Source organism: Paenibacillus medicaginis, assembly GCF_042138635.1.
Classification (GTDB): Bacteria; Bacillota; Bacilli; order Paenibacillales; family Paenibacillaceae; genus Paenibacillus; species Paenibacillus medicaginis.
This window is the reverse complement of record NZ_JBHIRY010000009.1, coordinates 110,117-165,516: the sequence shown is the minus strand read 5'-3', so window position 1 is coordinate 165,516 and position 55,400 is coordinate 110,117. Positions and strand designations below refer to the sequence as shown.

Sequence of the window (55,400 nt, the reverse complement as noted above, 5' to 3'; positions counted from 1 at the left end):
TAAGTTATTAGAGGGAGTGGATCATGTCGGGGAAACAACTGGTTTTCATTGCATTGGGGCTCGTCCTGCTGTACGGGACTTTTACCGTCGGGGCCCCCTTTCTGCTCGCATTTATCATTGCCATCTTCCTGGAGCCGATGGTCGGTTTTCTGATGAACAGGCTGAAAATGAGCAGGGTGATAGCATGTACGGTCAGCAGTACGGCATTCCTGGTGCTGCTGCTCGTACTGGCTTACATACTGGGCCTTCAGGTGTTTACACAGCTGGTCGAATACTGGAGAAACGCTCCCGCCTACTTCCAGTCCGCCAATGAGTTTTTACAAAATACAGTCGTCCAGGCCGAAGGCCTGTTCCAACAGCTTCCTGCGGAGACGGCAAACGGCATTGAGACCTTCATGGAAAATGTGAGCAACTACGCGATGTCGCTGGTCAATGCGCTTTCATCCGGTGTGCTCTCGTTTGCCAGGGAAATACCGAATATGTTCATCTTTTTTATTGTATTCTGTGTAGCGGTTTATCTGTTTTCCTTCAGCCTGGATACGATGCGGGCGTCGGTGCTGTCCTTCTTTGAGGAAAAATCGCGTGATCAGGTAAGCGACGTGCTCGCAAGCCTCAAGAAGTCGATTTTCGGCTTCTTGCGTGCCCAGATTATTCTTTGCATCCTGACTTATGTAGAAACGCTGATCGGCCTGCTGATCCTGGGGGTTGACTACCCGCTGGCCATTGCGCTGCTGGTGATGCTCGTGGATCTCCTGCCGATCCTGGGCGTTGGTTCCGTGCTTGTGCCATGGGCCGTGTACCTGTTTATTACTGGCGATATCTTCACAGGCATTGGGCTGATCATTCTGTTCATCGCCATTACGGTACTGCGCAGAGTCATTGAGCCAAAGGTCATCGGCGATGCGGTCGGCATTGGGGCGCTACCGGCCCTGATCAGTTTATATGTCGGCTTCAAGCTGGTTGGCGTCGTCGGCTTCTTCATCGGTCCTCTTGTCATCATTATTTATTCAGCTATGAGGAAAGCCGGCCTTTTTCAGATCAAAATCAAATTTTAAAGGACAGCTTGCTGTCCACGAAAGGTCCTCAAAAGCCGAAAGGCTGGCGGGGACTTTTTTGTTGCTTCCCGTCTTTGCTGCAAACATTTCGGTTCAGCTTTGCCCGGTGTCCGCATACGTTTGAAAAGAGAGGTCCAATAACCGGCAAGCCATTCAGTGCACTCGGTTTCAGCTTCAAGAGAAGGAAGGAGGCATATGTTGTGAAGGACTCAAATGTTATGCATACGATGAACACTATGCAGTTTCCGCAAGAAGGAGTGTACGCCCCATTTATCGGCCCCTTTGATCCTTGTCCGCCGATCAGGCTTAAAACGTACAGTCTTCCACCCAACCTGTTCATCCATTTTCAACCCCCGGGTTTGCCCCAGTTCAGCCCCAGGGAGGCGCTAAGGAAGGGCACTCTATGGCCTGACTTGTACAGCTCGTATACATCGAAGATGAATGCAAAGGAGGCTGACTGAGGATGAGCGATGAAGAGCAGATCCAGCAGTCGGAACCCGGTGACAAGCAATACTATGAGCTGCTTGAGCGGCTGCAGGAGCTTGATTTTGTCCTGGTGGAGCTCAATCTGTACCTGAACACCCATCCCAATGATTTGCAGGCGATTGAACAGTACAACCAACTGACACGCGACCGCATGCAGGTGGCCCATCATTTTCAGCTGCTGTACGGGCCGCTGCAAAATTTCGGCCATGCCTACTCCAAGTATCCTTGGGAATGGAGTAAAGCTCCTTGGCCATGGCAGGTCTAAAGCGGGAATCCAAAGGGAGGAGATGGTTCCGTGTGGATTTATGAAAAAAAGCTGCAGTATCCCGTCCGTGTCAGCAAATGTGATCCCCGTATGGCCAAACTGCTGCTGGAGCAGTATGGGGGAGCCGACGGAGAACTGGCCGCAGCGCTCCGCTATCTGAATCAGCGTTATACGATCCCTGACAAAGTGATTGGACTGCTGAATGATATAGGAACAGAAGAGTGTGTACCACCATGTTATCAATGATGGTCACGCGGAAGTTTAGGAAATATTTTAATGCTAAAATCATCAAGTGAGCCGTGCCAACGAGCTCCTTTTTCTTTTGTGTAAACAACCTTACTTAATACACTTTTTAGCATCTCGTTTCTAAGCGCTGGTGAGTGGTCTAATGAATAAAGATCAAGAACGTGTTCCACGACAGGTATCATTTCTCCGACTTTATCATTCACCCCACCCAAGGCTTCTAATTGTTTAAGCAGGTTAGTTTTTTCAACATCCAATTTTTTTGTTTTTTCTGTTATTTTTTTTGTTCTATCAATAAATACGTCTGGCGTGTAAATGTTTTGCTCAAGGAGATCATGCAGATTATCTAGTTGGATTTTTAGGTTATCAATATCTTTGTCTATTTTATTAATAGCATTTTCGAGTAGTTCAGCATCGTTATTTTGCTCTTCAATTCTTTTATTATTATCCCAATCAGTCTTATATTCGACAAGCCATTTCTTAAGGGACTCAATGATTCTCTGCTCCACCAAATATAAAAATGAACTAACATTCTTACACTCAGGTATCTGACATATCAGAGAGTCGTTTTGATTTGGGTGAGGCCGTCTGACCATGGCTCTACCACAAAAACCACAATAAACTAGTCCTACCAATGGGCTGGCTATCTTAAGGTGCGCTGGCACCGGTTTGGCCGGATTTAGTGAAAGTTTGTTATTTGCCTTCCACCACAATTCATCACTGACAATGTTTTCGTGTCTTCCTTGCACTAATTTCATTTCATTGATAGATAAACGAGGGCGACTCTTCACTATTTTACCGTCTACTCTTCTTTTCTTGAGCGGTCTACTTCCCCATTTTATTTTACCCATATAAACAGGATTGCGCAGTATAGACTGTATTGTTGAAGTTCTCCAGAGACCACCTTTGGCGGAAGGGACCTTTAATGTATTTAATTTTTTGGCAATTAAGGCGGTACCAAATTCTTCACGATCTCCATTTGGGGTAACTTCGCCATTAACATATAGATCGAATATCATTTGGACAATTTTTGCCTCTTCGGGAATAATTTCTAGAGAATACCCTTTTTCCTTTGGTAATTTGTATTTTTTATATCCATAAGGAGGAATATTGCCTACATATTTACCTTCAGAAATCGATGTTAATCTACCGTTTTGAAGGCGTCTATTTATTGTTTTGAATTCTCTTCGAGACATAAACAGGCCAAACTCAAAATATTCTTCATCAAATTCGTTCTCGGGATCATATATTTTACTTGGAGTCACAATTTTTGTACTCGAAAACTTGAAAGCTTGAGCTATCACACCTTGGTCACTCGTATCTCCGCGAGCAAGTCTCTCTACTTCCATCACAAAAACTCCAGCCCAAATACCGTCTTCTACTTCCTTGAGTAATTTTTGTATTTCTGGTCGTTCCTGTATCGTTTCACCAGATACAACTTCTCGAAATATTTTCTTGATTGGAACCTTAAGAGATCTTGAGAGAGCCAAGAGTGTTTTTTCATGTCTTGCCAGCGTTTCGCCTTCTCCTAATGCTTCCAACTCGATATCTTTTCTGGATTTTCTGAGATATATACAATAATCCCCATTATGCAATGCATTACTTATCATATTATTCATCTCCCGTTAATTATTTCTGGATGAAAGTGACCGCAATATACTCCGCATACAATCAATTCGTTTGGCAGAACTTCTTTCATTCTGTAATTATCGTTTTCAGGAATAAGCTTAATATAAGGGGAGCCTTCAGACCATTTCATTCTTTTTAACGATCCTTCCCCGTCAACTACTACAGCTACAATCTGTCCGTTATAATCGGCCCAATTCTTTTTCTTTAGGAATACAATATCTCCATCTACTATACCGGCTCCGATCATTGAATCACCTTTTACTCTAAGAGAGAAATCAGGTGTAGCAGTCTGAGGGAGAGGATATTCTGCGTAGCCTTGAATATTTTCTTCAGCGATTATGCCATCTCCAGCACAAATGTTTCCTACTATTGGAATGGTGTGTTTTTTTTCTATCCTTTTATTCTCACTTCTATCTAAGGGAGAACTATCATCAGTTCTGCACGTTAAATAGTCAGTAGTGGTATTTAAGACATCTGCTAATATGGCTAATTTATCGCTTGGAGGAACGCTTTTATTTCTTTCATAGCTACTTATGTTTGCTGGTAACAACCCCAAAGGTTCTGCTAATTGTTGTTGGGTTAAGCCTATTTGTTTCCTGTGATATTTTATTCTTTCCCCAATGCTATTCATGACACTCACATTAAAATCTCCTTATCAAATTTAATTTTAATAAAAAAGGGTTGCGCAAATTAAATTTGAGTCGTATAATGTGAGACAAGGAGGTGGAAGAAGAAAATGAACACAACAGTTGCCTCTCCTCAACGAGAGAAATTAAAAAGGTTGCGCAAATTGAAGGGCACTCAGCGGGAGGTAGCCGCTTGTTTAGGGATTACCGAATCTCATTGGCGTGAGATTGAAAGAGGTAAGTCTGTGCCCGGAACTAAGCTCCTTTTTAAAATTTGTCACTATTTCGATTCAACCGTGTATGAACTTTTTTCTGATCTTGCTCATCCTAATTTTTTTGACAACGACTCAAATTAAATTTTAGTTTTATATGTATCAAGCACTTTCAAATCAAATTATAAACAATAAGCACACTTTCCGCAACTATTATTTGCGGAAATATTATTTGATGTTTGGTTTTTTATTCACTCATGATTACAACTCAAATTTAATTTGATAAGGAGATGTTATGATGGGTGTACATGCTATCCAGCATATGTATGACCTTAGAGGTGATACGATGGCGGAAAAGCAAAGCGTGACCGGGAACGCTGTTGAGACATATCGATTAGGAAATACAACCATTGAGATTTGTGGTGATGATATCGTTCAAACACAGGAAGAAATTAATGACATCATTCGTGAAATGCATAGAATCGCCTGGAAATTCATTGTTGCTAATCGAGACAAAGCGGAATAAATTATCGGTTTAATAAAATTGGATCACAAATTCACCTGAAAGGAGATTCAACTTGCGAATTGACATTAACAAAATCAAAGTCAGAGATCGTATCCGCAAGGATTTCGGTGGAATAGAAGAACTGGCACGAGATATCGAACAAAACGGACTTATTAATCCAATTGTAGTGACACCAGCACCGGATTATCGGCTTATCGCCGGAGAACGGCGTTTAAGGGCGCATCAGTTTCTTGGTCGCACAGAAGTTACGGTCAGGGTTATGGAAATAACCGACTATGAACACCAGCTCCGCTTAGAGATTTCGGAAAACGAGCACCGTAAGGAGTTTACCTTCTCAGAGCGGGTGGAATGGGCGCGGCGCTTGGAAGATGTCGAACGGCTCAAGGCCAAGGACCGAATGGCTGGTAAGGAAAATTTAACTGACCATCCTACCGGACAAGTACGGGACATTGTAGCTGATCAAGCTGGCTTTGGCTCCGGTCGTCAATACGACAAGGCGAAATTCGTCATGGAGCACGCCACCCCGGAGATCATTCAGCAACTTGATTCCGGACTAATCAGCACCCATAAGGCTTTTGTAGAAACAAAGGCACAATTGGAGGCGGCTGTGCGCGAAGCTGAGGAACGGGCCGAACAAGCGGAACAAGAGAAGCTTGCTCTACAACGCCAGTATAAGGATGCTGTGCCCTCTGATCAGTTGGACGAGGCCGTAGCTGCTGCCGTAGAGCGTCATGAGGAAGAGACGGCAGTATTCATCAAACAAAAAGAAAAGGAGGCTGAGACGCAGCTTAAACAGCGTGACGAGTACTGGAAAACCAAACTTAAGGAAGAAATCGAATCCGAGCGTATCAAGGTTGAACAACTGAAATCGGGCTATCAACGGGCAAAAGAAGAGGCGGAAGCTTTGAAACTACAGCAGCCTGACAATTTCGATGATCAGCAGGCCGCAGCCCAAATGAAGAAGCTCCGTTTTGAAGCTGACAGTAACACGATCCAGGTAAGTATTCATGTTAAGCAGTTTTTGCAGAAGGTAGGGATAACGTCTTTCATGCTTGGCGCTATCGGAAGCGCAAGCAGCAGCGAAAAGAAACGGCTTTCTGAGAGCCTGGACATGCTGGAAGCCTTTATTGAACAACTCCGTCCAGCCGTTAACGGCAGAAAGGTGGTAGAGAAATGACATTAATTAATCCAAGCCAGCCTGATTATCTCACGATTGTCGAAAAACAACTCCAGCTCACAGAAGCCCAGGGTGTAGCTATTCGGGGGCTATGGGACGGCATGAAGCAAATGGAGTTGAATGTGACAGAGAAAGTGGAAGAGGTACAGATGATGGTTCAAGAAGTTCGGGATAGTGTCACCCTCACGGATGCTGAATGTTATCAGTTGCAGCATGCAGTAAGGATTAGATCCAATACGCTCACGAAAGACCGCTACACGGAGACGGACGGCAAGTTTAATGAGACGGTTGGTAAATACCGCCGAATGATCTGGAGCAAGCTTAAGGACCGATTTAGCGTGGCGAAATACAGCCATATTCGGCGGATTGACTTTGATGATGCGGTTGATTTTGTCCAAGATTTCCGTCCAGAGGATTACATCTGATGAAGGAGGGGCCGGATATGACGCTACCGGAGTTGGCTAGGATGTGGTTTAAGAATCCGCTGCAGCATGCCATTATCGTTCGCAACATTCGGCGTGGGAAGACAAGATGATCTATTTAATACCTGTCATGTGTGTGCAGAAGTTGGTACCACTGAAAGAGCAAGCGAAGCAGTTGTAAATAAATTATCCGAACTTGAAGCGGAGATTTGGGGCTGAGAGAGTTGGACAAGCATAAAGAATGTCGGGTCCTAAGAGCGAAATTAAGAGACTTGTATGAGGACAGCATTGACGCCGCTAAATTCGGAGTACCAACTGATGAGATCGATGCTAAAATTACTTTTCTTCAGGAGAGACTATCTCAGTTGGAACAATCTATCGGGAAAAACAAAGAATACGAGGGTCTTGAAGTTCCTGAGCCATCGGGTTTCAAAATATTGGGGGAAGTGATAGGTATCTGCGGGTATTGCGAAAAAGAGGTTTATTCAGGTCGGAAATATCCCGATCCAAAAGAAGGGCTTTTCTGTAGTTACTACTGCCGTAAGCGCAATAGAAAAAAACAGAAAGACCCTAGCGAATAATCGTGCTACCAACACGATCAAATGAATACAACTAGCGGAATTATATCATATCTTCAAGTTATTGCAAATAGAAGGGAATGGCTGCATTGTCTCTACAAAAACAATATACGCTCGGAGAGCTTTATAGTCTTGCGGATCAGTGCAGCCATGATTACCCGGCAACTCTGGCTCGAAAAATCGGATTGCTGACCGAAATTCAGGTTCTTTTGGGGCGGAAGGCCGCTGATGCAGTCAGGGAATATAAACGTATCTATGCCCAGCGGAAGCGTGCTTACGCCGAGGCATATCTTACAGCCGATAAGGACAAAGGCCAGCGTGCAGAATTGGCTGTAACTGATCTTCGGATGCAGGAGGCAGATGCGGAAGCGGATAAGGTTCGCTGGCACAATGCAGTAGAGAGTAATAACCAACTTATAAACTCTTTAAAATACAGCCTCAAGGTTCTGCTGGCCGAGTATAACAACCCTGCCAGTGGAGTCAGGTAGGTTAGTGATTACATGGATATTGGGTGGGGACACGGGGTGAGGTGAGTGGCGAACCCGCAGCCGGAAAATGGCTTCGTAAAGTTAGCAAATGATATTTGGAATGAGTTAATACGCCGGAATTTTACGAAGCGTCAAAAAGACATCTTGCTTTTCATCTGGAGACTATCTTACGGGTGCAATCTTAAAGATGCTTTCATCCCAAGGCTTAAAGACTTCGAAACTTGCGGAGTACCGGCAACGCATATTAAGAAAGAATTACTGTTCCTTGAAAACTCTCAGGTTATAGCCTGGGATAAAGATGAGAAGTTGTTCGCCATAAGGAAGAATTATGACTTGTGGCAAATAAGTCCAGTGATGGGGTGGGATTCGGAAAGATTCAATTTTCTGATTCACCAAAATTTAAAGCGAAAAACTTCACAAAACGTGAACTTTTCAGAAGATCATAGTGAATCGACAATCCAAGAGGATAATTCAGAAACTTCACAAAACGTGAAGTCCGACTTCACAAAACATGAAGATTTGGAGGCTGAAAACTTCACAAAACGTGAAGTTAAAAGCGGCTCAATCCCTTGTGGCAGTAAGGCGGAAGGAGTGTCTAAAGACATGTTTAAAGACAATTTTAAAGACAATAGTTGTTGTTATACGCCCCCAGGCGAATCAAAACCCGAAGATGAGGGGATACCGACTTCCCGGCAAGGTTCCGTTCCTGCCACTCCTGAAACAGGTGCCGACTCTATTCAGGACCAAATATCGTCTTCGGATATTGATTATCGGATGGCCATGGCTGATAAATACCTTCGCCGTCGAGGGAAGGGCTTGGAAATAACGGTTGCCGATGATCAAGTGATCGATGAGCTAATCAAAGAAGGTGTACCACTTCAAACTGCTTTAGACGGTATTGACCAGGCTTTTGACAATTTCAAGCCCAAGCATAAGTGGGATGAGATCAGAACTGTAAGATATTGTGCTACGGTCATTTATTCGCTACATGCATCTCGTCAGGCTGCTGACCAAAGCGCTGTCACAGCGGAGAGTATACAGGAAAGCGATTCTGCTCCTCAGCCGGACGAGCAATACAACACGGAAGATTTGCAAAAAATGCTGGCTGAGTTAAGAGCAAAACAGGGAGGCTGATAGCGTGGGAAGCTTCCAGGAAGAATTAAAGGCTTTAGTGCCATCACGGTTTCACGAACGGCAAGCTGCTGTCATACAGCGAATTGAGAACCATCCAGAGATACAGCGGCTAAAACAGTTATACCCTGATCGGACAGCAGACTTAACAAGCCCAAGGCGCTACAGGGATATTTCACAGCATCTTTCATATTGCGATTTGTGTAGCGCTTGTCCTGGATTGAAAGCCTGCCAAAACGAACAGAAGGGGCACAGGAGCGTTGATGAACCCCACCCAACCCAATCGGACGAGCTTGTATTCAGGCTGCGGAAATGCCATTTGTTAAAGTCCTATGAGAAGCAACAGGGCATCGGTCAGAGGATCAAGAGCCATTATATACCATCACACATTCTGGAAGCTACATTCGACGATATTGAGCCGGATCCGCAGAGAAGGAGCGCCATCGCGGCAGCAGTAATGTTCTGCAGCATGTTCGTTCCGGGTGAAACCACCCAAGGATTGTACCTGTATGGGCCGATGGGGGTAGGTAAAAGCAGGATTGCTGGTGCGATTGCTCAAGAACTTGCAAAATGCGATGTGGACGTTCTCATGGTCTATGTGCCAGATTTTCTGTTAGAAGTCAAAGATGCTATTGGCTCAAAGACAGAAACCGTAGAGCGCAAGCTTGACGCTCTCAGAACAGCTTCTGTACTGATACTTGATGACATTGGTGCAGAGTCAATAACAGCATGGACTAGGGATGAGGTGTTGGGCCCGATATTGCAGCGACGTATGGAGCGGTTGCCGACGATCTACACATCAAATTTGACCATCAGTGAGTTGAAGCAGCATTTTGCTAATGCGAGGGATGCCAGGGACAAGGAGATGGACAAAAAGCAGCATGAGAAGAAGGCGGAGCGGATTATTGAACGGATAGAGCCATTTACAAAACTAGTGCCGGTTGGTGGCCGGAACAGACGTAGGGGGTGACGGACGTGTGTAGTACATGCGGCGGAGGAAAGGTGAAATACCAGTTTAAAGGACCAATTGTGATACTGGGACCATGCCCGGAGTGTAATCCGGCTGCCCAAAAGAATAAGGAGGATAAGCCTAATGAACATAGTAGTGGACAGCGCATTACTGGCTGATGCATTGGATGAAGCAAGTAAGACTCTTCCCAAAAAAGAGATTATCCCCGTCATGGGCTGCTTTTTAATACATGCAGCGGGCGATAAGCTTACGATTACCGGCACAGATTATCGTGCTACAGTGCAATCATATATTGAAGAAAATGTTCAAATCAATAGCGCCGGCAGGGCTGCTTTGCCCAAAGTATTATTGGAAATCATCCAAAAAATTAAAGGCGAAGTAACTATTGAAGTGAAAAAAGACCAAGCGATCATCAGTTCTAAAAATAAAGCTATAGAAATATCTGGAATGGACCCAGACGAATATCCGTCCCCTCCAGTGATTGATAATTCGGAATTTATCGAAATAAAGGGAAAGGATTTAAAGGACCTCATTAGAAAAACTGTATTTGCTGCCGATATCGATGGGAAATCAATGCCGATCATTACTGGTGTACATGTCGTTATTCAAAATGGGAAATTAAAAATGATAGCTACAAACCGTCATCGTATAGCAAGGGTAGAGAAGGATATAGAGTGTGCTGAATTAGGGTCAGCAGTCGTTGAAGCAAGGGGGATTAAGGAACTGCAAAAAATCATTAATGACAATGACGAGGTAGAATTTGGGTTTTCTAAATCTGATAATGGCGATGTTATATATGCGTTTGCGCAAACGGAACGATTTACATTTTACTCAAGGGTTCTGGAAGGATCTTATCCCGAAGTGGAAAGCTTGCTGCGTGTTAGCCCAATTACTGAAATCACAGTTGAACGGTCAGAACTAATTCAGTCTCTTGAACTCGTATTAACTCTAGCGAGAGAGGATAAAAATAACTCAGTCACGTTAACGTGTTCGAGTAAGGAGATTATCATCAAAGGACAGGGGAAAGAAAACGGTAAGGCAGTCGAAAGTATCATGCCTGTTACATTTAAGGGCGAGAACTTTAGGATCACGATAAATGCAAAATACATGTTGGAAGTTTTAGGAATATTAGATATGGAGCAAATTTCCATCGGTTATCGTGGGCCCATAAATCCAATGTCTATTGAAGGTGTAAATGACAAATCAAACTATCATGTCATTATGCCCTATAAGGTGCGAAATGACTAAGTACAATGCCAAGAAAGTAATCGTCACAGCAGATGGGACTTTGTTTGATGAATGGATTATAAAAAGGTACAAGCTTGATGTAACGGGTATTCGTTTCGACAGCAAAATGGAGGGTGAGTATTACCAAGAGCTTTTGTTGCAGCGTCAGTATGGAGAGATTAAAGACTTCACTTGCCATCCAAAGTTTGTTCTGCAGGAACAACCGAAAGTGACCTACATTGCTGATTTTCTCGTAACCGAACTTGATGGAAGTCAGCGGGTGGTTGATATCAAAGGAGTGGAGACATCCACTTTTCGGGTCAAACTTAAGTTGTTCCAAGCTAAATATCCGACTTTACCAATTGAAATACTCGCAAAAAAGCGCGGGGAATTTGTCCCGATTCAACAAATAAAGAGAGAGAAAGCAGCGCGCAAACGGGCAATTAACCAATTAATCAAACGATCTGAAGGGGAGAATAAGCATGCCAGAACTGACCGGAATGCAGGTGAAATTCACCGTAATCAAAAATGAGGACGTCGAGAAATACCTTGATGCTAATGACAAAAGTGAACTGTCCCGTATCTTGTGGAAGATTCAAAAGTGGCGGGATCTGCACGGGAAGACAGTTTTGAATACTTATCTGGTAGTAAACACCGATGAACCCTATGCGGTGGAAGTGATGAGAATCATGCAGGCTAATAATCATTGGGGGCCAATTAACGATCCTAATCAAATGGAAATGAACTATGAAGGAGAATCTTTGATTCTTCTGGAAGCGGAGGGGGATAAATGAAAACGGAATATACAGCAGCTTTTCTATTCGGTGGCATTGGTGGCGGTGCATTAGGATTCAAGGGTGCCAGAGCCGAATATATGGGCGCAGAGGCGCGTTTTCGGAGCTTATGCAGCATCGATTCTGATCCAGTAGTTTGCCGGAACTATGAGTTGATTACTGGCGGCAAGGCAGTGCAAATGGATCTATTTGACCGTCAGCAGTACATCGATTTTCACGGAGTTGATGATCCTCCTAAGGATTGGCAAGAAGCTGAAGCTTGGGATTTATGGAAAGCATTCGGTGAAGAGGTTCCGGATGTGATATTCACTTCGCCACCGTGCAAAGGATTTAGTGGGTTGCTTCCTGAGAAATCGGCCAAAAGCAAAAAGTATCAGGCCCTAAATCTGTTGACCATTCGTGGGATTGACCTTTCACTTTCTGCATGTCGAGATTACGGAGGCGTGTTGCCGAGATTGTTCCTCCTGGAGAATGTTCCACGGATCATGACGCGTGGCAAGAAGATTCTTGAAAAGATTAAGGCGACACTCCAAAAGTACGGATATGCCGTAAATGATGAAACTCATGATTGTGGAGAGATAGGAGGATTGGGGCAGCGCCGCAAACGTTACTTGCTTATTGCCCGGAATGAGAAGAGGATGCCCGCCTTCATATATAAGCCGGAAGTAAAGCCTTTGAGGACAATTGGGGATGTGATCGATCCTTTACCGTTACCGGGTGACGAGATCAATGGAGGCCCCTTAAACAGAATCCCTTTGCTTCAAAGGAAAACATGGGAACGGTTAGCTTTTATTCCAGCCGGAGGCGATTGGAGAGACCTTGAGAGTGTGGAATTTGAGAAATACAGACTCGAACACGTTCCCAGGAGAGGAGCTTGGGCCGTGGATGATTGGAATCAGACGGGAAGAACTGTTACGGGTGGGGCAGGAGTTGGACGGAGTAATGGCTTGGCGGCGGTGAATGATCCTCGGACCGGATTTAAAGACGGTACTCATTCAACAATTTACAAGGTTTCCAGTTTCGAAGAAACAAGCCCAACTGTAACAGGTGCAGCACGACCAAACAATGGAGCGCTATCAGTAGGCGATCCGAGGCTCAAAGAGCGCAATGGCCGACATCCTGGAGTTTACCGTATAGTTCGAGTAGATGAACCGGCGCCGTGTGTAACAGGAACACGGTTTGGTAGTGGAGCATTAGCAATAGCAGACCCACGGACCCCTTCTGACCACTATGACGGAGACTACAACCGGACTGACGGATACGGAGTTCAGGAATGGGGGAAAACGGCGAAAACCGTCAGAGGAGCCGGGCGAATCATGAATTCTGCTTCATCAATCGCTGATCCGAGGGTGAACGACCGTGAGGGGAACAGACGAAGCAATGGGTATACCATTCGGCCTTGGGAGGAACAAGCCCATACAGTTACTGGAGAGGATACGTTGGGGAGTGGGGCGCAATCGGTTGCTGACCCACGGCTTAATAGTCGGAGTCAGCGATACCCTGGAACATTCCGTGTGGAATCTTGGGGAGAAGCCGCAAATACGGTACTTGGACAGACAGATGTTCAGTGTGGAGCTGCTTCAATAAACGATCCGCGCTTGGGATGTAACCCACGGTCTGGTTCTTATGGAGTACAGGATTGGAACGAAACAGCGACAACAGTCACCGGTTCAGGGGATGTTCATTCAGGTAATGCAGCTATAGCGGATCCGCGAATCCCAGAATATAACGAGCGATGTGTCATGTTAATTATTGCAGAGGACGGAACTTGGCACAGGCCTTTCACAACGTATGAATTGGCGGTAGGGCTGCAGGGATTCCCAAGATATCTTCCTGATGGCAGACCGTTTCAAATCGAGGGCTGCTCTGATTCAAAAGCAAGGGAATATATAGGTAATGCTGTACCACCTGACGCTGCTAAAGGCATGGCAAATGTAATTCTTATGGCTATGGTATTGTCTGAACAAGGTGTGTCATTCGAATTAAGTTGGGACCCCATTTGGGTACAGCCGGAAAGCCAACAAGAAGGGCAGTTGCTTCACTGATGGAACATGTCATTGCAGCAATCAAGAGGATTCGTTCCCACCTCATTATAGATGAATACAAGCTCCACAACATGATTGCAGAGCAGCTTACAGCCGCAGGGATTTCGTATAGTCACGAAGTCCCCCTGGCTCCCCGAAACCGCATTGATTTTCTTACGACAGACGGGATCGGAATTGAAGCCAAAAAAGGTAAACCGAATGAGCGGAGTGTTTATAATCAGCTGGAACGCTATGCCGGATTTGATGAAGTAAAAGGTTTGATTCTTGTCATAGAGCGATACATGGACTTGCCCGAAACGATCAACGGAAAACCTGTCGCATCGATCGGACTTAGAAAGCTTTGGGGAATCTCAAGTAAATGAGGTGAGATAAATGAATACGGAAGAGTTCAAAGATTATCTTGATGGTGCCATTCGTAAATGGCGAATGAATAAAGCAAGCGCAACAGACGAGTGGGATGAACACACGGCAGCTTGCTATATCGACGCTTTCCAGAGTGTGAGAGTTTCCGTATTTGGGGAGACATTACCTGCCGAGTCTCTAGCGGAGGAGCGGGAAGAAGAATGAGCACAATTGAATTGCCTGCTTACCTAAAGTCACCTGGAGAAAATGATTATTATTACGGAACGTTAAGATATGAACCCGTAACAAATCATTGGGTGATTGAAGGCGAAGCCGCTGTATGCCAAGCTGCCAAACGCCTCTTTCCTGGAGCAGATGGCCGTTCCCGAGGAATAGCCAGATTCAAGAGTAATAAGCGAACTAACGGCGACTTGAATTGGCTTATGATGCGCTACCCGCTAAAGGTGATTGATATTGAAGCGTGGGAAGCTCAATTTAATGAAGCTGTAAGCTATGTGCTTCGGAGAGAAGAAATCCGGCGTGGTCCCCAGAAAATAGAGCCGTCACCGTTGTATTTCAACGGGCAGCTAACCGAGTTTCAGAAGGAGGGAGTAGCATTCCTATGTAACAACGCTCCTACCCTTCTGGCAGACGATATGGGGCTTGGGAAGACTGTAGAAGCTCTGGCATGGATAGCAACGCAAAATCGGTATCCTGGCATCATCGTAGTGCCTACCAGTGTCCAGACTCAGTGGAAGAAGCAGATTGAAAAATTCATTGTTCCGCAAACGAATCCATGTGAATCCGCTTTGTTCCCTGATCTGGCCACTCAAGTACACATCATCAAGGGATTGAAACCGTACGATCTGCCTGAAGCTAATTTTTACATTATACATTACGGGCTGCTTCGAGGCTGGAAGTCGGAGCTTCCGGAATATAAATTTGAATTTGCGGTATTCGACGAAATTCAGGAGTTGCGCCGCACGGGAACAGAAAAATACAGCGCAGCCTCTCTGCTGTCTGAAAGTGTCGGAAATGCCATAGGCTTATCAGGAACACCTGTTTACAACCAGGGTGGGGAAATCTACAACGTAATGAACATCTTAGAATATCAATGTCTTGGCGATTGGGGCAGTTTCACTAGGGAATGGTGTTATGGGTACGGAGAAATGGTTGTGACTGATCCGGATGCTTTGGGCGAACATTTACGGCGAGAAGGATTGATGCTGCGCAGGACAAAAGATCAGGTTCTCACCGAACTGCCTGCAAAACGGAGGGTCGTTCAGGAAATCGACTCGGACGAGAAGACCTTTACGCGGGAAATGAAGTCTGTATTTGAACTCATTGATCGGTATGACACTATATCAGACATTCTTGAGAAGGGACGAGCGAAACGAGAAATATCCCAAGAAGTTCGGCAGGCTACTGGTATAGCTAAGGCCCCATATGTAGCCGGATTCGTGAGAATGCTTTTGGAGGCAGGAGAAGCAGTTGTATTATACGGATACCATCATGCTGTATACGAAATTTGGATGGAGGAGTTAGCGCAATTTAATCCTGTTCGGGTAACAGGGCAAGAAACTAACGCTCAAAAGGAATTGGCGAAAGAAGCATTCATTTCCGGAAAATCGAATCTGATTATTATATCCCTCCGAGCTGCAGCCGGTATCGATGGTTTGCAAAAGCGGTCCAATATCAATGTATTCGGGGAGTTGGACTGGTCACCAGGTATTCATTCTCAATGCGAGGATAGAACGCACCGCATGGGGCAAAAAGATTCTGTCTTGAGTTACTACTTGGTGTGTGGACAAGGCAGCGATGAACAGATGATGGAGGCTCTCGGTTTCAAGACCGCTCAATTTGCGGGAATCATGGGCGAGAAAACTGAGAGTGAGGAAGATAAAGCCATTGCCCAGGTAGAGATCGGTAAGCATCTGGATAGGGTAATCGAAAAATTGAAAAGGAGCGGGACTCAGCGAGGAGCAACCAGACGTCATTAATATGAGGCCTGTGGGATTCAATTAATCAAAAAGGAGCAGAGGGTTATTATTCCTCTTGCTCCACCTTTAACTCAATCAGCTGATTGATATTAGATAGATTAAGTGCTTCAGCAATTTTTTCGAGATGCTCCCTATTAATTGAGGTGCGCAAGTTATTACATATTTCACTCACAGCAGCTCGGCGTAACCCTGTCATTTCAGCTAACTGTTTTTGTGATAATCCTCTTTCATCTATTAGGTCTTGAACTTTGATGATAATGGAAACCAAGTCATTCCACCTCCACTATTTGAATATTAACACAGGAAAGTGGATTCCGCAATTTCGTAATTTGTTGTTGACATTACGATATAACGGAATTATAATAAAAATACGATATAACGAAATTACGTAATAAAATTGAATGAGGAGTGATTTTAATGGTGATCGGACAAACAATAAGAGTAATTAATGGGGATTGCAAGCAAATTGCAGAAATCGAAATGGAGCATAACGACAAAAATATCGAGACCGTATCTCGGAGATACATTAAACAATATGGAAAAATCACTAAGGTAGATAATTCAAGTGATTGCTTAACAATTGTGACTTACGAGCGGGAAACACTCGGTTTTTCAATCTAATAATGGAGGAAACTCACATGCGAAAAACATTTATAAGAGTTGTGGTTGGGAATTTCGATTTCGACTATTTCTATCAAGAATTAGTTGAAAGTTCGTCTGAGCGAACGAAAACAGGCCATTAAGCTCAGAGCGTTCACTGGACGTATCCAGTGAGGTTGGCACAAAGCCAAGTAGGAGCAGGAAAAATTTCCTGAGCGTGTAACACTGTATCCGAACGAGCAACAGCGTACTGTAACAAAAATAATATTGGAGGTATGGGGGATGACGGAACAGGAAGCAGAAGATTTTACTACATCTCTGGCAGAACGTTACGTGGAGTTAGAAAAGAAACATTCTCATAACAACCAATTACTGAATATTTGGAAACGTGCAATAGATTCTTTCCCAGATAATTTAAAGCTTGCTTTTGGAGAAAAATATAATCGCCTTAAAAGGGAGGGCAGTAATGAGGAAACTCGACTTGAATAAGCTTGACGCCGAGCCAATAGAAGTGCAGCAGGCCGTGGCATTCTATGTATCCCATACTATAACAAAAATGCGTATAACAATGGAGGAAAGGTATAAACATTACTCCGTTTTAGAGAATGCGGGATTCTTGGAGCCTTTAAAATCCGTAGTGGGGCCGTAGTAGCTTAGGCCTAAAATATAAGCATAAGCACAGGATAACAACATTCAAATTGTTGGAAAGGTGGAGAGGGGAATGGCCCATCAGACATTCTGGAAACCGGAGAAAAAGGTCAAACAGCAAAAGACCTATAGCAGCCTTGGACGGAGCAAAAAAGACAAAAAGCCGGTTTCGGAGTGGAAGAAGGGCTTACTCGCTCATCACCAGTCCCGTCCGTCTCGTGCAGATCGAGCTGAGTTTCCTTCAGAAGTAGTTAAAGAACTGATTGATGAAACAGAAGGCTTGTGCCAATGCAATTGTGGACGCTCTGCAATACAAACTCACCACGTAATGCCGAGAGGTAGGAGCGGTCGTGGTGTTAAAACAAATGCCATGCGTGTATGCAAACCCTGTCATGATCGAATCCAGACAAATGAAGACGAGCTTCAGTATTGGATAACGACATATACCCAACTCTATGGAACAAGATTTTGGTATGACGAACAAGATTGGGCTGAGTATAAGCGGAAAGAAGAGGCGCGGCGGCAAGTTGAGCAGCAAGAGCAGAAGCGTCGCGAATCTCTTAATCCAGTGATCAAACTTATAACCTCTGCTGCTGGACGATCCTTGAAAACCAAAGAGATTCGTATTCTGGAAATGATGGATGACAAACAAATTTCCGTTTTCGAATCTCTGATTAACGATATCGTTCGAGTAGAGCAAAAGCATCAAATTCCATTTGGATACGGATACTTCGATGATTGAAGTGGATGTAATTCGTATAACAAGATATAGACGAAAAGTCTTAAAGGAGATAAAGAATATGGACAAAGAACCGCGATTCAATCTAAGAGCAAGTCAATTGTTAGGAGATATCATGCAATTATCAGCATTGATAAACGTGCATACAGAATACGCAGTTTTCGTGAGATATTCGGGACATGTTTCGCGAATAGAATTAAATATTTGTCGCAGCAAAGAAGAATACAACATTCGGGTAACAACCGATGAATTGCATACCATTGCAAGGAAAAGTGTAAATGAAGAACATGTTATATCCAATCTAACCAAAATGAAATTACGGTTAAAGAAGATTCTTAAAGAATCAAAAGTTAATATCTCTGACTGTCGTTACACAGTGCGCGAGGAATACGATTATCACCTTATATAGCCCATACCATCCCATAGAGGAAAGGACACTTTCAGAAGATGAAAGCCGAAGTTAAATTTACATCCCGCTTTTCCGGAATCACCTTTTTCGAAGTAGATGTAACACTGACGAGCAAAGTATACCGTGTAACGGTAAATCTATCGGAAATGCAACGTATCGGCGTGACGAAGTCGGCTAATGGATATCGAAAAGTAGAAAACTGGCTCAACAGCGAAGTCGGGAAAAAGTACTTGGCCGAAAAACTGATATTGGAATCAAAAGAGTAACCATCCATAGGGAAAGGACAAGGGATATCCAGGAAAGGACGGATAGATGAATCAACTCATGTTTGATATGCCGCAATACGGTCCGTGGCTGCTGACTCACAAGGGTGACACTTCCTGCCGCCTGCTGGCCGACCGGCACTATTCCCGCCAGCATCCCGGTCACCCGATGTTCACGCGTCCAGGCCGGAACCTTGTATTGCGGACAGCGGACGGAAGCGCCGTATGGGTAACATGGTCAGGCGTCAGGGATGACGGACTGAACGCCTGGGAGTGTACGATTTTTCGGAATGAGAGCGGTCTTCTTAGTTCCGATATGATTCACGCAGCGGTAACGGCCACAATTGCCGAATGGGGCACTCCGCCACCGGACGGCATTATAACCTATGTCGATGCCTCCAAGGTACGTAGTATCAATCCCGGCTGCTGCTTTAAGCGGGCAGGCTGGCGGCGAATCGGCAAGAGTAAGCACAGGGGGTTAATCTTATTGCAATGGGAAAGGACGGATACAGGATGATACTATACGGCAACTGCCTTGAGGTAATGCCGACGCTGCTGGCAGGCTCATTTAATACGTGTGTGACTAGTCCGCCATATTTTGGGCTTCGGGATTACGGACTCAAGCCCTCCTATTGGCCGGAGGTAACATATACGCCTATGCCGGGATTGCCGTCCATAACGGTGCCTGAATGGACTGGCTGCCTGGGGCTGGAGCCGACGCCGGAAATGTTCGTTGCTCATAGCGTAGCGGTATTCCGTGAGGTCTGGAGGGTGCTCCGAGATGACGGTACATTATGGCTCAATTATGGAGACAGCTATGCCGGAGCGGGTCCGAGGAGAGATGAGGGGTTTAATGCTCGATACCACGGTAAACATTACTTGTCTGATAAGCAGGGCGACATTGACCGGGTAAGGCCCGGGAGATCAATGCCGAACGGGTTGAAAGCAAAAGACCTTATAGGCATGCCGTGGCGCGTAGCATTTGCGCTCCAAGCAGACGGCTGGTACCTGCGCATGGATAACATATGGGCCAAACCTAACCCAATGCCTGAGAGCGTCCAGGACAGGCCGACCAAAGCACACGAATATGTATTCCTACTGGCCAAGTCGGAGCGGTACTACTACGACAAAGAGGCAATTAAGGAACACATGGCTGAATCAAGCCTTGCTCGGCTGTCTCAGGATATCAAGGGGCAGAGTGGCAGTGATCGGGCGAACGGTGGGGCTAAGACCAATGGGAGAATGAAAGCAGTCGGCAAGGCGTACAGCTTCGCCCGTACGGTTAACGAGGGGGATGTACCGGGTCAGCCAAAGCAGCACCGCCCGGACCGGGAGGATATCGAGTATTTTGGTACTCGGAATAAGCGGTCAGTATGGACGGTGGCAACGGCGCAATTTAAAGAAGCCCATTTTGCTGTTATGCCGGAGGAAATCACAGAAACCGGAATCTTAGCCGGGGCGCCAGTGGGGGGGGCGGTGCTTGACCCATTCGGCGGATCCGGAACAACTCTCAAGGTTGCTCTGGAGAATAACCGGGAATGCACCATCATTGAAATGGGCGGTCAGTACGTGGAGATTGCGGAGCGGCGGACGGCAATAATTCAGCCCACGCTGATTTTATAGGGGAGAGGACGGATACAGGATGAAGCGTAAGCTCTGCAGCTGCTGCAAACGGATCGAAACAGCCAGGGAGATATGCTGTCTCTGCCAAGGGGTCATAAATCGGAAATAAAGCAGGTGGAGCTGTGAAGCGAATCATATATGTTGCCGGGGTGAACAGAAAACATCTTGCTGAGCAGGCCAGCAGCGTCCCTTATTGGCTCCTGAGCGCGACACTCTTAAGGAAATATCCATCATGGCTTGAACCATACATGAGGCACAGAACGGTCATATGGGACCCCGGAACGTTTACTGAGGACTGCATCAGCTATCAGGGATACCGGACATACCTTGACCGGCACGCCAAGTCTAGACACGTATATATGCAATATGATGAGATTGGTGATCCGGAAGTTACCGCTTGGTATCTCAAGGACATGAGGCGTCGAGGGTACAATCCGGTGCCGATCTTACAACCGGGCGGTGACGTGAGGTTGCTGCAGGGTGATGGGCTGGTATTCATCGGCGGCACAGTTCGTATGCAGGATGACGAGCGTATGCGATATCTGGACAATCTGCTGCTCCAGCCTATCCGGGCCAAAGTACATTTGCTCGGAATGATGAAACATGAATGGTTTGCACCTTATCTGGCGGCTGTACAGGGAGACAATACGAGTTGGATTCCGCGAAGCAAGTGGAATAGACGTAAAACTCCAGAACAGTGGATGCAGGAGTACGGGGAACAGTGGGTACCGTATCAGCCGCGTGAAATGATGCAAATGAGCCTATTTTGATATAAAGGGGTATATATACATCCCCCATCCCAAAGGAGAGATATACATGTCACTGACATTTGAGCAGATGAAAGATATTGAATTCCTGGCCCAATTGCAAAAGGAGCTTAATAGCCAGGATATAGATTCCCAAGCAGCTCCGCGATTCTGGTCAGTAGGAGACTATAAATGGGTTGAATGTTCCGAGGATAACGCTGAACGCTTTTCTGTTTATTTGCCGAATGATGGCGAGTCTTATGAAATTAATTATTTCCTTAAAGAGATTCTGGACAAGGAAGACCTATCACAGGAGGATTTAGAGGAATTTGACGAAATCGGATGCGAGGAAAGTGCCTTCGAATGGATTAAGGACCATTACGACGAAGGGGCAACCCTCCATCCCGAGCGAGAAGAGCGCTTTGTTCGTGAAAACACGATGTTCTTAACCAAGGCTGAGGCAAAGCAACATATCAAAGCGAACCATTATCACTACACACCCAAAGCTCACACGTATGCCATGACAGCTTGGAGAGCTCCAAAGGTAGAGCGGCTGTTAAAGATACTGAGCGAGTTTGATTTTGAAGGCATCTGCAGCGAAGTCAGGACGGGAGAGGCTTAACAGCCTCTTACCCTATAACCCTATATCAAAGGAGCGATAAGCATGGAGTACAGTGTGCTGATTGAAGGAGAAGAGAATTTTTTTGGTGATTTCGAAGATGTGATTGACGATGTTCAGAACCGAACTTATTTTGAAGTCGATGCACAGGACATGGCTGTTTGGCTTCCGAAAATGGAGCTTGGAGAATCTGTGCAGTTGGGTGATGACTGCAAGATTACACGAATCAGATAGGGGCCTTCGGGCCTCTTAACCCAAAGGAGTGATAGCGATGAGCAAACTGAATCAAAACGACTGGGAATGGCTACGAGACATGGTTCGGCGTGGAGAAATGACCGCAGATAGGGCAAATGTTGAGAAGGTACTAATGGCTAGGGTGCAGATCGTTAAGTCACTTCCTGCTCAGGTGCGTTCTGCGCTCAATGCTGCCGTTAAGACTGGCGAACTTTGCCACAAGAAGAGGGAGGGACGAAAACCAGAAGTTTATTACCACCCGAATTTTGAGCATTTGGCGAACGAGGAGCGGAATCGCGTTGAAAAGCAAACACTGGAGGCGCTTTTGAGAGTTACAGCGCGGCCTTAACAGGGAGGGATATACAAATGATTAAAGCAATAGCATTCAAAGCGAAGGGCAAAGAAGGACGGTATCTGTGCGATGGTATTGAATGCGGTGACTGGTCGGATGAATTTCTGGATACAACGGTGTTGACGGATGCTCTGTTGATCATCAGGAATGACCTAACGGAGCCCGGCGATCAGGACATTGAGGATTGTTACAATTTTTTCTCCAGCCTGCCGATCAGTAACGACGTTCAGTTTGTTAAAGATAATTATGATCCTGTGCCGGTGGTACTGACACAAGCGGAACTGGAGATTGTCCGTGAACGCAATGAATGGTGAGGAGGGCAATAAGAATGAAAGATTATGAGAGACACGGAAATCATGTGTTCCTGATGGTTGAGAATGCCCAGGAAACCATTGAACTAGCGATAAACCATATTGTAGAGGATGCGCGACAAAAGGCCCGCAGTAAGGCATTTGATGATTGTACAACCTATTGGAAAGCAGAGATTGAGAAGATTCATGCGTTTGGAGCGCCGCCAAGGGCGCAGTTATCTAAGATACTGGCATTATTTAGGATTGAAGTGAGGGAGGAAGAACAGTCATGACACAAGTACAGATGGCAGACGGGGATCTTAACCTCAAGCTGGCTGAGTTGATGGGATGGAAATCAGGCGGCGACCCGAATAAGAAACGTGACTTTGTTTGGTGGATTGATGAAAATCGCTTTCGTCTGCCGGAGAAATGGAATCCTTGCACCGACCATACTGCCTCTCTGGAGGTACAGGCAGCAGCAATAGCAAAAGACAAACACGGATATCTCAATAATCTCGCAGGTATTATTACAGAGGTATATCCACGCGATCTAAATTGGGACATCGTTTGGACAAATGACGAAATTATATCATTCATAACCGCCACACCTCGCCAGAGGGCTGAGGCTGCATATATGACCTTAAAGGAGGTACAGAGGCATGAGTGAACCTATAGAAGAGATCAAACAAGCATTAGCAGCAGCTACGCCGGGGCCATGGGAAGTGAAACATGGAGATCAAGGCGAGTGTCATGTTTACTACGGAATGAATGAAGTAGCTTGGGATGTATCGCACAAGGGCAACGCAAATCTGATAGCCAAGGCTCCTGAATACATCGAATTTTTAGTAGAAACGTTGGAATTAGTTCTTCTGGATCGGGACACTGCAAAGCTGAACAGCAAACAATGGGAAAAAGCTTTTGATAACACTGATCGTCAATATCTCATGATGGAACATAAGGCAGCGGAGCTACAGCGGCAACTTATCAGTAAAACTGAGGAGCTTGCAGAGCAGGAAGCAGAGATACAGCAACTACGTAAGGCACTCAAATTTTATTCGGTCAACTCTCATTATGAATGTTCTCACACATATGACGAAACAGGAGAAGCCGAAGTTGTCCCATCAAAAGTTGGGCGTGATCGTGGAAGCTTGGCCCGTAAAGCATTAGGGGAATAACCCTCCCCATATACAACAACCCACCATATCGAGGACATGCTCGATATGGTGGGAATGGGTGAAAGGAGTATATGAATATGGATGAAACACTGGATAAAGGGAAGCAACTTGATTGGATAGCAAATGAGATGGAACACGTAAGGCTAAGGGATGGCAATTCGGACGCGTATATTGCAGGCAGATTAGCTGGTTTAAATAGCGTTCGCCATGCAGTCGAATCCGGTTCCTTTACTCCTGACTCACCAGATACACCACAAAGAAAATTCAAATGCGGGGAATGCGGAGAAATTAATTCAGCAGAAAAATGGAACGAAGAAACAATCAAAGGTTTCGATACAACGAATATATTTCCTATCGAATCAAAAGAAGAAGGAGCGGATTTTGTTTGTCCCAAGTGTGGCGCCTATCAAGATAATTTTTCTATTGAAGAACTCATACAAAATGAAGGTGAACAACCATGACTGATAACACACATGCCAAATCCCAGCTTGAAAATACAACTGTAATTCTGAGCAGTAGAGAAGATGATTTTGCTGACACACAGAAGATAATACAAGTTAACTTTTTCGATGACCTTGTTTTTGAGGATATCCGAAAAACAAAGTGGCTCTTGGGGAAGTATACTGATATGATCGATGTGATAAAAAACTACGAATATTCCCAGAAGCAGATCGAAAATGGCATGTCGGCGTATGATTTACTTGCAGCAGAAGGTTCGGTTGCCAAAAGAGTAACTGGACAAGAATTGACTGCAGACGTAACGGCAAATGCAGTGCTTCTCAAGGATCAACGGCATATAAATTACAAGTTCTATCTCTTTATCACAAACAACATCCGGTTTGCAATCAACAATATTCGTGATCCGCATGAAGGTCTTGTAGCAAAATTGCTGTTCGTGGACGGTTTGAAGTACTTAAAAGCACAACAATATATGAAAAAAGGTTATCGCAAAGATATACCGGGTATCGCAGAAACGACATTTTCAGAAAAACGGCGCAAGGCCATTGTTAACATAGCCAACAGCTTAAATGTTAACCGGACATTGGACTTTGTCACTATTGACTATGGTCGAAAGCGAGAAGGTGAAATTGGGCTCAGAATGCCAGTTGTTAATTAAACCGTAAAGGCTTATGCCTTTGCGGTTTTTTGTGTTTCAAAGTCATAAATCCGCAGCGGAACAATAGTAGAAGAATCTTACACTGTACTTAGCAACAAAATACGAGAATTTTTCAGGAGGAATTTTAACATGGCTACAGAAGCATCAGCAGTAACGACAGGCGGATTCGCCTACTTGGACAAGCACGGGTTCTTGCATGTCGTCGCAACTGAGAAGACAGCGAAAGAAAACACAAACGGCGGGGTGGTCGAATTCGAAGGCCAGCACGCATATGGTTATCCTGTTGTGCCAGCAGCTGCAGGTGAATATGAGCAACTGGTTATCAAGGCTGACGGCACGGAGAAAGATGGCCGTACGGTTCCGCAGCATCTGCTTGACCTGATTGAGCGATTGAAGTAATCATTACGTTTAGGAGCACGAAATGATGTGGTGGCGGAATAGGTAGACGCGCCCAGGGGTAAGGTTGGCTGACTGCAAAACACATGCTGCCGGGTGTCGCCCCCTTTGCAGGGATAGACGGTGGTTGGGTATATTGTGATATGCCTGACGGACATGCAAGGTGTAAATCCTTGCCCACATCTTATTATGGTGCTGCCCGGGTCACTCCCGGAAAGCGCGATTATCCCTCACGTCTCCCGTGCCGAAAGACTCCTTCCGGTGACTGCAGCCGTTAACGGTGAGACTCGCAGGGGCGTCCTGGGGCCTTAAACGCCAGGATATTATGATAAAAAACTTGCCGCATCAAAGTAAATATCTACACAAGGAGTAACGGGATATCGTTGCTCTTTTGTAGCCTTATTCAGTACATGTTGCTTCCCGTACCCGGAAATGGCTATGATAAGGATGTATTCAAACATCCAGGGAGGGTTATACAATGGACAAGCAAAGAGAGGAAATGAATTTAGAAAAGATTAGGACGAGATTGGCACATGAAAAGTCTTTTTTGGGCAAGGTAGTGGGCGGTGTAATCACCGAAAGCGGCGATGGATTTGAAGAGTTATTCGAGAAGGATTTGAAACGCCTGAAAGTTGGTCCCCATGAGCAGGTTATTGCCGAAATGAACAACGGAGATGAATATTTCGTTATGCTGAGTTGGGATGTATTAATAACGGACTATATTAATAACAAAGTAATGTGAAATGAGCCGCCAATGGCGGTTTTTAAATTTGCGATGTCTTTTCACGGGTCCTGCCTTTTGCATAGTCACTATAACGTATTAACACAAATCCCCTTTTTGCCGATATATACAAATAAAGGGGGATTACTATGGCAAGGCGAAGAAGAAAAAGTAAAGCAAGACAGGCGGAAGAGTTTATTCAGGGGATTGTTGGACTATCAATGTTAATTGGGTTCTTTTTAACATTCAGTCTGGCCAAAAACATTACTGCCGCGTTTGTAATGGCTATTGTAGTTTTTGTGATATGTACTCTTATTCTTGCATCCAGAAGGGCAGCTCACAAAGAAAAGTTAAGAAGATCCGGAATTGCTGAAGTTGATAAAATGGACGGATTCCAATTTGAAAGATATCTAAGTTATCTGTTTACCTCCCAAGGCTATAATGCAAGAGTGACAAAGGCTTCTGGGGATTTCGGGGCTGATCTTATATTGTCTAAGAATGGCACAAAGATTGTAGTACAAGCAAAGCGCTACAGTAAAAATGTTGGAATTAAAGCAGTTCAAGAGGCACAGGCAGCAATTGCTCATTATAGGGCATCCGAGGCGTGGGTGGTCACTAATAGCGATTTCACAGAATCGGCTTATCAATTAGCGAAGTCAAATAAAGTGAAGTTAATCAACAGAAACCAACTCGTTGAAATGATGTTGCAAATGAAACACAAAAAAGTTCCGAATAGGAAAACAGGGTAAATTTAGTGCCAAGCGAAACCCGACCTACATAAAATCGGATCGAATAGAGAAGCATCCTTCGGGGTGCTTTTTTTGTTCAGGAAACTTTTCCTTGGCTTCAGATACATTATCTAAAGGGGTGAATGATTAAGAGATGGGACGAAAGAGAGATCCTAAACGGGATGAAGCATTTGAACTATATAAGGCCAGTTCCGGAAGCATACGTCTCACTGATATAGCCTCTCAACTTAGTGTATCTGAAGGTACGGTAAGAGGATGGAAGGCTAAAGACAAGTGGGAAAACCTGCTCACCGAGGAAGTCATTGAAATAGAGCGTTCCGAAGAGAAAGGAACGCATATAGAGAACGGAACAGAAGATGATGGAACGCAAGACGAATTATTCATATCTGCTGTTCGACTAGTAACCGAGGCCAAACAAGCCTCGGTTACTTTATTACAACGGAGGTTGCGAATAGGGTATACCAGGGCGGCGCGTTTGATTGATGCAATGGAGCAAATGAAACTGGTTGGTCCATATCAAGGCGATAAACCGCGAGAGGTATACGCTACATCTCAGACGGCTGAAGCCATTTCTAAAGAGAGCGCTCCGGTTCCAAAAATAAAGAACGTTCCGAAAAGAGTACCGGAACGCTACGAAAATACGGAACGTTCCAAAACAGAAAAGATCGTTCCAGTAATCGAAGAGAAGCCAGAGCCAGAAATTCCAGACGATGAGGGGCTAACGCCAAAGCAGCGGATATTCGTGATGGAATACTTGAGGGATTTCAACGCGACCAGGGCGGCAATGGCTGCTGGTTACAGCAAGAAGACAGCATATTCAATTGGATGGGAGTTATTGAGGAAACCTGAAATTAAGGCCGCAATACAGAATTACAACGCATCTCTGATGGACGAGGTAGGATTGAATGCTCAACGTGTACTGATGGAATACATGAAGATTGCGTTTGCGGACATTACAGATTATGTGGAATTTGGTCAAAAGGAAGAAGATGTTATTGGATTGGATGGCCCGGTCTTCGATCCGGATACCGGGGAAACGAAGAAATACAGATACAATTATGTAGCTTTTAAAAACAGTGATGAAATTGATGGAACGCTGGTTTCGGAAGTCAAGCAGGGCAAGGATGGAGTGAGCGTTAAGCTGCATGACAAAACAAAGGCTCTGGATGTGCTTACTAAATACATGGACTTGCTGCCAGATAAACATAAACGTATGGTCGTGGATGAAAAACTAAAAATGCAGCGCGAAAAACTGGAGCTTGAAAAGGCGAAGATCACCGGCGAAGGCGATGCAGAGGATGAACTAATTGATGATTGGGTAGAGGCGGTGGTAGGCGATGAGGACGAAGAGTTCGCCGGAGACGAAGCGGAGATTTCAAGCGTTCAAGAAGCGGATTCCCGAGTACCGTAATAACCCCGTTCTGTTCTGTCAAGAAATGCTCAAATTCTTTCCTGATGATTGGCAGGCTCAAACTCTCATGGATTTGGCTAATAGCCCGCGTGTTTCAGTCCGATCAGGCCAGGGTGTGGGGAAAACAGGTTTGGAAGCGGCAACAGCATTATGGTTCTTGTCCTGTTTCCCATATCCCAAAGTGATTTGTACTGCTCCTACAAGGCAGCAACTGCATGATGTGTTATGGGCTGAAATTAATAAATGGCAGTCAAAAAGCCCGGTCTTGAAGCGAATCTTGAAATGGACTAAGACCAAAATCTATATGAAGAATTATGAGGAACGCTGGTTTGCAACGGCCCGGACTGCAACGAAACCTGAGAACATGCAAGGCTTTCATGAAGACTATATGCTGTTTATCGTTGACGAAGCTTCAGGCGTTGCCGATCCGATAATGGAGGCTATTTTAGGTACATTGTCCGGTGAGTTTAATAAATTGCTGATGTGCGGCAACCCGACAAAGACGTCGGGTGTTTTTTTTGACTCGCATAATAAGGATAGGGCAGATTACAAAACTCGCAAGGTATCCTGCCTGGACAGCCCGAGAACAAGTAAAGAAAACATTGCCATGCTTAAGCGGAAATATGGAGAAGGAAGTGATGTATGGCGCGTCCGCGTAGAAGGGGAATTTCCGCGTGGTGAATCGGATACATTCATTTCTTTGGAAGCTGCTGAATTTGCGAAGGATGAAGTTAAAGTTGAACCTTCTGGAACAAAACTGTTTGTCGGCGTAGACGTGGCCCGGTTCGGGGATGACGAAACAACCATGTATGCACGCATGGGTGGTAAGGTAGTCAAAACGCATTTTCACCACAAACAGGACACGATGACAACCACCGGCTGGGTGTTGCGCTTGATTGATGATGTGAAGGCAGAGCGACCTGAGGTAGATGAGGTTGAAATTCGAATTGATGATAGCGGAATAGGTGGAGCTGTAACGGATCGGCTGAATGAGATTAATGAAGAGCGCAGTTTAGGATACATTATCGTTCCTGTAAATAATGGATCTGCTGCAGAGGATGAGCACTATGGAAATCTTGGATCAGAGCTATGGGGCCAAGTCAAAGACATGTTGGAAGAAAACATGAGTAATTATATTCTCGGTGTACCTGGAGTATTGGAACTGCCGGATGATGAAAAGCTTATTTCGCAGCTCACAACAAGGAAATGGAAAATGGGGAGCAATGGGCGGATTTATTTGGAACGTAAAGAGGATATGAAGAAACAGAAACGAGGGCTTCAGTCTCCAGACAGAGCTGATGGTCTAGTGTTAGCTTTTGCAAATGTTCCGACCAAAAGTAGTTTCGCGTTCGGTTGATATTTCCGATATTTGTTTTACTGCTAGCATAGTTTTTTATAATGCTACTCAAGGGCGCTCTAGTCTAAAATCTGATCTTTAATATTAGTTCATAGAAATCCGTAGTAATACCACAATAACTCAATGATATTATTTATCTATAGAAATATGAACGAATGCAGAAGGCCAGGAAAGTTTTCCTGCCTTCTTTTTTGTTTGCCGGAAAGGAGGTTGTGATTTGGGTGTAAGACAGTGGCTAATTAATTGGCTGGCAGCAGGCAGGCCAAAGAATGAACCCGAGCGGCAAACGGAGGACTATCCGTTTCCGTTTGGGTTCATGATGAGTAAGGGTAGTAACCAGCCTGCTCCTAAGCGAACACCAACCAACTTACGAAAATTATCAGAATCCCCAATACCACGCAGGGCGATTAACGTTATTAAGAACGGGATCACAAAGCTTAATTGGTCTGTCGCGGCAATTGATGAGAGTGAAACGGAGAAGTACCGAGAGATATGCAAAATTATCGAACGGACTTTGTTGAAGCCGAATTCTGGTGATTCATTCCGTTCATGGATAGAGCAAATGGTTGAGGATATGCTTGTGTGCAGCGCCGGTTCATCGGAGATCCTTAAGGCTGGCGATCCTCTAAGGCCATTTAGAATGTATCCTGTAGATTCGTTTTCGATTGATCTATATCCTGAATGGGATGGTAAACCAAACTCGTACAGGTATGCTCAACGGGTAAACGGCAAGTATGTACATTTGAAATCATCTGAGCTTATGTATATACGAATGAATCCGAGAGCCAATACGCCTTTTGGACTTTCACCACTTGAAACGGTTTGGGAAACGGTAGAAAGTTTTATATCCGCCCACCGCTCAGCGGGGAAACAGGCTTCAAACACTGTTATTCGGAAATTGATCAATCTCGGTAAGAACGCTGATGCTAAGGCTGTTTCAGCATTTCGTGCTTATTGGGAAAACGAAGTCCTTGGACGAGGGCTTAACCCAATAATAGGCGGAGAAAATCCAAGTGTGCTTGACCTCGGGGCTACAGATGATAAGGCCCTTTTTCTTGAGTGGCAACGGTTCTTGATTGAGATTGTTGCTATCGCCTTTGATATATCGCCAAAGAAATTAGGCCAAACCAAGGATGTAAATCGCAGCACAGCCGATAGTGAAGATGAAGACACCAATGATACAGTAGAATCCATCGCGGAGAACATAGTGGAGCATATCAACAATCACATCATAGACGGAATTTTTAATCTTGGCGGAGTGATTGAGTTTAAATTCCACTACGCCACATCGCTGAAGGACCAGAAGTTGAAAGCTGATATCGATGCGATTTATCTGGATCGGCGGACGATAACTCCTGATGAGGTCCGTGACAGTTTGGCGCGTAAGGCACTGCCTAACAAACACGGCGAGGTTCTATTACAACCAGGCAAAGCATCAATCGTTGATTTAAACAAAACCCAGGAAGAGATGCAAGCGGAGAAGGAAAGGCAGTTAAGCAATCTTCCTGAAGGTGATCCTCCAGACGATAAAACCGAAGAAGAAGCTTTCGACACCGCTGAAGAGTAGGTGTTTTTTATTTTGTCCCGAGAGGGGGTGAGAACCTAAATGCTTAAAACATTGAAAATGAGCAGGCAGACGATGCGTGTTCAGGATTTTAGCATGTCAGATGCAGGAAACCATCCGAACAAGGTCCCTTTTAAATGCGCTCTATTCGCAGTCGATCAGCCGAGTGACGGTTCACCTCATGGAGCTGGCGGCAAGAAGATTCGCATTTCATCCGGTGTTTGTGACCAGTGCTTACATACCTTTGTGGGCATGGCGCTCAACATTGATTACGTCAACGGCATGTCGGATCACGATCCTAGATTTAAGGTTGCCGTAATAGAAAAGGCATATCGTGCAATGGATGGATACGCATGGGTTGAAGGTTACATTTACGGTAAGGATTTTCCAGATGTCGTAGCAACGATTCGTTATTACAACGGCTTGGCTGCTGAGTACAACTGGAGCGAATATCAATTCGGCGCATCCCTTGAAATGGAAGCGTCGGTACAGAATGCGTCTGATGCTGAGGATGTGCTGGATGTAATTGAGTTTTGCGGTACAGGTGCAGCTATCCTGTTTGCTGAAGCTGCAGCTTATAAAACAACGAGCTTTGCTGCTCGTAATTCAAAAAAAGAACAGGGGGATGTCGAAATGACGCCAGAACAAATTAAGGCAATGGAAGATGCTATGAAGGCATTACAAGAAGGAATGACGTCCATTACATCCAGCGTGCAGAGCGTTGTTACGGAGGTTGGTTCAATCAAAACTGATCTTACTAACATGAAGGCGGCCAAAGAAGAGGAAGAGAAAAAGACAGCAGAGGAGCAAACTGCTGCAGACTTGAAAGCCGCTAAGGACAAAGTGGCAGAGCTAGAAAATGAGTTGAAGGAAATAAAAGCTAAAGGCACGCCTCCAGCAGAACCGGAGCGCAAAACATTTAGCGCGTCTTCGCTGCTTTCAAAGTTCGGGAAGACTGACATTAACGGGGGAAGCGAAGTCACAGATTACAAGACATTCTGTGCTTCTGTAGATGCCCTGGATCTGCCGTCATCCGAATCGTTCAAACTTAAATTGCAGGCGAAAGCTCAATTCGCTGAGAAAGAGAGTGTGTAATCTATGAATAACCGTGTTGGAGTAGCGCAATTCGTTTCAATTGCTGCCGCAACTCAGTTCCAAGGGCCGGGAGCAATCATTACTGATGATTTCCAAAAGGAAATTACAGACGTATTACGCCGAACTTCTATTCTGGACGGAAGATTAAATTATGTACCGGCTACAGGGGACATTTCCACTTACTATGAACAAAATACTGTCAATGGTGGTGAGTTCGTCGATCCACGTAATCCATCGGCAAATGCCACTAGCAATCAACGTACTCCTCATGGTGTGAAAATCAAAGCTCTGACGAACCAAGTCAACTTTGGTCATTATGACATTACGCTCGGCCAGCAACAAAATAATTTCCCTGAGCTTAAAGCGAAGGACCTGAATGATATGCTTAACGGCATCGGCCTTACTCATGGTAAGGCTCTTTGGAGAGGTACTGACACAGGGTTAGCAGTTCCTGCAACTCTTCAATATGTGGGACTTGCCACTCAAATCACGAACACTTTCACAGTTGGTCCAACAGCATCCATTGTTTCTGCTATTCGGGCGAAGGTCGCTGCGATGGTAGCAAGTGAGCTTTACGAACTCATGCCAACCGCTATCTATATTCACCCTATCGGTCATCACTACCTGGAGGAAGAAGAGCGAAACGCAGCCAACAATGAAACACAGATCAGTAACATCAAAAAGACGACCGTTGCTGGTTTAGAGGTGCTTGCTATTATGACCGCTGCTGGACTGCTGCCGATTATTCCAGAACCTTTTATCACTTCATCCGTCAACGCTAAAACAGCATCGAATACGGACTATGGTATTGCAATTGTGACGGAACCAATGATCGAATACCACTATGTAGGTGAGAAAGGAATTTATCTGTTCCAGCTTGGTACAACGGGAAGCCTGCAGGAACAATATGTAGGTATCAAATATGGCGCTCCTGTTGCCAAGGGGCCAAGCTATGCTCATGCCTACGGTACTATTGAGCGTCCTACAATTACAGCAGTAGGTTAATAAAATTCCAGATGTGGAGGCGGTCAAAATGGCCGTCTCTCACACTTAGAGGAGATGATAGGGTTGGCTAAATCTAACTTGGAGAAGTTGAAGGATGCAATTACTGAATGCAATACATTGCTAGATAAATCGGTGATCGGTGAGGATGACGGGCAGTTTCCGCAACAATCGGTAGACTCCTTCAAGGAAGCTATTGCTGCAGCGGAAACATTGGTTAGTACTGATGGTGCTGAACCGAGTCAGTTTGATGCTCAAACAACAGAACTGAACACTGCCAAGCAAACCTTCCTGGAAACGGAAATTGAGAAACTGGAGCCTGTTATTCGGAAAGTATCTCTTCGAGGTACACCGAGCCAGAAGAAAGGCCCTCACACAATCCATTTTAAGAACACTGTCGTGAACTTTGTGGATGGAGAGGCTCAGTTACCTAATGAACTTGCGGATGAGCTGGCTGACGCCGGATATGTAGAATGAGCCAATATCTTGAAATAACAGATACAGGCTTTGTTCCGCCAGGAGTGAAACTCACAGAAGCTTTGATCATCCGAGCGTCTGCAATTATTGATGGGCGGTGCAGGCGTGAGATTGGAGTAACAAACTACACCGAACGCATACCGCTTACGGATCAGCAACGAGGTCATTTGTCCTATTATCCAGTTATAGAGGTGAAAGAGGTAAAAGGTAGGCCTAAGCAGGGATTGATGGGCAATTTCTTCGGTCCGCCAGGATTCGAATCAATCTCTGATATCAGCACGATTGATATAGACAAGGATATCGGTACGGTCTGGTGTGGTTATTCTTCTTTCGGTTCGGAATATGAAGAGCTAGAAGTAACGTATACCAGCGGTTGGGATACGATACCTGATAAGGTCAAGGTGGCATGTGGCCTGATCATTGGACAGTTAGTCGGAAATCCGAATACCAACGTGAAGTCGAAGAAGGACTTCGACTATAGCATCGAATACTTTGGCAACAGCATGATTACACCTGAGATAGCCGACCTGCTTTCAGAGTTCGAACATAGGTCATTTAGGTAGGTGAAGAAAGATGTTCTATGAGTTCTCACACCGTCACACTCCTTGCTTGGTGGACGGAAGCGAGGATGCGGTCATTCTCTCCAGGGAAACCAAAGCGACGACGGTAATGGGCAAAGAATACGTTTACAACGGTGTGTTCTCCCCTGAATCACTCGTTTATCGTGGTTCACTGGTACAGACTGAGGATAATTTCCTTGTATTAACACTGAGGAAAACTGTAGATCGGGATAACTACTGTTCTTTGATTAAAACGAACGCTTTAATCGAAGTCCAGCGCTATCAGCAGTCCTATGATTCAAACGATAACCCGATAAGTGGTCCTGAATTTGTATCTGTTTCTGCTGATGTTGTCTGCTTCGCACAGTATGTCACAGCGGAATTGCGGCAGCAGGAACCGGGATTGCTACCGAGTACCGTTTTTGTTTTACAGATGCAGACAACGGTTGATGTAAAGAGACCAGAGGAGACAAGCACATCTATTCCTGACCGAATCGTAATGGGCGAGAAGACATACCGGGTAGATGTGGTTGATAGGGTGAAGTATCCTAATCTGCTACATGTGCAACTGTCTGAGGACCGGATATGATTACGGGCTATGATACAGCGCGGGCAACCAAGGATTTGGAGAATAAGTTGGCTGTTGAAATTACCGGCTTAACCAAACTGGTCTTACTTACAGCCAAAAGCGGGATTAGGTATTATCCGGCAGTACGGGATCACCTGGAAATGCACATGTTTGTTCTGGCAAACCAAATGATATCAGGTGATATTACGGCGGACTATTGGCAGGCATGGCTTGAGCAGTTTGGTAAAGGCTCCAAGATGGCTGATTCCAGCCAAAACCCCGGACTAATAAATTACATGAATAGTGAGGCCTGGAACCGGCTGCGGTCGAAAGGGAGCCGGGTTATCGTTGGCCGTTCATTCGGAAAATACCGGGCAATTGACGGAACGATGAAAGAATCAAAGGGTGGATATGCGGGTGTAGATCTGGAGGAGCTGGCAGAGCGCGGAGATATTGATCCTTCGTTCAAGGCCACGCCGCCTACCTACTTCTTGCGCATAGCAATTCAGTCGAACCGCAAACGTATTCTGGATGGTATTAGTCGCATCATAACTGAGTTTCCTTATCACAGGTACTTCAAGGAGGTGAAGGAGTGAGCCTACATTTAATTGACGCTGTTCAGAACGTTTTGAAGGCAGATTCAGAGCTTATGGCTATTATGAATCTTACTCTTTCATCACCTTCTGCCGAGATCGTAAAACGATTTACAAAGGGTATGGAGCCTGAGATAACAGTCAGTAAGGATACAGTCCCACATATCTGCCAATACGTCATGCCAGGGCGTTATGCGGCTAATCCGCTGGTCTTTGAAGGTAAGTTCTGCATCGACTTTTATGGCAAGACCGCCTATGAAGCTAAATTAATGTTCGAACGAGTTTTCAAGGTGCTACACGAAAGAAAACTGTACGCTCAGGGATTTACTTCTTATCTGTGCGTGCTGGCCTATGATTCTGATTTTGCAACCGACATCCAGGGAGCAAAGGGATACAAGGCTATTTTTGATGTAGACTATCTGCGGATGAATTGAGGTGTAAATCGATGAATATCAACGAAGCAATCAAGCACACTGCGGAGGTTGCAATATCTATTGGAATGCATTTGAAAAGTGTTCTGCGGAAAGTGAGGTGAGTAAAATGGCGGAGGATACAGTTCAGCAATCAGCGCAAGCACCGGTTAATGTTAAAAAAACAGCATCTGAGGTGGAAAAGCTGATTGATGAGAAAATCAATCTTGCAAAGAAGCTGGGCATCATGGGTGATCTGGAACCGATTGAAGGTTACAGAGAAACTGAGGAATATCAGCGTATTACTGAAATTGATAAACGCTTGTGGGAACTGGTCAAATAATGTGGCCGGTTCTTTTTATTTTTCAATTAGGGGGATGAATTAATGGAACCAATTGTTTTTGATGGAGTAGGAACAGTCCAGATTTATGGGCCAGATGGAAAGTTGAAATATCTGGACGACAAAATTACCAAAGTAACACTGCAGCTTCAGTTCGATTGGCAAAAAGTTATGGGCGGCGATAGCGGCTATGCATTCCACTATACAGCTCAAGACTTGGCCGACAAAGCTAGCATTGAAATTCCACGTTTTTCGAATATCCTTGCGGAGATATTCCAAGGCGCTGAATCCGAAAAAGGTACGGTATATTTTGATGAAACAGAGCAAGGTTTTTTGGATGCCGCTTCTGGTTACACAATCAAAGCTCCTGCGAAATTCAAAGGAGCTTTAGTGGCTGCCAGTGACAAGGTGTATTTGAAAGATATAGAAACTGGTGAACTTACCGAACTCACCCGTGTCGCCTCTACACCAACAGCAGAACAATATGTTATTACTGCCGATGGGAACATAAAATCCGATGCTTCAAATGGCAATAAGTTAATAGCGGTAACATATAAATGGTCCAAAGAAAAGGGCACCCGGAGCGGATTAAGTGGCATACGCCGCCCGAAGCCGTTTAAGTTTGTACACCGCTTTTCACTCGCCGATGACAGAACAGGCAATGAAGTGCCTTGCCAGTTGACGATTTGGAAGGCGCTTGGCGGAGGTACGACGGACGTATCGCAGGAGCGGAAGAAAGCTACAAGTAATACATTGGCGCTGGAGATCATGGACCCTGGCATTAGTCCGGATAATCCTGATGGCTATGCAGCAGAACTGATTTTTGGTATCTAGATTTCAAATTAACAAACCCTCTGGTCAATCTATCAGAGGGTTAACATACATTTGGGAGGGAAAATTAAAATGAGTACAGACAAAGAAATGGATAAAACGCTGAACATCGGAACAGAAATCAGATTGGCAGAGGGAATCAAAAAGCATGTGAAGATTGGGACCATTGCGTTGATCCGCCAAGTTCGTGAAGAAATGGACGGGATGACATACAAGTTCTCTTTCTCAATCGGTCGTAAGAAGTGGGAAGCTACAGAAGAGCGTGAAGCCGTTGACTGGAAGGAAGTAGAAGAAACATACAAAAAAGCATTTAACCTTGTGTTGGTTGAGGGAATAACTGAAGAAGAGTATGAACAGATTGACCAAGACGGTATTGCAGAACTGGACAACCTGCTGGACCGATTTCTATTCTGAGTCATTTCCGCCTGACCCAGACTCAGCTGACGAAGACGAGGACGAGCCGGAGGAGGATGAAGGGAATGATCATGAAACGGATTGGTTGGAACTTTGGGCTTTATGCATAAGTAACGGGATAACAGATTCAGAATGGCCTAATATGACCATTCCTAAAATCAGGGCCCTTATGAAAGCCAAGAACAAAAACCGGGAATTCGAAATCATTCTTCACGGCGGTAAGGTGGAAAATAAAAAGCCGAAAAAAGCCAGGAAGCTATCTGATCTTGGCTTTTTCGGAAAGTGAGAAAGAGGCATCCGCAATTATGCAGGATGCCTCTTTTTTCTGTATTTAGGTCAGGAAATGTTTCCTGATCCACATGAGAGGTGATTGAAGTGACAGATTTAAGTAAAGATGTAGTGGGCGCACGTATAAGCTTGGATACAAGCAAAATCCTGCCTGCCTTTAAGGTAATCGATAATGGGGCAAGGGCCAATGCAGAATCATTTAAAGTGCTGAATGCCGAACTGGCTGTAAGCGAGAAGAATTTCAAATCTCTTGCCAGTAGTGCGGATAAGTTTGCCTTGTCCGCAGAGGACAGAAGAAAGAAGATCCTTGCTGAATCCGAAGCTCTTGTTAAACAACGCACTGCACAAGCCGAATTAGCAACAGCCCGGAAGAATCAATTGGACCAAGCGAACAAAATAACAGATGAGAAACTTAGGGCGCAGCAGGCCATTGTAAAAAAACGGGAGGACGCTATAGAGCAGCAGGAGCGGGAACACCAGCTGCGAATGCAAGCTTTGCAGAACAAGGCGACTATAACCGGTCAGAAAGCGGCAAAGGCTTCAGGTGCCGGGACGGATGACAGAACGCGTGAACGAGTCCTTATGGAAGAACAGGCTATTAGGACGAAGCTGTCTCAACTGGCTGAGAAAGAAGCGCAGCAGGCAAGGAAGAACGCACAGGAATATGAAAAGTTTTGGATTAACGCTCTAAATGCGCGAGAACAAAAAGAGGCACAAGTCCGTGAAAAGGTGCTGCAAGAGGAGCAGAAGATTCGTCGTGCCCTGAGCCAAACTGAAGCCCAAATGAAACGAACCTTCAATATTACTCCAAATTGGGTAAATAAGCTCGGTGACATGGCTACTCATGCCGTCGTATTTCATACCGCTTATGCGGCCTTGTATAAGCTTCAGGAAGGCTTAAGAGAGGGATTAGTTGGGATAGAGTCAAACATGGCGGGCTATATCCAAACGAACGAACATTATTTCCTTGAGTACAACGAAGGCACCAAGGAAATGGTGATGAACACAGAAAAACTGCACGACGAAACAACCAAATTCATTCGGACGGCTCATGACCTGGGCGCGGAAATCATGGATGTTACTGAGTCGGCGAGGCTTTGGGGCCGGATGTATAAGGATGTAGGCGTAGTACAGGAGATGGTGCGCAAATCTACCATGTTGTCAACGGTAGACCTTGTTTCCCTGGAAGATGCTACGAAATCAATGGAATCGACATTCGCCCAATACGGCGTTCAGGTGAAGGATAGCAATGATGCAATGGTTCTCGGCGGCCGGGTACTGGATAGCTGGAGTAAGGTAGCACATGACACTATGGCACCAGCGCGGGATATAGGAGCCGCCTTTGAGCGCACTGGTAAAATCGCTGCAGAAACTGGTGTTTCATTTGACTTTATGAACGGCTTGATTTCAGCGGGTGTCCGGAATACTGCGCTGTCAGGGGAAAACTTGGGTAACATGTGGAAAACGGTGCTTGGTACAATCCGGACGGATAAGGCTGTAGGAGAAATTGAACGCTTAGGGGTCGCCACAAAGGAAGTCGTAGATGGACAGGAACAATGGAGAAAAGCAGAGGATATCTTGCTGGACCTATCAACGAAGGTTATTGATAAAAACTATGACTTAACCAAATCTTATGCGGATATCTCGCGCGGTGTCTATCAATATGCCAAGTTGGCCGCATCATTAAACGCCGGAGATATCTTGCTAGGTACAGCAGCCTCAATTGGGTCAACCGGATCCACGATGGAGTATCTGAAAGTTCAGATGGATACCATTCAGCGAAAGGCTGCACAAACTAAAGCCTCTTTGTTGGAAATATTCAACAATGCTGGTGATGATGGACTTCGCCGTATGATTAAAGATGTGCTGGACGCGATTGACCAGTTACTTATAGGGCTTACCAAAGTGCCACCAGGGGTATTTGAGGGTACGGCTGCTATCGGAGGATTGCTTTTAGCTTATAAAGCACTTAGCGGCCCGATTCTGAATGTAATAGCTGCTGTGAAGGTTTTAACAACAGCCAAGGCCGCAGAAACAGTGGCTATAGCAGCCAATACAACAGCTAACGAGGTTAATATCGTTTCTTCGCAAGGAGTGACGTTATCTACTGTACAGCGCACTACAGCAACCCAGGCTTCTACTGCCGCCACAACTGCAGCAACTGTTGCAACTACGGCTATGTCTAGAGCACAGGCATTATCGACTGTAGCGATGGCAGGGGCGACAGCGGGATTGGCGTTACTGGCTGGAATCATTACTGTAGTGGCAATGCAAAGCGGGAAGGAAGAAAAGGCTGCAAGGGAAAGAATGCAAAACTTAAAAGATGAAGATGCAGCTTCTCAACAATTGATCAGCCAATATCAACGACAAATTGACTTACTCCCGAAGCTTGTTAATGCCCATAAATCACTCTCTGAATCACTTAAAATCAGTGGATCATCCATTGAGAAACAAACGCAAATAAAGAAACAGTTAGAAGAAGTGACTAAAGCATTAATTATAACTGTTGGTGAGGATGGAGCGAAACAATTAGAGGCTGCTAATTTCAGTGAACAGGCTGTACAAATGCAAGTAAACGCCTTAAACACATTAATTGAAAAGCAAAAAGAGGCTAGAAAAAATCTCTTGGAGGGTCAGCAAAATGACCTCAATGAACAACTTAAGAAGAATAACGAAGAGTTAGAAAAAACAAAAGCGCAGATGGAAAGCCTAGCTTCCCAAGTGGGTCAATTTTTTAAGAGTGTATTTAGTGGAGAAAGTCTAAGTCAGGCATCTGATACAATTAAACCTTTTCAGGATCGAATAGCTGAGTTGGAGAAAGAGAATCGCGAACTTGCCGCCTCTGCCGCTGATGTTGCAGTACAGTTAGGTCAAGTTGCAGTGGATGCACTTGATCAGTTTGCAGGCAAAACGGGAACTGCTGCCGAAAGTGCCAAAGCACAAGAGGAAGCCCTTGCAGATTTAAGGGAACAAATCGAAGGGAATGGTACTGCAGTATCCGAGATGAACAATCTCTTGAACGACCTTGCAAACGGACAATCTCTCAATGCTGATGCTGCCACGGAACTGATACTAAAATATCCTCAATTAGCAACGGAAATTTATAAAACGGCAGATGGATGGAAATTTGAGAAAGATGCCGTAGAGGTGCTCCGAAAAGCGAAAATTCAAAAAGCAATCGATGATCTAAAATCTGAGAAAGCTTCCACATTCAACTCTAAGCTTGCAGTTGAGGAAAGGTTAAAGGCTTACAATATTGAGGCATCAGCAATTAGAAGCCTTGCTGATCTGAAAGCGAAACTTAATGGTGCCAAAACGATAAGTGAAGCCTCGTTGTCAAGGCCAGATGATCTAAAATATTTCAAGAATGAGTGGCAGCAGGCTGGGGTTGAGCAGGCCACAAAAGAAAAAGCTGCTGATGCTATTTATAGTGAATATGAAAAAGAAATGCAAAGCTATGATAACAAAATAAAGGCTCTGGGTGCTCTTTATAAAGATCCCAAATTTGGCGTCAGTGATTCCGGTTCAAAAGGTAGCAGTGGCAAAAAAGGCAAGAGTGATGCCGAACGTGCAGCAGAAAAAGCAGCTAAGGATGCGGAGGCCGCTCGTAAAGATAATTACGACAACGAACTTGATAACTTTAAGTACATTGCTGAACGAAATGAGTGGTCGATAGACCAGCAGATAGCAGGATACAAACGTTTGGCTCAGCGGCATAAGCAGTATTTATCCGAAGACAAAGACGCTCTGAAGCAGTGGGGCCGGGATGTTCAAAAACTCAATGACTCCAGGTATCAAGAAGATGTAGAAATGCTTGAGCGGAAGACAGAGCGTATGAGGCAGGCCAACAAACAGGAAATCGAAATAGTCAAATCCAGCCTTGATTTTTATATGAAGGAACAAACGAAATCCAACCTGTTGCCAGCTAATAAACGTGAGATTCAAAAGCAAATTTACGATCTTACCGTCAAATACAATGAGCTTCGTTACCAAAATTCAGAAGCCTGGATTGATAAAGAAACGGCTAAAATGGAAATGGCCGGACAAAGCCAAATCGCTATTCTCAAGATGGAATACGATGCCTATATGCGGATGAGCAAGGACAAAGACCGTACCGTTGAACAGAGCTTTGACTTGCAACAGAAAATCTATGAGAAGCGTAAAGCGCTGGAAGATGAATTCCTGTCTGATTTTCAAAAACGAATTAATCACCAAAAGAGTATGGAAACTATTTCGATATCGGATCAGATCACTGCTTGGGAGAAAATGCAGGCTCTTTACAAAGAGGGATCTGAACAAAGAATGGAGATAGATGTTCAGGTCCACGATTTGAAGAAGCAGTTATTGGAAGATCAGCAGAAAGCAGCCGCTGAGGCTGCGAAGAAGGAAAAAGAAGCGCTTGAAAAATCCCGTGATGAAGAAGTGAAGCGGATTGAGGCGGAACGAGACGCCTTTGTAGAAGCTCAGGACGCCAAAATTAAAGCGATAGATGACTTACTTGCCAAGATGCAAACCGACAATGAAGACGAGGATTATGAGCGTGCTATGGCCGAAAAACAGGCTCGTCTTGCTTTACTCCAATCGGCGGTTGGTCCTGAAGGCATTGCCGAAAGAAAACAGGTTGAGAAAGACATCGAAGATATGCAGCGTGACCACAACCGGACTTTAGCACGGCGCGGGTTGGAAGATCAGAAGAAGAAGTTGCAGGACGAAAAAACTGAGCGGGAAAAGGATTACAATGATCAAATTGAGGCATCCAAGCAACATTATGACCAACTGATCAGCAAATATGATGAATATTCTGACGGCGTTGAATCTAAGGCCGAAGACTTGAAAAACACACAAATCAGTAAAGAAACAGAGAAAAACGCCGAAATATTGCTTCAGTTAGACCAGTTCATTGCAGACTACCAAGCAAAAATGGCTGAAATAAGCAATACTTCCCTATCAGCGTCACTGGACACCAGTGATGTAAATTCGAGTACCCAAAAAGAAAAGGACCTTGCGCGTTACAATGCCAATATAGATAAGTGGTATTCCGGAAGTGCAGCAGAAAAGGCCACTGCTCATAAAGAGAATGAAGAACTCAGAAAAAAATACGGCATTACGAAAGATTCAGGTAAACTCCAAAAATTTCATTCGGGTGGTATTGTCCAGGGGGATAGAGGAGCTGAGGTGCCGGTCATTGCCCGTGCAGGGGAAATATATTTGAATGATCAGCAGCAAAGCAATTTGTTTAAATTCATTAATTTCAAAATGCCTTCACTTGATTTTTCAATGCCAGAGTTTTCAATGCCCATGGCTTCAGGTGGAGCATATCCGCAGCAAATCAGTAACCACTTCGCAATAAATTCCGGAGATACTTACATTGAAGACGAATCGGCAGCAAAGGTGTTCTGGTCTGAAAAGGATAACCTGATTCGGAGATTACAAGCGAGGGGAGGCAAGTCTTGATGATTGATGCCACAGTAAATGGTGTTTCCTTTAAATCCATCGGGTTAGGGTTGAAAAAACATAATATCCCCGTATTGCCGCCGACAAAGGATTATAGCCTTGAAATTGCCGAACGTGATGGGGAATTGGATTTCGGTAGCACCTACGGACCACGAATAATTAACCTGGAATGCGTCGTCATGGCAGATGATACAACCCTTGATTACCATAGGAGAGTCGCCCGAGTGGCGGCTCTTTTTAATGCTAAAAAGGGGGATATCGTATTCACATTTTCTGATTTGCCAGGAAGGCGATACATCGGGCGTTATGCCGGTACGTTAGACATCGAAAAGATTCTGTTTGATGGTGATCTAACCATCCCTATAAAGATGGGGGAGCATCCCTTTCCGGAGAGCGATGAAAATATTACAGAGGTCATCATTACGCAGTCACCGCAAATGATAGCTGTTACTTCTAACGGGGATGAAAGGGCAAGTCCTATCATCGTGTTGACTAACACCGGCAATAACATCATACAGAATTTTCGAATTACTAATGAATATCAAGTAGAATAGGAGGTTTTAATATTGGCAGAGGTACTTTTGAGTAAATCGAATTACTGGAAAATGGCCTGTGTTAACGCAGCGTTGCGCGGAATCCCGTTCACACCGCCGTCACAGGTGTATGTCGCTCTGTATACCAGTGCGCCAACGGATTCGGACACGGGACAAGAGGTGGTTGGGGGAGGATACGCCCGACGCCCGGTTACGTTTTCGGCCCCGGTGCTCCAGGATCGGCGGGCAGTTGTAGCCAGCGCAGGAGATGTGGTTTTTCCCATTGCGTCAGCCAAATGGGGGTTAATCACACATGTGGGCATAAGAGACGCTGCAGCTGGTGGCAATCTGATCTATCACGGAGCCATTACCACGCCGCGCACGGCAGAGACGAATGATACCCTGCGGTTTTTGGCTGGGCAACTTAAAGTTAACGAGGGGTGAGGTTCTTGGAAAAAATGTATCCTGCAGTGGTTAACTCCCCAAAAACGGAATTAACAGAGTTGATCACAGATACACAAACGGAAATCATAGTTACTGATGCTTCTGCATTGCTTCAGGGTGCAGGAATTGCCGTTATCGGCAACGGGGATGCTGCTGAGACGATCACATATAGTTCTGTTGATGGCAACACATTAAAGGGCTGTGTGCGTGGCTTCGAGGGATTAGCCCGCTCTTGGGCTGCTGGTACCCGCGTCGCCCGAAACTTTACAGCATATGACCATGAGTCATTCAGGAGAAATATTGAGGGATTAGCTGACCGAATGGATGGCGATAGTCTTCAACAAGTTATTCTGTCCGCAGGTGTGCAGATATTGGAAGCGGTCAAGGCTGCGCCGTTCAGTCTAACAGGACTTACAGGGCGGACGCTGATTAATCTGATAGGCCGGGATGGGAACTGCGAAAATGTAAATAAATTTTCTGCGTGGCAGGCGACATTGGTGGCTGACTCTACAAACAAATCTCAAGGAAGTCAGTCCTTGAAAATAACAACATCAGCAGGAACTTCTGGAACAGCCTCCACACCAGGATTTCCGATCAAAGCGGGTAGTTATTATATTATCATCGCAGAGGTTAAATTAGGGTCAGGGACATCTGTTGGGCCATATATTGGCGGGTTATCAAGCAGCAAAAGCAGCGGGAATTCGACCGACAAAAGTAAATTCACTACAGTATGGAAGGCGTACAACGCAGCACCATCTGCTATTACAGCTTATGCGATAGTTGAGGTCCTCGGCGCGGTGGGGAGTATCGGTTATATTGAAGCTATTCGAGTTTACGAAATCAACGCCGCAGATTACAAGGTACTGGACAGCATGACAGCCGATCAAGTAGCCGCGAAATATCCATATGTGGACAGCGTAACGCCTGTCCGTAATCCGTATGCGATCCGGTACGGGGAGAACCTTTTGCCGTCGTTTTATGAGTGGTCGGCAAAAGAAGGTTCTCCTATACTCCTTGACGATAAACGTGTTTCTGTTACTTCAACAGATAAATTTATTCATACAGTTACTGTAATGCCGGGGCAAACATACACAGTATCCGCAAACTCTTCAGCTGCTACGGGGCGCATTGTTGTAAATAACAGCCCCGAATCAACAACAATTGCTGAAATAACTGGAGCAGGTGTAATCAGTGTTACATTTACAGTACCCGCTGGGTTGAACGCAATAGTGGTACGGCTGCTCGCAACAACGACAACCGCCATAACTATGAGTAATCCCATGCTAAACATTGGCAGCGAAGCCCAGCCGTTCGTACCGCGTGAGGATGCTATGTTTGCACTGCAAACAGACCTATACGCCGATCCGGTGACAGGGGCTAATGCTGATTCGGTTTTCGTGCAGGGCGGGCAGTATTTTAAGGCGAAGAAGTGGCAGCGGCTTGTGTTAGATGGGTCACAAAATTGGATATGGTCTGTGTCATCATATACGGGTTATAAACTGGTACAACCATATTTGAACGGCAATTATGCAGTGTTAAACAACCCTGTCAACGATTCTGGCTGGATGGTGAAGTATGATGGGAAATTACTGACCCGTGCTGCATCCGGAACCATAACATCAGCAGGGGACCAGCAGATTGTTACCGGGACTTACAATAGTGCTATTTATAACGCTTTTAACTTAACTGTTTCCAACGCAGATAGCGGATGGGGAGACAACTACACACCGACAGCCGACGAGATTAAGGCTTATTTCTTGGGCTATAAAATGGGTTATATAGACGGAAGCGGAATGTTTATCTCACCGTACAATAATACAGGCACAAAAGCGTGGAAATACGTACAAAACGATCCGTCGCAAGGAACTACCAACTGGTCTTTGGTTAAGGCTGCTGTAGATAGTAATACTTATACACCTGGATACACGCCTTACGAGCTTGTATACCAACTTGCGACGCCTACCGTCGAGCCGATTGTTTCCGAAGGTCAGCTCACGTTTAACGAGGGCAGTAATCAGGTGGAAGTAGGTACTGGTATTGTGTTGCGGGAGAGAGCTAATCCAATAGCCACAACATCCAACTCTTATAACATCAATAACTGGCATACTTCAGCAAAATTAAAGTACCAGACACGTAAAATAGTAGCTGTGTATAAGAACAGCGCGCGGGACTTTTGGAATATAATTCGTTTTAGTGCCACAAATGCGACTTATGGGGATGAATTGGCCTCACTTCCGGCTGCGAATTACGATCCATCCGCAGCCTACAGCGTCACCTACCTGATGCTTGCAACGTCTCCGATCCAGCCTATAACCGGAACCTATGCCGGAAATGAAAAGTCATTGCTGGAGGACTTGGTGGATAGCGTCACACAGCAGGAAATCCGCTTGGCAGTCGTCGAGAATAAGAAGGCAGAGAAGGACAACCCGGCGTGGATCACGCCGACGCTGCTTAATTCTTGGGTGCTTTACGATACAAATATACCCGTCGGATATTACAAGGATAGTAACGGAATAGTGCGAATGCGCGGATTTATAAAAAGCGGGGCGGTTAACTCTGTAATATTCAGATTACCGTCGGGATATCGACCTAAAAACAGTAATATGCAATTTGTGGCGTATTCTTCAGACGGTAGTAAGCAAATTTTAGGCCGTATCATTGTTTACTCAAACGGGGATGTAACAACCTACGAAGGGAATAACTGGTTATTCTCTCTTGATTCCGTTTCATTCCTAGCAGAACAATAAAAGGAGGAGCCTAATTCATGAAAGCAGTCCCCAAAGTGGATAAAAACGGACTCTTTATCGAGGACGTGATCATGGACGATTCCTTTACTGGAGTCGTCCCTTTTTATGCCGATCAACTCGTGACGGCGGAACTGCAGCCCGAAACCGATGCCGAGGAAACAGACGAGCAGCCGGAAGAGGAGCCGCAGCCTGCCGGGTACATCGTCGGCGTGCCGCTCCCTGCCGGGCTGTATAAGCCGCGTTTTGATCTTGCGGCATGGGAATCATACCAGGAAGCCGTCAGCAGTGCCCTGGATGAATATCAAGCAGCATATGACGAATGGGCCACGCTGCCAGAGGAGGAAAGAGGCGAGGCTCCCGAGTATGTGCCGCCAGAGCAACCGGCCCTTTGGGTCGAGGGGCTGACGCAGGAAGAGATTGACGAACTGACCAAGCCGCCGATTGAAGAGCCAAATGAAACGGACCTTATCGGTCAGCAACTCACACAGATGAAGCTGCAGGCCATGCAGCAGACGGCCATAGTGGATTCGCTGGGACAGGAACTGACTGCCGCAAAAATAAACAATATGCAGTTGCAGCAAATGATTAGCAGCCTGGGCAGTGAACTGGCAGCGACAAAACTTGAAATCATATCTTTGAAGGGAGCGGATCAGGTATGAGTTTTTGGCAAAAGGCATTCAAATATGGATGGATCGATGCAGAAAGCTTAAAAGGTGCCGTAAAAACAGAGACTAATCCATTTGGGGAGATAACGCCAGAAGAATACAAAGATATTACCGGCGTTGAATTCGCGTAACGGTCCCGATAGGAGGGCTCTATGTTTAATGCAGGTGGTTTTAACAGTCTTGGATTTAATACCGGGGACAATGCAGAGGGGAATATCATAGACCTCTCTGCGGAACTCTTCGGAGAAGGAGCCCTGTATTCCCGAAAGATAGAGGCTGAAACAGATTCTAATAGTGGGTTCAATGCAATGCTCTTTAACACTGTTGAAGATGAAGCAACGTTCGACTATGTATTGGAATTTGTTCTGGATATGACAATTGCTGCCGAATTGTCTGGAAGCGGGCAGGTGGAGTCTGACTTTATCCGCGAATATGTACTGACGGCGGAAGAGATGTCCGGAGAGGGGAATATGGCCTCAGCGGATTTTGTCCGTGAAATCATCTTAGAAGGAATACCAATGTCAGGCGAAGGTAGCCTATCAGCGGAATTATCTAGGTTTCACACGGAGTACATCGAATTCACCGATGCATTTAGGCCGGGTGAAGTAATTACTATTGATTCAAGCAAATTTAAAATAACCCGAAACGGAAAAAACGTTTCTCATCTTTACAATGGCGACTTTTTTGACCTTAATCTTGGGCGTAATAACCTTACCTGGACGGACCCAGAGACGGGACGGACGGTACTCTTCCGGATTACGCACCGGGACAAATATTTATATTAACGGAGGGTAAACATGGCTACTCCTACTATGCAAGTCTTTGATAAAAATTTGCGCCGTGTTGGGACATTGGTGGATTCATATGAAATCCAACGGCGACGACGAATTAATAGCGATTATGAATTGACCTTCATGGTACCTATGACCAGTGAGGATTACCGTGAAAAAATAGCAATTAAAGGCCACGTTCGGGATGAGCGTGGTCAATTTTATGTTATCCAGTCCCGCAGCCGGTCGCGGGAAGGTCGAAAACTTACGGCGAATATCTATTGTAATCACATCATGTTTAAACTCAATGATTTCAAATTCCCGTATGCATCTTATATTGCTGAAGCCTACGGTATTCACATAAGCCAGCTTACGAACTTGATTACATCTGCAACTGGAGGAAGGTTTACTTTTGTAATACATGATTCATTTGATCTGCATGACGTTAAGGACTTCGGGCGTGGAACCTGTTTGGAAGCTCTCAACCAGATTGTACAAATGTACGAGTGCGAGGTGGAGCCTGACAACTTTGTCATTAACCTTAGAAAGAAGATCGGGGCAGATAATGGGCTGCAGTACCGGCTTAAAAAGAACATCGTTTCCAGCTCCTTTAAGGATAAAGGGGAATCGCTGGTAACACGCATGTTCTCTCAAATGAAGGACGGACGCACCTTTATTGGTATGGATGCCTCCAAATTGACCGATGAGGAGCGGAGCTTACTTTCAGGAATCCCAGGTGCCATTGTTAACGGGAAACTGGCTGTGAACTATTTGATATCTCCTTATGCTCAATATTGGTCCAGTGATTCCGTACCGTTTTTTGACGGAGAAATCATAGAGCAAGACATTGAGGAACAGGGGGATTTACTTGAAGCCACCCGCAAAGCTCTCCGGGAACAGGAAGTTGTCTCTTTGGAAGTTACCGTATCTACAGCCGACCTGTTTAAAATAGACAATACTGAGCCTAAGCCGGCTTTAGGGGACACCGTAACGTGCATTGATCCGGGAATGGACATGAACAAGCTCAAGGCACGGATTACTGAGCTTAATGAGTATCCTTATAGCCAGGATAAACACAGTGAACCTACTATTTCTAATGTGAATCTTCGTGACTATACGGATATCATTTCCGACCTGGAGCGGAACAAGAATATCATCAATAACTTGTTCAGTAATGGGAAGATCCGGACGGAAGTGTTTGAATCATTTGCGAAACAAGCTGTGATCGATATTAATAATTCCAAAACTGAAATCAAATATGATCAACGCGGTATTGTCTTGCAAGATCAGACAAATGCGCTGAATCAGGTCATTATGACCTCAAACGGGGTTGTCTTAACAACTGACGGTGGTAAAACAGCAAGAACAGCAATTACGGCACTTGGCGTTGTAGCAGAGCAAATCATTGGGCAACTCGGTAACTTTGTGAGCTTAGTTATTGGTAACGGCAATAATGTTACCAAAATTAATACAAACGGAATTAGTGCCGGTCATAATGACTACAATAGCGCCCCGTTCCGGGTCGATATGCAGGGTAATGTTGTGGCAAGATCGATCAAATTAACCGGAGAAATCGACAACTCAGAAATGAAATCATCCGATATAACAGCGTCTAATATAACAGCATCCAATATTAAATCAACTACCATTACCGCATCAACCGTTAAGGCAAGCACTCTGACTGGTAATGAAATTGAAGGTGGGACGATTACGGGAACCTTGTTTCGCACAGCGAAGTCTGGCCGACGCATAGAGATTAATTCATCAGGATTGACTGCATACACTTCCGGAGGCGGCGAAGCCCTGTCTCTTGGTCAGGCATCCGATGGTGGTGGATTAGTCTTTATGGATGACGGAAGCCCGCGAGGATCGATTTACGGCGATTCCAATGGTTTAAGAATTGGTAATATGGGTGGAATATATATTAAATCAGTTGATGATATGACTTATATGCAGGGGCCTGTTGACTTTACGGGAGCAGCGGTCACAGGTTTGAAAATTTCTTCGATAGATGATTTGAAAGGAAAAATGGATGATCTTAAACGAGATTTAGATGATTTTTACGGGAGATTGTTTGAGGATTTGATCATTAATGCTACCTTCGATTCAAAATCAAGAAATCTAAAACTGTATAGTGCAGCTCGGACCGTTGCGACTGTCAATATCCCTGCGGATGAAGGTTCCAAATCATAAAGGTAAAATCTGTTTGCTGAGTCCTTAGGACAATGGTATTATTAGGACAAATATACCAGTGGAGGATTCGAATGAAAAAGTGGACTTATCTATTATCTGGTGTTGTAATTGGTGCAGTGGTGGTCACTAGCGGAAGCGCTTTTGCTGATCAGGTGAAGTCTCTAATGGGGCAGAAGGTAGCCGGGGAGTATGTGGTCCAAGTAAATGGCGGAAAGTTAGCTGATAGTGCGATTGTTGTCGATGGCAAAGCCCATGTGCCGATTCGCGCCGTATCCGATTCATTAGGAGCTGAGGTGCAAGTGGATGGAAAGACAATAAATATTACAACTTCCGAAGTTAAACTGCCTTCCGGAAGCGGAGATAACGCTTTAAACAATGGTTCTACTGGATCTGCTGAAGTGGCTGTCGATGATTCAATTTCTAAACTCTCAGAGACCACCTTAAAAAACAAAAAAGATTCACTACAGGAAAGTATCGCAGTTTATGAAGACAGTTTGGGACAATATCATAGAACGCTTGAAGCTGCGGAGAAATCGAGAAAGGGCGCGTTGGATGCTCCGAGTATCCTGGAAACCATTGATGCGAATATCGAGCAGACCAGAGCATCAATAGTCGAGGCTGAAACCAAGCTCGAAAACTACAGAGCGGAACTGGAAAAAGTCAATGCCGCACTTGGAAACTAAACTCCATCCAACAAATAGAAAGAGTGATTACCCATGATGCTATATGACTTCTTTAAATACTTTGGTAGAGCAGCAATTATTATTGGTATAGTTATCGGTTTTTTTATGTCATTGAGCGGGATTGTAGTTGGAGTTACCTTTATAGCATCTTCAATTGTGACAGGCTTATTTTTCATCGGATTTGGAGCTTTGTTGGAATCGCTTCATAAGATTCAAAAGCATATTACAGGGGAGAAAGCACCAGAGCCTAATGTACAACAAATTAAAAACTCTATTCCTGGAGTGAAAGACTAAATAATACGTAGTACAAATGGACTAATAACCGTTTAATATAAAAGCATGAAAGCCTCTGATAACTCAGGGGCTTATTTTGCGTTCAATAAGCTTTGGCAGGGAGGTGATGAAACCCGTGGCAAAAATAAAGTCTACATTGGACATTAAATTGGACCTATCAAAGCCGGTTGAGGAACTGACACAAGTAATTTCTGCTGTAATCTCTACCCAACCCGCGAGAAAAAAAGAAATACTTGAGGGGCTGGATTTGGCAGTAGGTAATGCATTGGCAGACATTAAATTTGAAGAAGGAAATCAAGAACAACAAAATGACGATGGTTCAGGAAAAGTTTCCTGAGCCTATATTGAGAGGGTGAATAACATGGATGGCGTTCAAACGGAAATGCTGCAGCGCATGACGAGGGTAGAAACCAAAGTAGATAACATGGATGAAAAGCTGGATAGAGCTATTATGGCAAGTGAGACGGCTATTGAAGCTTTGCAATCAGCAAAATCGGCTCACCATCGAATCGATAGTATTGAAGAAACGCAGAAATGGTTATGGCGTACAGTTGCCGGGGCTGTTATTACTGTAGTGATCGGAGCAATTGTGACGGCTATGAAAATTGGAGGATGAATATGGAGGGTGGACAGCTTTTCTCATGGGACGCTCTTGGCACAATGGCAGGAGCGTCCCTGCTTGTATATTTTGTTGTGCAATACACGAAAGGGTTAATTGACCGTTTTGCGCTTTGGCTCCCAACTGACGTATATGCGGTTGTTGTGGCGTGGATTGTATTAACGCTGGCTCAACTGGCTATGGGCGCCTCGAACGCTTTGGACTGGCGCATATATGTACTGGCGCTTGCAAACGCCTTTTTGGTTGCCGCTGCTGCCGGGCAAATGCAGCATAAAGCACTTAAACCACCAGGGAATAATAACAACAAAGGAGTTGATAAGTAATGCAGTCGCGGAAAATATCGAAAGCGGGCCTTGACCTGATTAAGTCATTTGAAGGTTGCCGCCTCACTGCGTACAAGCCAGTACCTACCGAAGTACATTGGACAATCGGCTGGGGGCATTACGGTTCAGACGTGCGCCAAGGGATGACCATCACGCAGGCAGAGGCGGATGCCATGCTGGCGCGGGATCTGGTCAAGTACGAGGCATACGTTAATGATCGGGATAATGTACCCGTCATTGACAAGCTGACGCAAAATCAATTCGACGCACTGGTGTCGTTTTGCTACAACTGCGGTGCGGGCAATCTCAAGGCGTTGTGTAAAGGCCGCACGGTGGCACAGATCGCCGATAACATCACCAAGTACAATAAGGCTGGCGGGAAGGTGTTGACCGGGCTGGTAAGGCGCAGAGCGGCCGAACTGGCTTTGTATAACAAACCGGATGCAGTAAAGGGAGATGATGAAAAGATGGAGAAAGCAAACACGGTTGTTAACGACAAAAAGATTGCTGACGGCGTGCTGATCGACGGGACGGTATATGTGCCGCTCCGGGCTGTTGGGGAGGCTCTTGGCGGGGCTGTGAGCTGGGACAATAAGACCAAGACGGCCACGTTGACGGTTAAGTCAAAATAGAATATATTGTAGGAAATCCGAAAGCATCGGTATAAAGCCCGCTGACCTTAATTGGTTGGCGGGCTTTTTTTGCTAAATAATCAGTCATGAGGGCGTTCAGCCTTCTTGCGTTCCGCATACTGTCGCGTAGCCTCGTTTTGTAGTTTCCGTTTACATTCGGCTGAGCACGTCGTTTTCCCGTTAACCGGGTCAAACTCCCGGCCACACCAGGCGCACTTGTCGCTCCGTTTGCGTCTCCTCACGTTCCGTTGCGGATTTATCCGCTCTTTGTTTTCGTGATAGAACGCGATACCCGTCTCGCGGTCGTACTCAGCACTATGTATCGGTTGACATTCCGGACAGAAGCGTTGCAGGCCGCTAGAGACCGTGTAAGGCTTACCGCACCTGTCGCAAATGTCCGAACTACCGATAGCGCGGTTTTCTCCTTTTCGTCTCCTGTCGCGGTACTCTGCATGCGCGATCTTCTTACGTTCTTCGCGGCATACGGGACAGTAGTACGCGCGAGGTCCACCCTTAAAACTAATCCCGCATTGTTTGCATGTACGATCTTGTATCATTGTTCTTCACCAAAGCGACTTTTCAACCACAATGGCCGCCCCTCGACAGTCGCATCCGGACGGGGGAATGATCCTCTATATCCGTCTTTCAGCGCACTTTTGGCAGACTTGCCGACACTCTGCTTAGTTACCCCAAGTTGGCGGGATAACCAAGCGGCGTCAACATATTCGAGTAGCACCACCACATTTTCGTTATTCATTCACGATCGCCTCCACCCAAGCGTTTTTAATTCTAATTTCATCATCGTCCATTTGGTAGTCGTTCCTGGTTGTGCTGCGGCCTGCAAGAATAACAGTATCGCGCCCTACGTCTCCGTATTTGCTTGCTTTTTTGATAGCTTCTTCGATGTTTGCTGCCAACTCTTCCGCTGTTTCAACGTCCATCTTCACTTCGATGCAGCACGTCCCTCCAGCGAGTTCGCCGGTTGTAAAGTAAGTAGAGCAGTCGTGCTCTAAATCCCATTCGTAAGATGGGCGGACGTCATCGCCAACTTGATACGATTCGTCTTTAGTTAATCCGCGCGCGCCGAGTATGTATTTTTCCTCTAAAGCTTCTTTTGCCAATTCAATATATTTCATGATCAGTTCTCCTTTTTGTTTTATTTCGTAATTAAATAATACTATAAAAAGTTTACTAAGTAAACCGAACAAAACGAGAACATAGTGTAAAGTATAAAAAACGCTGATCGAGTGTATCCCGAAACAGCGTTTTTGGTAGATATGAAATTTTACTTTTTTATGGAACACTCATATACATATTTGTAACCGTTGGTTGTTGGATCAAGCTGTTTATCGTATACATGCACTACTGCTCCATCGTATCTTGCAAGCAACCTTAGATCCGACTTTGTTCCCTCGAACATCTTACTGACAATATTGTCATCAATTATATCCGGCTTACTTTCAAATGGTGAAAGTAAGCCATAGTATTTTTTCGTCAAATCCAACCATTTAAAATCTTGCTCTTTGACCACACAATTTCGTCCCTCCATGCGTATCTCACAAGCTCTGGTGACGATCCATTCGGATGTTGCCCCCAAACTGGTTGATGCCACAGGCTCGCCTATAAAGGGTACATGCCATCCGGTAGTGTTAAAGGGAGGGATCAGAACGTGAACCTCATTTTTTCGATGGTTAGTTCCTCGTACTTCTATTACCCTTTGACTGGTAATATTTCTTTCAGCCCTTAACTGATCTACCGCATCCTCGTAACTCATATCAACTTTACCAGTGAAATTGTACATAATACGTTCTCCTTCACAAAGTGGGAATTGATTATAAAAATAAGATGTGGTAGTATTTCTTTGTTGCTCGTTACTCCTCGTTGCAGGAGTATGGATTGAAACTATGAATTATAGATTTGTACAAAAGGCGCTGGTTGGGTTATCCCAATCAGTGCTTTTTGTGCTACTTTTTAATGCGGGTAAGAAGACTAATTGCCAAATCCTTTCTCGCTTTACATGCAACACGGCTCTCGTTTGATGCTGCATCTGTACTAAACACCAGCTCTTGAAGTTGAATGATTGCATCATCTGCGATAGCTTTGCAGACTTTTTCCAATTTTTCTAACGAGTCAATGTTATCAAAGTTGGCCAAATTAACAGTTTCCATTTTGTTTTTCATTTCCATTTATACTCACCCCCTCAAAATAATTTAACATATGTTAATAGAAAGTGCGA

General features: G+C 45.0%; 75 protein-coding genes and 1 pseudogene (1 of these 76 cut by a window edge). 68 read left to right on the top strand and 8 right to left on the bottom strand.

From position 1 onward, the window contains the following. From ACE5LO_RS12225 to ACE5LO_RS12205, 5 genes and pseudogenes are all read left to right on the top strand, one after another. Positions 1–3, top strand: partial view of a hemolysin family protein gene (locus tag ACE5LO_RS12225; RefSeq protein WP_375520297.1) — the 3' portion only. 1,344 nt of this gene lie to the left of the window's left edge; only the last 3 of its 1,347 coding nucleotides appear in the window; the start codon falls outside the window, past its left edge; the stop codon is at positions 1–3. Positions 4–23: 20 nt separating this feature from the next. Then, on the top strand, positions 24–1,055 hold the full coding sequence (gene ytvI / locus ACE5LO_RS12220; protein ID WP_375520296.1) for a sporulation integral membrane protein YtvI: 1,032 nt from the start codon (positions 24–26) through the stop codon (positions 1,053–1,055). 236 nt (positions 1,056–1,291) lie between these two features. Next, positions 1,292–1,516: a spore coat associated protein CotJA gene (locus ACE5LO_RS12215; protein ID WP_375355512.1), complete on the top strand. Its 225-nt coding sequence runs from the start codon at positions 1,292–1,294 to the stop codon at positions 1,514–1,516. Positions 1,517–1,518: 2 nt separating this feature from the next. Further along, positions 1,519–1,806, top strand: a complete 288-nt coding sequence (locus ACE5LO_RS12210) for a spore coat protein CotJB (RefSeq protein ID WP_375355316.1) — start codon at positions 1,519–1,521, stop codon at positions 1,804–1,806. Between the two features lie 30 nt (positions 1,807–1,836). Further along, positions 1,837–2,028 (top strand): annotated as a pseudogene (locus ACE5LO_RS12205) (manganese catalase family protein); the annotation flags it as partial. Between the two features lie 17 nt (positions 2,029–2,045). Here ACE5LO_RS12205 and ACE5LO_RS12200 read toward each other — a convergent pair. Together ACE5LO_RS12200 and ACE5LO_RS12195 are read right to left on the bottom strand one after the other, a co-directional pair. Beyond that, positions 2,046–3,659, bottom strand: coding sequence for a recombinase family protein (locus ACE5LO_RS12200; RefSeq protein ID WP_375520295.1), 1,614 nt, complete (start codon positions 3,657–3,659; stop codon positions 2,046–2,048). A gap of 5 nt (positions 3,660–3,664) precedes the next feature. Next, positions 3,665–4,309, bottom strand: coding sequence for a LexA family protein (locus ACE5LO_RS12195; RefSeq protein ID WP_375520324.1), 645 nt, complete (start codon positions 4,307–4,309; stop codon positions 3,665–3,667). 105 nt (positions 4,310–4,414) lie between these two features. Here ACE5LO_RS12195 and ACE5LO_RS12190 point away from each other — a divergent pair, with 105 nt between their 5' ends. The 15 genes from ACE5LO_RS12190 to ACE5LO_RS12120 all read left to right on the top strand — a co-directional run bounded on the left by ACE5LO_RS12190 (position 4,415) and on the right by ACE5LO_RS12120 (position 16,216). Next, the gene (locus tag ACE5LO_RS12190) at positions 4,415–4,660 is read left to right on the top strand and encodes a helix-turn-helix transcriptional regulator (protein ID WP_375520294.1); all 246 of its coding nucleotides are present in this window, start codon (positions 4,415–4,417) and stop codon (positions 4,658–4,660) included. A gap of 151 nt (positions 4,661–4,811) precedes the next feature. Continuing rightward, positions 4,812–5,042, top strand: a complete 231-nt coding sequence (locus tag ACE5LO_RS12185; RefSeq protein WP_375520293.1) for a hypothetical protein — start codon at positions 4,812–4,814, stop codon at positions 5,040–5,042. Positions 5,043–5,094: 52 nt separating this feature from the next. Further along, on the top strand, positions 5,095–6,219 hold the full coding sequence (locus tag ACE5LO_RS12180; RefSeq protein ID WP_375520292.1) for a ParB N-terminal domain-containing protein: 1,125 nt from the start codon (positions 5,095–5,097) through the stop codon (positions 6,217–6,219). Further along, the gene (locus ACE5LO_RS12175) at positions 6,216–6,644 is read left to right on the top strand and encodes an ORF6C domain-containing protein (RefSeq protein WP_375520291.1); all 429 of its coding nucleotides are present in this window, start codon (positions 6,216–6,218) and stop codon (positions 6,642–6,644) included. Before ACE5LO_RS12180 ends, ACE5LO_RS12175 begins: the two co-directional genes overlap by 4 nt. A 221-nt stretch (positions 6,645–6,865) precedes the next feature. After that, entirely contained in the window at positions 6,866–7,222 is a 357-nt protein-coding gene (locus tag ACE5LO_RS12170) for a hypothetical protein (RefSeq protein ID WP_375520290.1), read from the top strand. Between the two features lie 77 nt (positions 7,223–7,299). Then, entirely contained in the window at positions 7,300–7,707 is a 408-nt protein-coding gene (locus ACE5LO_RS12165) for a hypothetical protein (protein WP_375520289.1), read from the top strand. A 45-nt stretch (positions 7,708–7,752) separates the two neighbouring features. Continuing rightward, positions 7,753–8,841, top strand: a complete 1,089-nt coding sequence (locus tag ACE5LO_RS12160; protein WP_375520288.1) for a replication protein — start codon at positions 7,753–7,755, stop codon at positions 8,839–8,841. A gap of 4 nt (positions 8,842–8,845) precedes the next feature. Next, positions 8,846–9,808, top strand: a complete 963-nt coding sequence (dnaI, locus tag ACE5LO_RS12155) for a primosomal protein DnaI (protein WP_375520287.1) — start codon at positions 8,846–8,848, stop codon at positions 9,806–9,808. 123 nt (positions 9,809–9,931) lie between these two features. Next, positions 9,932–11,056 (top strand): DNA polymerase III subunit beta, encoded by a 1,125-nt coding sequence (gene dnaN, locus ACE5LO_RS12150; RefSeq protein ID WP_375520286.1) that lies wholly within the window; start codon positions 9,932–9,934, stop codon positions 11,054–11,056. After that, on the top strand, positions 11,049–11,567 hold the full coding sequence (locus ACE5LO_RS12145; RefSeq protein WP_375520285.1) for a DUF1064 domain-containing protein: 519 nt from the start codon (positions 11,049–11,051) through the stop codon (positions 11,565–11,567). The genes dnaN and ACE5LO_RS12145 overlap by 8 nt, the downstream gene beginning before the upstream one ends. Next, positions 11,518–11,829, top strand: a complete 312-nt coding sequence (locus ACE5LO_RS12140; RefSeq protein ID WP_375520284.1) for a ribonuclease H family protein — start codon at positions 11,518–11,520, stop codon at positions 11,827–11,829. Before ACE5LO_RS12145 ends, ACE5LO_RS12140 begins: the two co-directional genes overlap by 50 nt. Further along, the gene (locus ACE5LO_RS12135; protein WP_375520283.1) at positions 11,826–13,874 is read left to right on the top strand and encodes a DNA cytosine methyltransferase; all 2,049 of its coding nucleotides are present in this window, start codon (positions 11,826–11,828) and stop codon (positions 13,872–13,874) included. Before ACE5LO_RS12140 ends, ACE5LO_RS12135 begins: the two co-directional genes overlap by 4 nt. Further along, on the top strand, positions 13,874–14,236 hold the full coding sequence (locus tag ACE5LO_RS12130) for a hypothetical protein (protein WP_375520282.1): 363 nt from the start codon (positions 13,874–13,876) through the stop codon (positions 14,234–14,236). Before ACE5LO_RS12135 ends, ACE5LO_RS12130 begins: the two co-directional genes overlap by 1 nt. 10 nt (positions 14,237–14,246) lie before the next feature. Then, positions 14,247–14,441 carry a hypothetical protein gene (locus tag ACE5LO_RS12125; RefSeq protein ID WP_375520281.1) on the top strand — a complete coding sequence of 65 codons (195 nt, stop codon included), beginning with the start codon at positions 14,247–14,249 and terminating at the stop codon, positions 14,439–14,441. Beyond that, positions 14,438–16,216, top strand: a complete 1,779-nt coding sequence (locus ACE5LO_RS12120) for a DEAD/DEAH box helicase (protein ID WP_375520280.1) — start codon at positions 14,438–14,440, stop codon at positions 16,214–16,216. The genes ACE5LO_RS12125 and ACE5LO_RS12120 overlap by 4 nt, the downstream gene beginning before the upstream one ends. Positions 16,217–16,262: 46 nt before the next feature. Here the strand turns inward: ACE5LO_RS12120 and ACE5LO_RS12115 are convergent, their stop codons facing one another. Next, the gene (locus ACE5LO_RS12115) at positions 16,263–16,484 is read right to left on the bottom strand and encodes a helix-turn-helix domain-containing protein (RefSeq protein ID WP_375520279.1); all 222 of its coding nucleotides are present in this window, start codon (positions 16,482–16,484) and stop codon (positions 16,263–16,265) included. A 149-nt stretch (positions 16,485–16,633) separates the two neighbouring features. On the opposite strand from ACE5LO_RS12115, the gene ACE5LO_RS12110 reads away from it, so the two are divergent. From ACE5LO_RS12110 to ACE5LO_RS11910, 41 genes are all read left to right on the top strand, one after another. Then, positions 16,634–16,837 carry a hypothetical protein gene (locus tag ACE5LO_RS12110; RefSeq protein WP_375520278.1) on the top strand — a complete coding sequence of 68 codons (204 nt, stop codon included), beginning with the start codon at positions 16,634–16,636 and terminating at the stop codon, positions 16,835–16,837. Positions 16,838–17,098: 261 nt separating this feature from the next. Then, a complete protein-coding gene (locus tag ACE5LO_RS12105; RefSeq protein WP_375520277.1) occupies positions 17,099–17,305 on the top strand; it encodes a hypothetical protein in 207 nt (68 codons plus the stop codon). A 232-nt stretch (positions 17,306–17,537) separates the two neighbouring features. Continuing rightward, positions 17,538–18,206 carry an HNH endonuclease gene (locus ACE5LO_RS12100; protein WP_375520276.1) on the top strand — a complete coding sequence of 223 codons (669 nt, stop codon included), beginning with the start codon at positions 17,538–17,540 and terminating at the stop codon, positions 18,204–18,206. 58 nt (positions 18,207–18,264) lie between these two features. Continuing rightward, positions 18,265–18,612, top strand: a complete 348-nt coding sequence (locus tag ACE5LO_RS12095; RefSeq protein ID WP_375520275.1) for a hypothetical protein — start codon at positions 18,265–18,267, stop codon at positions 18,610–18,612. 38 nt (positions 18,613–18,650) lie between these two features. Beyond that, positions 18,651–18,878, top strand: a complete 228-nt coding sequence (locus tag ACE5LO_RS12090; RefSeq protein WP_375520274.1) for a hypothetical protein — start codon at positions 18,651–18,653, stop codon at positions 18,876–18,878. Positions 18,879–18,924: 46 nt separating this feature from the next. Continuing rightward, on the top strand, positions 18,925–19,392 hold the full coding sequence (locus ACE5LO_RS12085; RefSeq protein ID WP_375520273.1) for a hypothetical protein: 468 nt from the start codon (positions 18,925–18,927) through the stop codon (positions 19,390–19,392). After that, on the top strand, positions 19,389–20,498 hold the full coding sequence (locus ACE5LO_RS12080) for a DNA-methyltransferase (protein WP_375520272.1): 1,110 nt from the start codon (positions 19,389–19,391) through the stop codon (positions 20,496–20,498). Before ACE5LO_RS12085 ends, ACE5LO_RS12080 begins: the two co-directional genes overlap by 4 nt. Before the next feature lie 122 nt (positions 20,499–20,620). Continuing rightward, positions 20,621–21,268: a hypothetical protein gene (locus ACE5LO_RS12075; RefSeq protein WP_375520271.1), complete on the top strand. Its 648-nt coding sequence runs from the start codon at positions 20,621–20,623 to the stop codon at positions 21,266–21,268. Positions 21,269–21,314: 46 nt separating this feature from the next. Further along, a complete protein-coding gene (locus tag ACE5LO_RS12070) occupies positions 21,315–21,866 on the top strand; it encodes a hypothetical protein (RefSeq protein WP_375520270.1) in 552 nt (183 codons plus the stop codon). Positions 21,867–21,908: 42 nt separating this feature from the next. Next, a complete protein-coding gene (locus ACE5LO_RS12065) occupies positions 21,909–22,097 on the top strand; it encodes a hypothetical protein (protein WP_375520269.1) in 189 nt (62 codons plus the stop codon). Between the two features lie 37 nt (positions 22,098–22,134). Further along, entirely contained in the window at positions 22,135–22,446 is a 312-nt protein-coding gene (locus tag ACE5LO_RS12060) for a hypothetical protein (protein WP_375520268.1), read from the top strand. Between the two features lie 17 nt (positions 22,447–22,463). Then, complete coding sequence (locus ACE5LO_RS12055; protein WP_375520267.1) at positions 22,464–22,763, top strand: hypothetical protein; 300 nt, start codon at positions 22,464–22,466, stop codon at positions 22,761–22,763. 14 nt (positions 22,764–22,777) lie between these two features. Beyond that, the gene (locus tag ACE5LO_RS12050) at positions 22,778–23,032 is read left to right on the top strand and encodes a hypothetical protein (RefSeq protein WP_375520266.1); all 255 of its coding nucleotides are present in this window, start codon (positions 22,778–22,780) and stop codon (positions 23,030–23,032) included. After that, positions 23,029–23,406 carry a hypothetical protein gene (locus tag ACE5LO_RS12045; protein ID WP_375520265.1) on the top strand — a complete coding sequence of 126 codons (378 nt, stop codon included), beginning with the start codon at positions 23,029–23,031 and terminating at the stop codon, positions 23,404–23,406. Before ACE5LO_RS12050 ends, ACE5LO_RS12045 begins: the two co-directional genes overlap by 4 nt. Next, entirely contained in the window at positions 23,399–23,914 is a 516-nt protein-coding gene (locus ACE5LO_RS12040) for a hypothetical protein (RefSeq protein ID WP_375520264.1), read from the top strand. Before ACE5LO_RS12045 ends, ACE5LO_RS12040 begins: the two co-directional genes overlap by 8 nt. Positions 23,915–23,991: 77 nt before the next feature. Further along, complete coding sequence (locus ACE5LO_RS12035) at positions 23,992–24,375, top strand: hypothetical protein (protein ID WP_375520263.1); 384 nt, start codon at positions 23,992–23,994, stop codon at positions 24,373–24,375. Next, entirely contained in the window at positions 24,372–25,031 is a 660-nt protein-coding gene (locus ACE5LO_RS12030) for a hypothetical protein (protein ID WP_375520262.1), read from the top strand. The genes ACE5LO_RS12035 and ACE5LO_RS12030 overlap by 4 nt, the downstream gene beginning before the upstream one ends. A 129-nt stretch (positions 25,032–25,160) precedes the next feature. Then, a complete protein-coding gene (locus tag ACE5LO_RS12025) occupies positions 25,161–25,430 on the top strand; it encodes a hypothetical protein (RefSeq protein ID WP_375520261.1) in 270 nt (89 codons plus the stop codon). A gap of 475 nt (positions 25,431–25,905) precedes the next feature. After that, positions 25,906–26,169 carry a hypothetical protein gene (locus ACE5LO_RS12020; RefSeq protein WP_375520260.1) on the top strand — a complete coding sequence of 88 codons (264 nt, stop codon included), beginning with the start codon at positions 25,906–25,908 and terminating at the stop codon, positions 26,167–26,169. A 128-nt stretch (positions 26,170–26,297) separates the two neighbouring features. Then, positions 26,298–26,897, top strand: a complete 600-nt coding sequence (locus ACE5LO_RS12015) for a restriction endonuclease (protein WP_375520259.1) — start codon at positions 26,298–26,300, stop codon at positions 26,895–26,897. Between the two features lie 133 nt (positions 26,898–27,030). Further along, on the top strand, positions 27,031–28,308 hold the full coding sequence (locus ACE5LO_RS12010; RefSeq protein ID WP_375520258.1) for a terminase small subunit: 1,278 nt from the start codon (positions 27,031–27,033) through the stop codon (positions 28,306–28,308). Then, positions 28,235–29,665, top strand: a complete 1,431-nt coding sequence (locus ACE5LO_RS12005; protein WP_375520257.1) for a DEAD/DEAH box helicase family protein — start codon at positions 28,235–28,237, stop codon at positions 29,663–29,665. The genes ACE5LO_RS12010 and ACE5LO_RS12005 overlap by 74 nt, the downstream gene beginning before the upstream one ends. Before the next feature lie 217 nt (positions 29,666–29,882). After that, entirely contained in the window at positions 29,883–31,232 is a 1,350-nt protein-coding gene (locus tag ACE5LO_RS12000; RefSeq protein ID WP_375520256.1) for a phage portal protein, read from the top strand. A 39-nt stretch (positions 31,233–31,271) separates the two neighbouring features. Continuing rightward, on the top strand, positions 31,272–32,324 hold the full coding sequence (locus ACE5LO_RS11995) for a 3-oxoacyl-ACP reductase (protein ID WP_375520255.1): 1,053 nt from the start codon (positions 31,272–31,274) through the stop codon (positions 32,322–32,324). A 3-nt stretch (positions 32,325–32,327) separates the two neighbouring features. Then, positions 32,328–33,329, top strand: coding sequence for a hypothetical protein (locus ACE5LO_RS11990; RefSeq protein WP_375520254.1), 1,002 nt, complete (start codon positions 32,328–32,330; stop codon positions 33,327–33,329). Positions 33,330–33,392: 63 nt separating this feature from the next. Continuing rightward, positions 33,393–33,803, top strand: a complete 411-nt coding sequence (locus tag ACE5LO_RS11985; RefSeq protein ID WP_375520253.1) for a DUF4972 domain-containing protein — start codon at positions 33,393–33,395, stop codon at positions 33,801–33,803. After that, positions 33,800–34,366: a hypothetical protein gene (locus tag ACE5LO_RS11980; RefSeq protein WP_375520252.1), complete on the top strand. Its 567-nt coding sequence runs from the start codon at positions 33,800–33,802 to the stop codon at positions 34,364–34,366. The genes ACE5LO_RS11985 and ACE5LO_RS11980 overlap by 4 nt, the downstream gene beginning before the upstream one ends. Positions 34,367–34,376: 10 nt before the next feature. Beyond that, complete coding sequence (locus ACE5LO_RS11975) at positions 34,377–34,952, top strand: hypothetical protein (protein WP_375520251.1); 576 nt, start codon at positions 34,377–34,379, stop codon at positions 34,950–34,952. Further along, positions 34,949–35,527, top strand: coding sequence for a hypothetical protein (locus ACE5LO_RS11970; RefSeq protein WP_375520250.1), 579 nt, complete (start codon positions 34,949–34,951; stop codon positions 35,525–35,527). Before ACE5LO_RS11975 ends, ACE5LO_RS11970 begins: the two co-directional genes overlap by 4 nt. Continuing rightward, positions 35,524–35,958, top strand: a complete 435-nt coding sequence (locus ACE5LO_RS11965) for a hypothetical protein (protein WP_375520249.1) — start codon at positions 35,524–35,526, stop codon at positions 35,956–35,958. The genes ACE5LO_RS11970 and ACE5LO_RS11965 overlap by 4 nt, the downstream gene beginning before the upstream one ends. Before the next feature lie 106 nt (positions 35,959–36,064). Next, the gene (locus ACE5LO_RS11960; RefSeq protein ID WP_375520248.1) at positions 36,065–36,277 is read left to right on the top strand and encodes a hypothetical protein; all 213 of its coding nucleotides are present in this window, start codon (positions 36,065–36,067) and stop codon (positions 36,275–36,277) included. A gap of 42 nt (positions 36,278–36,319) precedes the next feature. Further along, positions 36,320–37,108 (top strand): hypothetical protein, encoded by a 789-nt coding sequence (locus ACE5LO_RS11955; RefSeq protein ID WP_375520247.1) that lies wholly within the window; start codon positions 36,320–36,322, stop codon positions 37,106–37,108. A gap of 69 nt (positions 37,109–37,177) precedes the next feature. Further along, positions 37,178–37,519: a hypothetical protein gene (locus ACE5LO_RS11950; protein ID WP_375520246.1), complete on the top strand. Its 342-nt coding sequence runs from the start codon at positions 37,178–37,180 to the stop codon at positions 37,517–37,519. Further along, the gene (locus ACE5LO_RS11945) at positions 37,464–37,805 is read left to right on the top strand and encodes a hypothetical protein (RefSeq protein ID WP_375520245.1); all 342 of its coding nucleotides are present in this window, start codon (positions 37,464–37,466) and stop codon (positions 37,803–37,805) included. The genes ACE5LO_RS11950 and ACE5LO_RS11945 overlap by 56 nt, the downstream gene beginning before the upstream one ends. Before the next feature lie 89 nt (positions 37,806–37,894). Further along, on the top strand, positions 37,895–43,261 hold the full coding sequence (locus ACE5LO_RS11940) for a transglycosylase (RefSeq protein ID WP_375520244.1): 5,367 nt from the start codon (positions 37,895–37,897) through the stop codon (positions 43,259–43,261). Continuing rightward, a complete protein-coding gene (locus tag ACE5LO_RS11935) occupies positions 43,261–43,815 on the top strand; it encodes a phage tail domain-containing protein (protein ID WP_375520243.1) in 555 nt (184 codons plus the stop codon). Before ACE5LO_RS11940 ends, ACE5LO_RS11935 begins: the two co-directional genes overlap by 1 nt. Positions 43,816–43,827: 12 nt before the next feature. Then, entirely contained in the window at positions 43,828–44,238 is a 411-nt protein-coding gene (locus ACE5LO_RS11930) for a phage tail fiber protein (RefSeq protein WP_375520242.1), read from the top strand. Between the two features lie 5 nt (positions 44,239–44,243). Next, positions 44,244–46,985 (top strand): hypothetical protein, encoded by a 2,742-nt coding sequence (locus ACE5LO_RS11925; protein ID WP_375520241.1) that lies wholly within the window; start codon positions 44,244–44,246, stop codon positions 46,983–46,985. Positions 46,986–47,002: 17 nt separating this feature from the next. Next, positions 47,003–47,644: a hypothetical protein gene (locus ACE5LO_RS11920; protein WP_375520240.1), complete on the top strand. Its 642-nt coding sequence runs from the start codon at positions 47,003–47,005 to the stop codon at positions 47,642–47,644. Next, on the top strand, positions 47,641–47,781 hold the full coding sequence (locus ACE5LO_RS11915; protein ID WP_375520239.1) for an XkdX family protein: 141 nt from the start codon (positions 47,641–47,643) through the stop codon (positions 47,779–47,781). Before ACE5LO_RS11920 ends, ACE5LO_RS11915 begins: the two co-directional genes overlap by 4 nt. 21 nt (positions 47,782–47,802) lie before the next feature. Beyond that, positions 47,803–48,435 carry a phage distal tail protein gene (locus ACE5LO_RS11910; protein WP_375520238.1) on the top strand — a complete coding sequence of 211 codons (633 nt, stop codon included), beginning with the start codon at positions 47,803–47,805 and terminating at the stop codon, positions 48,433–48,435. Here the strand turns inward: ACE5LO_RS11910 and ACE5LO_RS11905 are convergent. Continuing rightward, the gene (locus ACE5LO_RS11905) at positions 48,432–48,521 is read right to left on the bottom strand and encodes a twin-arginine translocation signal domain-containing protein (protein WP_375520323.1); all 90 of its coding nucleotides are present in this window, start codon (positions 48,519–48,521) and stop codon (positions 48,432–48,434) included. The two genes, ACE5LO_RS11910 and ACE5LO_RS11905, sit on opposite strands and share 4 nt — an antisense overlap. Between ACE5LO_RS11905 and ACE5LO_RS11900 the strand changes: the two genes are divergently transcribed. The 7 genes from ACE5LO_RS11900 to ACE5LO_RS11870 all read left to right on the top strand — a co-directional run bounded on the left by ACE5LO_RS11900 (position 48,505) and on the right by ACE5LO_RS11870 (position 53,164). Continuing rightward, positions 48,505–50,613 (top strand): phage tail protein, encoded by a 2,109-nt coding sequence (locus tag ACE5LO_RS11900; RefSeq protein ID WP_375520322.1) that lies wholly within the window; start codon positions 48,505–48,507, stop codon positions 50,611–50,613. The two genes, ACE5LO_RS11905 and ACE5LO_RS11900, sit on opposite strands and share 17 nt — an antisense overlap. A gap of 71 nt (positions 50,614–50,684) precedes the next feature. Next, complete coding sequence (locus ACE5LO_RS11895; protein WP_375520237.1) at positions 50,685–51,296, top strand: stalk domain-containing protein; 612 nt, start codon at positions 50,685–50,687, stop codon at positions 51,294–51,296. A gap of 33 nt (positions 51,297–51,329) precedes the next feature. Next, positions 51,330–51,590, top strand: coding sequence for a hypothetical protein (locus tag ACE5LO_RS11890; RefSeq protein ID WP_375520236.1), 261 nt, complete (start codon positions 51,330–51,332; stop codon positions 51,588–51,590). A gap of 115 nt (positions 51,591–51,705) precedes the next feature. Further along, positions 51,706–51,927 (top strand): hypothetical protein, encoded by a 222-nt coding sequence (locus tag ACE5LO_RS11885; RefSeq protein WP_375520235.1) that lies wholly within the window; start codon positions 51,706–51,708, stop codon positions 51,925–51,927. A gap of 24 nt (positions 51,928–51,951) precedes the next feature. Further along, complete coding sequence (locus ACE5LO_RS11880) at positions 51,952–52,206, top strand: hemolysin XhlA family protein (protein WP_375520234.1); 255 nt, start codon at positions 51,952–51,954, stop codon at positions 52,204–52,206. A gap of 2 nt (positions 52,207–52,208) precedes the next feature. Then, positions 52,209–52,532: a hypothetical protein gene (locus tag ACE5LO_RS11875; RefSeq protein WP_375520233.1), complete on the top strand. Its 324-nt coding sequence runs from the start codon at positions 52,209–52,211 to the stop codon at positions 52,530–52,532. Further along, positions 52,532–53,164, top strand: coding sequence for a glycoside hydrolase family protein (locus tag ACE5LO_RS11870; RefSeq protein WP_375520232.1), 633 nt, complete (start codon positions 52,532–52,534; stop codon positions 53,162–53,164). The genes ACE5LO_RS11875 and ACE5LO_RS11870 overlap by 1 nt, the downstream gene beginning before the upstream one ends. 553 nt (positions 53,165–53,717) lie before the next feature. Here the strand turns inward: ACE5LO_RS11870 and ACE5LO_RS11865 are convergent. The 4 genes from ACE5LO_RS11865 to ACE5LO_RS11850 form a co-directional block, all read right to left on the bottom strand. After that, positions 53,718–53,921, bottom strand: coding sequence for a hypothetical protein (locus ACE5LO_RS11865; RefSeq protein WP_375520231.1), 204 nt, complete (start codon positions 53,919–53,921; stop codon positions 53,718–53,720). Then, a complete protein-coding gene (locus ACE5LO_RS11860; protein ID WP_375520230.1) occupies positions 53,914–54,300 on the bottom strand; it encodes a hypothetical protein in 387 nt (128 codons plus the stop codon). Before ACE5LO_RS11860 ends, ACE5LO_RS11865 begins: the two co-directional genes overlap by 8 nt. A gap of 149 nt (positions 54,301–54,449) precedes the next feature. Further along, a complete protein-coding gene (locus tag ACE5LO_RS11855; protein WP_375520229.1) occupies positions 54,450–54,965 on the bottom strand; it encodes a hypothetical protein in 516 nt (171 codons plus the stop codon). A 163-nt stretch (positions 54,966–55,128) separates the two neighbouring features. Continuing rightward, a complete protein-coding gene (locus ACE5LO_RS11850; RefSeq protein WP_375520228.1) occupies positions 55,129–55,350 on the bottom strand; it encodes a hypothetical protein in 222 nt (73 codons plus the stop codon). Positions 55,351–55,400 lie beyond the last annotated feature (50 nt).

Coding starts and splice junctions, on each gene's coding strand:
- ACE5LO_RS12020 (WP_375520260.1), top strand. CDS start 25,906: ATGGACAAGCAAAGAGAGGAAATGAATTTAGAAAAGATTAGGACGAGA.
- ACE5LO_RS12010 (WP_375520258.1), top strand. CDS start 27,031: ATGGGACGAAAGAGAGATCCTAAACGGGATGAAGCATTTGAACTATAT.
- ACE5LO_RS11995 (WP_375520255.1), top strand. CDS start 31,272: ATGCTTAAAACATTGAAAATGAGCAGGCAGACGATGCGTGTTCAGGAT.
- ACE5LO_RS11920 (WP_375520240.1), top strand. CDS start 47,003: ATGAAAGCAGTCCCCAAAGTGGATAAAAACGGACTCTTTATCGAGGAC.
- ACE5LO_RS12025 (WP_375520261.1), top strand. CDS start 25,161: ATGGCTACAGAAGCATCAGCAGTAACGACAGGCGGATTCGCCTACTTG.
- ACE5LO_RS12100 (WP_375520276.1), top strand. CDS start 17,538: ATGGCCCATCAGACATTCTGGAAACCGGAGAAAAAGGTCAAACAGCAA.
- ACE5LO_RS11960 (WP_375520248.1), top strand. CDS start 36,065: ATGGCGGAGGATACAGTTCAGCAATCAGCGCAAGCACCGGTTAATGTT.
- ACE5LO_RS11950 (WP_375520246.1), top strand. CDS start 37,178: ATGAGTACAGACAAAGAAATGGATAAAACGCTGAACATCGGAACAGAA.
- ACE5LO_RS11850 (WP_375520228.1), bottom strand. CDS start 55,350: ATGGAAATGAAAAACAAAATGGAAACTGTTAATTTGGCCAACTTTGAT.
- ACE5LO_RS12055 (WP_375520267.1), top strand. CDS start 22,464: ATGATTAAAGCAATAGCATTCAAAGCGAAGGGCAAAGAAGGACGGTAT.
- ACE5LO_RS12145 (WP_375520285.1), top strand. CDS start 11,049: ATGACTAAGTACAATGCCAAGAAAGTAATCGTCACAGCAGATGGGACT.
- ACE5LO_RS12030 (WP_375520262.1), top strand. CDS start 24,372: ATGACTGATAACACACATGCCAAATCCCAGCTTGAAAATACAACTGTA.
- ACE5LO_RS11970 (WP_375520250.1), top strand. CDS start 34,949: ATGATTACGGGCTATGATACAGCGCGGGCAACCAAGGATTTGGAGAAT.
- ACE5LO_RS12080 (WP_375520272.1), top strand. CDS start 19,389: ATGATACTATACGGCAACTGCCTTGAGGTAATGCCGACGCTGCTGGCA.
- ACE5LO_RS12095 (WP_375520275.1), top strand. CDS start 18,265: ATGGACAAAGAACCGCGATTCAATCTAAGAGCAAGTCAATTGTTAGGA.
- ACE5LO_RS12130 (WP_375520282.1), top strand. CDS start 13,874: ATGGAACATGTCATTGCAGCAATCAAGAGGATTCGTTCCCACCTCATT.
- ACE5LO_RS12110 (WP_375520278.1), top strand. CDS start 16,634: ATGGTGATCGGACAAACAATAAGAGTAATTAATGGGGATTGCAAGCAA.
- ACE5LO_RS12070 (WP_375520270.1), top strand. CDS start 21,315: ATGTCACTGACATTTGAGCAGATGAAAGATATTGAATTCCTGGCCCAA.
- ACE5LO_RS12190 (WP_375520294.1), top strand. CDS start 4,415: ATGAACACAACAGTTGCCTCTCCTCAACGAGAGAAATTAAAAAGGTTG.
- dnaN (WP_375520286.1), top strand. CDS start 9,932: ATGAACATAGTAGTGGACAGCGCATTACTGGCTGATGCATTGGATGAA.
- ACE5LO_RS12210 (WP_375355316.1), top strand. CDS start 1,519: ATGAGCGATGAAGAGCAGATCCAGCAGTCGGAACCCGGTGACAAGCAA.
- ACE5LO_RS11935 (WP_375520243.1), top strand. CDS start 43,261: ATGATTGATGCCACAGTAAATGGTGTTTCCTTTAAATCCATCGGGTTA.
- ACE5LO_RS12185 (WP_375520293.1), top strand. CDS start 4,812: ATGATGGGTGTACATGCTATCCAGCATATGTATGACCTTAGAGGTGAT.
- ACE5LO_RS11915 (WP_375520239.1), top strand. CDS start 47,641: ATGAGTTTTTGGCAAAAGGCATTCAAATATGGATGGATCGATGCAGAA.
- ACE5LO_RS11955 (WP_375520247.1), top strand. CDS start 36,320: ATGGAACCAATTGTTTTTGATGGAGTAGGAACAGTCCAGATTTATGGG.
- ACE5LO_RS11975 (WP_375520251.1), top strand. CDS start 34,377: ATGTTCTATGAGTTCTCACACCGTCACACTCCTTGCTTGGTGGACGGA.
- ACE5LO_RS12090 (WP_375520274.1), top strand. CDS start 18,651: ATGAAAGCCGAAGTTAAATTTACATCCCGCTTTTCCGGAATCACCTTT.
- ACE5LO_RS12040 (WP_375520264.1), top strand. CDS start 23,399: ATGAGTGAACCTATAGAAGAGATCAAACAAGCATTAGCAGCAGCTACG.
- ACE5LO_RS11910 (WP_375520238.1), top strand. CDS start 47,803: ATGTTTAATGCAGGTGGTTTTAACAGTCTTGGATTTAATACCGGGGAC.
- ACE5LO_RS12165 (WP_375520289.1), top strand. CDS start 7,300: ATGGCTGCATTGTCTCTACAAAAACAATATACGCTCGGAGAGCTTTAT.
- ACE5LO_RS12195 (WP_375520324.1), bottom strand. CDS start 4,309: ATGAATAGCATTGGGGAAAGAATAAAATATCACAGGAAACAAATAGGC.
- ACE5LO_RS12035 (WP_375520263.1), top strand. CDS start 23,992: ATGGATGAAACACTGGATAAAGGGAAGCAACTTGATTGGATAGCAAAT.
- ACE5LO_RS12060 (WP_375520268.1), top strand. CDS start 22,135: ATGAGCAAACTGAATCAAAACGACTGGGAATGGCTACGAGACATGGTT.
- ACE5LO_RS12085 (WP_375520273.1), top strand. CDS start 18,925: ATGAATCAACTCATGTTTGATATGCCGCAATACGGTCCGTGGCTGCTG.
- ACE5LO_RS12005 (WP_375520257.1), top strand. CDS start 28,235: ATGAGGACGAAGAGTTCGCCGGAGACGAAGCGGAGATTTCAAGCGTTC.
- ACE5LO_RS12045 (WP_375520265.1), top strand. CDS start 23,029: ATGACACAAGTACAGATGGCAGACGGGGATCTTAACCTCAAGCTGGCT.
- ACE5LO_RS12105 (WP_375520277.1), top strand. CDS start 17,099: ATGACGGAACAGGAAGCAGAAGATTTTACTACATCTCTGGCAGAACGT.
- ACE5LO_RS11890 (WP_375520236.1), top strand. CDS start 51,330: ATGATGCTATATGACTTCTTTAAATACTTTGGTAGAGCAGCAATTATT.
- ACE5LO_RS11895 (WP_375520237.1), top strand. CDS start 50,685: ATGAAAAAGTGGACTTATCTATTATCTGGTGTTGTAATTGGTGCAGTG.
- ACE5LO_RS11880 (WP_375520234.1), top strand. CDS start 51,952: ATGGATGGCGTTCAAACGGAAATGCTGCAGCGCATGACGAGGGTAGAA.
- ACE5LO_RS11990 (WP_375520254.1), top strand. CDS start 32,328: ATGAATAACCGTGTTGGAGTAGCGCAATTCGTTTCAATTGCTGCCGCA.
- ACE5LO_RS12015 (WP_375520259.1), top strand. CDS start 26,298: ATGGCAAGGCGAAGAAGAAAAAGTAAAGCAAGACAGGCGGAAGAGTTT.
- ACE5LO_RS12125 (WP_375520281.1), top strand. CDS start 14,247: ATGAATACGGAAGAGTTCAAAGATTATCTTGATGGTGCCATTCGTAAA.
- ACE5LO_RS12215 (WP_375355512.1), top strand. CDS start 1,292: ATGCAGTTTCCGCAAGAAGGAGTGTACGCCCCATTTATCGGCCCCTTT.
- ACE5LO_RS11980 (WP_375520252.1), top strand. CDS start 33,800: ATGAGCCAATATCTTGAAATAACAGATACAGGCTTTGTTCCGCCAGGA.
- ACE5LO_RS11870 (WP_375520232.1), top strand. CDS start 52,532: ATGCAGTCGCGGAAAATATCGAAAGCGGGCCTTGACCTGATTAAGTCA.
- ACE5LO_RS12050 (WP_375520266.1), top strand. CDS start 22,778: ATGAAAGATTATGAGAGACACGGAAATCATGTGTTCCTGATGGTTGAG.
- ACE5LO_RS12120 (WP_375520280.1), top strand. CDS start 14,438: ATGAGCACAATTGAATTGCCTGCTTACCTAAAGTCACCTGGAGAAAAT.
- ytvI (WP_375520296.1), top strand. CDS start 24: ATGTCGGGGAAACAACTGGTTTTCATTGCATTGGGGCTCGTCCTGCTG.
- ACE5LO_RS12065 (WP_375520269.1), top strand. CDS start 21,909: ATGGAGTACAGTGTGCTGATTGAAGGAGAAGAGAATTTTTTTGGTGAT.
- ACE5LO_RS11875 (WP_375520233.1), top strand. CDS start 52,209: ATGGAGGGTGGACAGCTTTTCTCATGGGACGCTCTTGGCACAATGGCA.
- ACE5LO_RS12135 (WP_375520283.1), top strand. CDS start 11,826: ATGAAAACGGAATATACAGCAGCTTTTCTATTCGGTGGCATTGGTGGC.
- ACE5LO_RS12175 (WP_375520291.1), top strand. CDS start 6,216: ATGACATTAATTAATCCAAGCCAGCCTGATTATCTCACGATTGTCGAA.
- ACE5LO_RS11860 (WP_375520230.1), bottom strand. CDS start 54,300: ATGAAATATATTGAATTGGCAAAAGAAGCTTTAGAGGAAAAATACATA.
- ACE5LO_RS12140 (WP_375520284.1), top strand. CDS start 11,518: ATGCCAGAACTGACCGGAATGCAGGTGAAATTCACCGTAATCAAAAAT.
- ACE5LO_RS11865 (WP_375520231.1), bottom strand. CDS start 53,921: ATGAATAACGAAAATGTGGTGGTGCTACTCGAATATGTTGACGCCGCT.
- ACE5LO_RS12200 (WP_375520295.1), bottom strand. CDS start 3,659: ATGATAAGTAATGCATTGCATAATGGGGATTATTGTATATATCTCAGA.
- ACE5LO_RS11855 (WP_375520229.1), bottom strand. CDS start 54,965: ATGTACAATTTCACTGGTAAAGTTGATATGAGTTACGAGGATGCGGTA.